This window comes from Dielma fastidiosa (assembly GCF_003475485.1).
GTDB lineage: Bacteria > Bacillota_I > Bacilli_A > Erysipelotrichales > Erysipelotrichaceae > Dielma > Dielma fastidiosa.
This window is the reverse complement of record NZ_QRQL01000002.1, coordinates 403,554-461,224: the sequence shown is the minus strand read 5'-3', so window position 1 is coordinate 461,224 and position 57,671 is coordinate 403,554. Positions and strand designations below refer to the sequence as shown.

The window sequence follows — 57,671 nt, the reverse complement described above, 5'->3', positions numbered from 1 at the left end:
AAGAAAATTTCTCCCGTACCAATTTTGTATTTGGTGATGAACAGCCGTTAGGAATTAAATATATCGGCGTGTTATTCAAACAATACGCTGAATTTGCTGGTGTTCCGGTAATCCGCATCCATGATCTGAGACATTCCCACGCCTCATTTCTGATTAATAAAGGTGCCAACATTAAAGCCATAGCCTCACGGTTAGGTGATAATGTAGAAACCGTTCTTGGTGTTTATACGCATCTCTTCTTTGAAACCGAAGATGAATTAGTAAAAATTATTAATGAAAACTGTTATTAATTCACGCTAATCTTACATCTGTGCATATACCATAAGATGTATTATAATGGATTCAAGCGGAGGGGATGAGTTAAAATGAAAAATATAAATATTGATGGTCTCCGTTATCGGGTATATCCAGATACTTTTCGTAAGGCAGAAAAGATTGTGAAAAGCAACGCCATTGATATCATCAGTGTTGAAGGACTCGATGATAATCTGATTATGATCTGTGCTGAAGTACAGGGCTCATATGACCAGCCATACGATACTAGAATTATCTATGATGGTGATACTGGTTATATGGAAAGAAGCGGCTGCAATTGTGAAGCCTTTCAGAAATACTATGGACCATGCAAACATTGCATCGCTTTAGCACTGCACATCCACCAAAAACAAATTGCTCATGAGCTGGATGTAAGCAATCTTAAATATAAAACTAACAGCCAGCTGATGCATTTAATGAAACAACAAACCCTAAAGAATGCTCAGACTTATTTTGAAGGCGGTGTTGACGGCATAATTGAACTTGAACCATTTTTTCATATCAGTGAACTAAAAGAATGGAGTGTCGAATTCAAAATAGGAACCAAAGATAAAAAATATGTTCTTAAGGATCTTGGCCTTTTAGATCGGCTTGTCAGTAATCTTGAACATTACAGTTACGGAAAGAAACTTGCCTTCATACACTCCAGGACAGCATTTACTAAGACTGGCTTGCTGCTATATGACTTTATTCATGCATATCTTTGTGAAAATGAAGGCTTCAATAAATTGTATAATAGCCGTTATTACAATGATTCACCTACCATCCGTAAAATACCCCTCAGTAGTAATTCATTGATACAATTGCTTGAAATTCTCAAAGATGAAAAGATTCATGTGAATGATGATTTGGCAGATATCAAAGACAGCTTGCCTGTACTATACAGCAAGGTCGATCAAGCAGGACTGAATTGGATTTTAACCTTACCCAAATTGGTATGCATCCGTAATTTTGATCGTGCCTATTTATATCATAATAAAGTATTCTATCGGTTTCCTGACGATTATCCGCGGGATGCTTTAGACCTCTTCGAGCTTACACATACAGGAAAATATGAATATACAATTAGTGAGGAAGATCTGCCTGCATTTTGCTCATCTTTTCTGTCTGCGTTAGAAGCAACAACAATCTGTGAGAAAGCAAGCTCATTAGATAGTTTTCGGCCAGTACCGTGTATTATTCAGTTCTATTTTGATCATGTGGCTGATGAAGCAATCGATATCATTTGCTGTGAACCGTATGCGGTTTATGGAGATTTAAAATGTAATCTTTTTAGTCTATTGGAGAATAAGGATATATTGAACCGCGATGTAATAAAAGAAGGCCAAGCGCTGCATACCTTGCATCAATATTTCCCAGAATGTGGGAATGATTTTGCCTTTATTGCTTGGGAGGATGAGGAATCTATTTATAAATTGATTTCTACAGGGCTGGATCAGCTTCGCCAGCTTGGTGAGGTATATTTAAGCTCATCAATGAGAAGTCTTATCATCACTCGGCCGCCGAAAGTTAATGTTAATGTCAGCTTAAATGTTGGCTTACTGGACATGAAGCTTACTACAAACTTACCGCCGGATGAATTAGAGCAATTACTCAACAGCTATCATCAGCATAAAAAATATTATCGGCTTAAAAATGGTAATTTTATTCAATTAGAGGATTCATCACTTTCCGCATTAGCTGAACTAAGTGAGGGGCTTGAATTAGATACAAAACAGCTCGCGGACGGGCATCTGCAGCTTCCTAAATATCATTCTCTTTATATCAATCAAGTGTTAAAAGATAATGAAGCTGAGATTGAAACCGTTAGAAATTATGATTTTCGGCAGATTATTCGGAATATGCAGAATATCGAAAATAGTGATTATGAAAGCCCCAAGGATCTGAAAACAGAATTGCGCCCTTATCAGAAATTCGGCTATCAATGGCTCAGAACGCTGGCTGATTTAGGCTTTGGTGGTATTTTAGCTGATGATATGGGCTTAGGTAAAACGGTTCAAATTATAGCTTTTTTACTAGCTAAAGTATGTGAGGCAGAAGCTGAAAACAAAATCATTAAAGCTTTAATCGTATGCCCAGCTTCCTTAGTTTATAACTGGGAAAGTGAGATTCAGCGATTTGCGCCATTCTTGTCGGTATGTACAATCGTGGGCACTACAGAACAGCGTAAAGAATTGATCGGCAAACAGGGACAGTATGATATTACGCTGACATCTTATGATTTATTGAAACGTGATTTAGAATCCTATAAAAATTATCAATACGATTACGAAATTATCGATGAAGCACAGAATATTAAAAACTATACCACGCAGGCAGCAAAGGCAGTGAAGAGTATTCAGGCTGATATTCGCTTTGCCTTGACTGGTACACCAATTGAAAATTCATTAAGTGAATTATGGAGCATTTTTGATTATCTGATGCCGAGCTTGCTGGGCAGCTATCAAAAATTCAGAAAGAAATATGAAAATCCAATTATCGCCAATACGGATAATGAAATCAGTAAACGTCTTCAAAAAATGGTCAAACCCTTCATTCTGCGCCGTTTGAAGCGGGATGTTTTAAAAGAATTGCCGGATAAAATCGAGAAAGTTATTCTTTCAAAAATGGAAAATGAACAAGAATGTCTTTATAACGCCAATGCTCAAAAGGTCTTAGCATCACTGGCAGCCAAGAGTGATGATGAGTTTAAAACAAGCCGCATCCAAATCTTAGCTGAATTAACAAAACTCAGACAATTGTGCTGCGACCCATCGCTTATCTATGATGATTATCAAGGTGGTTCGGCAAAATTAGAGGCTTGCATGGAGCTGGTAAACAGTGCGATTGACGCTAATAATAAGATTCTGATTTTCTCACAATTTACTTCCATGCTCGATATTATTAAGGGCAGGCTTGATGAGTTGAAAATTGATGCTTATATGCTGACAGGTTCTACAACAAAGGAAAAGCGGCGTGAATTGGTAGATCGTTTTAATAAAGATCAGATACCGGTATTTTTAATTTCCTTAAAAGCCGGCGGTACTGGTTTAAATTTGACAGCAGCCAGCATCGTCATTCATTATGATCCTTGGTGGAACTTGGCAGCTCAAAATCAGGCCACAGATCGTACTCACCGCATCGGTCAGGAGCAGGTAGTAACTGTATATAAGCTATTAGCAAAAGACACGATTGAAGAAAAGATCGAAAAACTGCAGGAGAAAAAGGCTCAGCTGTCTGATCAGATTATTTCTGAAGGCGGTATTACTCAGGATATAATGAGTAAGAGTGATTTTATGGACTTCTTATCTGTGGTTGAAAAATAATGATGAAAGATAATGAAAATAAAAATATGAAAAGCAAGAAAACAAAATAATTATTTTCAGAAAATGGTTGACATACGATTTTCAAGGGTGTAAACTAACACCATAAAGTTGATGACCAAGAGAGTAAATATTTAAGAATCGCCAGCGAGTCAGGACAGAGTGGAAGCCTGATCGAGGAAGAAATATTGAAGCGCACTTGCGAGATGTCTGTCTGAAATGAGTAGGATGGATCGCTTACCCGGCGTTACAGGAAGAGTGGTTCATGTGCGGAGCATGAATAACTGGAGTGGTACCGCGTTTAATAACGTCTCTGGATTTTATATTCAGAGACGTTTTCTTTTACCATAGGAGGCTAGAATGGAACAGAATAGTAAAAAGCGACGAAATTGTGCTTGATTATTACTATAAATTTATGAATAACAAAAACATCTAAGGGAGGATCAATTCATGAAGAAACTATTAACAATTGCTGCCGCGTGCTTATTAAGCTTTACAATGACGGCATGTTCATCCAATAACGAAGGCGGACAAAGTGCAGCGCCGCAAAATAAATTAGAAGAAATTCAACAAAAAGGGAAATTAGTAATGGCTGTTTCACCAGATTTTCCGCCATTTGAATTCATCGACAATACTAAATCGGGTATTGATCAGTATGTTGGAGCTGATATTGAACTTGGGAAATATATCGCGGAACAGCTTGGCGTTGATTTTGAAATAAAAGCAATGGACTTTACAGCCGTGTTAAGCTCTGTGGATCTTGGCAATGCCGATATCGCTATCAGTGGTTTTGGCTGGCGTGAAGATCGTGAAGAAAGCTTCGAACTATCCCATGGCTTTAATAAAGATGGTGAAGCTTCTTGTCATGGTTTCTTGATTAAAAAAGCGGATGCTGCTAAATATACAACGCTTGCTGATTTAGCGAATGCGACTATTGCTGCACAGGTTTCTTCATTACAGGAAGGTTATACCAAGGAACAGCTGCCGGATGCTAAATTGCAGCAAGTAACATCATTAGATATTGGTGTTATGTCATTGGAAACCGGTAAGGTTGATGCACTTGCATGTACATGTGATCTTGCGAAAGGGTACGCTTCAGCCAATGAAGATTTAGTCAAAGCGGATGCTGAATTTGATATTACTTATGATTCAGAACATGATGGTAATGTCGCGGCTGTTCAGAAAGGGCAGACAGAGCTGTTAGCTAAAATTAATGAAATCATTGATGAGGTTAATGAAAAAGGTCTCTATGATGAATGGAATACGGCAGCGAAAGCCACTGCTAAAGAATTAGGCATTAAATTTGAAGATTAATGAAAGGATTGAAGTCCAATGCAAAATTTAACTTTATTTTCACTCATTACTGAAATATGGAGAGTGTTTTATGAGAATTATCCAATCTTTGTTGATGGTTTGCTGGGAACTTTGCAGCTTGCTGCTATTACCGTTTTATTCGGTACCGTTTTAGGGGCTGTCATCGCCTTAGCTAAAATGTCAAAATGGAAGATTTTAAGGGGTATTGCTAATATTTATGTTGAGGTTATAAGAGGTACGCCAATTCTGGTTCAGCTTTATATTTTTGCCTTCTTTCTGCCGATTGCATTTCCAATTTTAGCGAATGTGAAGGAATACTACATGGTTGTCATTTCGTTGATTATTAACTCCAGTGCCTATGTTTCTGAAATTATTCGTTCCGGTATTCAGGCAGTTGATAAAGGACAGACAGAAGCCGCGAAGAGTCTTGGCATGAGCAATCGCAATATGATGCTGAAAATTATTCTGCCGCAGGCAATTAAAAATATTCTGCCGGCATTGGGAAATGAATTTATTATGATGATTAAAGAAACATCATTGGCATCTGTCTTATTCATCAATGAGTTAATGTATACAAGAACATTGCTGATGTCGACTAAATTCCTTAGCTGGCAGCCGCTGTTCATAATTGCAATCATTTATTTTATCGTAACTTATTCATTATCAAAGGTTGTTGGTTATATGGAAAAGAGGTTGAGTGTCAGTGATTAATCAGGCGTTGATTCAGGTAAAAGACCTGTGTAAGAATTTCGGTGATTTACAAGTTTTAAAAGGCATTAATGAAGAAATTCATAAGGGTGAAGTTGTGTCAATCATTGGTCCATCCGGTTCGGGAAAAAGTACCTTTCTGCGCTGCTTGAACTTACTTGAGGAACCAACCAGCGGCCAAGTTATCTTTGAAGGTGTCGATATAGCAGCGAAAAATCTGAATATCGACAAGCATCGGCAAAAAATCGGCATGGTTTTCCAACATTTCAATGTATTTCCGCATCTTACTGTATTAGAGAATATTACCATAACGCCAACTCTTGAAAAAGGAGTGTCAAAAGCGGAAGCCACGGAAATGGGAATGCGGCTGCTTAAAAAAGTGGGGCTAGAAAGCAAGGCAGATGAATATCCAAGAAAATTATCAGGCGGACAGAAACAGCGTCTTGCCATTGTAAGAGCTATGGCTATGGAACCTGATGTAATGTTATTTGACGAACCAACCAGTGCCCTTGATCCGGAAATGGTTAAAGATGTCTTGGAGGTAATCAAAGATCTGGCGGATAATGGGATGACTATCGTGATTGTTACTCATGAAATGGGCTTTGCCAGAGAAATCAGTGATCGTGTTTTATTCATGGATGACGGGATTATTGCCGAACAGGGGACACCAGAGGATATTTTCAAGAATGCAAAGAATCCAAGAACGATTGAGTTTTTGAGTAAAGTATTATAAGGAGGATTTATGCAGACAACATTTAATTATGATCATTATTATGATTGGCTGGAAATGAGTGAATGTTTAAAACACTTGTTAAAGCAGTATCCAAGCTTAATGCAGCTGGAAAGTATTTGTGTGAGTGAAGAAGGAAAGGATGTTTGGGCAGTTGCCCTTACTGATTCAAGCGCTAAAGAAGCAGCTGCCAAACCAGCCTATTATATTGATGGCAATCATCATGCCGGTGAAGTAACCGGTTCAATGGCGGCGATGTATACAGTGGATCTCTTATGTACAAATTATAATAAGGATGAGAAAATTACCGATTTATTAAAAAATTATACTTTTTATATCATTCCAAAGATTTCACCTGATGGTTCAGATGTTTATCTGCACAGTGATCAGCGTCTGCGTTCAGTAAATCGGAATTATCCATTATCAGAATTGGCTGATGGTCTGCATCCTGGCGACATAGACGGTGACGGCGTAATTCGTATGATGCGTGTAAAAACACCTTACGGCGCATGGAAAGTGTCTGAAAAAGATCCGCAGGTAATGACAAAAAGAACACCTTTTGATGTTCAGGGCGATTTCTATAATATTTATCCAGAAGGTGAAATTATTAATTATGATGGCTTGCATATAGAATTAGCCAAAGAAAAATGGGGTTTGGATTTTAACCGCAATTATCCGTTTGGCTGGTTTAGTGAGGTGCGTCAGCCGGGAGCGGGTAAATATCCGTTGAGTAATCCGGAAAATAAAGCAGTAGCTGATTTTGTGTTAGCCCATCCTAATATTGGTTTTGTTTCTACTTTGCATACAACAGGCGGTGTACTTGTTTATCCGCCAGGAACATATCCAGAAGCTAAGGCGTTAAAAAAGGATATGGATTTGTTTAAAAAAGTTGGGAAAATGGCAAAGCAGATCATGGGTTATGAGACTGTAAATATTTTTGATGGTTTTCTGACAGATATTGAAAATTATTCCTCTGGCGCGTTTGATGATTGGTGTTATGAAACACAGGGCATACCGGCTTATACAATCGAATTATGGAATTTATTTGAACGTGCAGGCGCGGATATGAGCTGGCCGCGTAAGGATAAGGATGATGATGTACAGGAAGCTGAATATGCAATGGTTTTAAAGTGGATCAAAGAGAATGTTGGTGAAAGTGCTATTAAGCCTTGGACAGCGTATGATCACCCACAGCTTGGTACTGTGGAAATCGGCGGCTTCGATTATAAATTTATCCATCAAAATCCACCTTGTGATTATTTACTTCAGGAAGTTGAAAAAACTGCAAAGTTCATGCTTGCGAATGCTTATGCTCTGCCAAAACTTAAATTTGAATCAGTAAAAACTGAAAAAATCTGTGACGGCATTTATAAATTGGAGGCAGTGCTTGGCAATACTGGTTACATGCCGACTTATCTTACTGACAGTGCGAAACGGCAGAAAATTGATCAGCCAGTTCATATCGCTTTATCCGGCTGTGAGGTTATTGAGGGAGAAGCGGTACTGATGGTAAATGCGTTAGAGGGTGTATCAGGCGTTAATACTTATTATGGGTATGATGGGATAACAACTCAAAAGCATGCCCCGCAGCTTAAGCGATTCACTTGGATTATAAGCGGTAAACAGAATGATTTAGTAACTTTAACCGCCACTAGTCAAAAGGCAGGAAAAGCTTCCATTCAATGTATTTTATAAAATAAAAAGCATACACTAGAAAGCAAATCAGCTATAGCTTTCCAAGTGTATGTTTTATTTATGCATTCTTATATTTATTATAAGATTTAAACAAATACCCTATTGATAAGATGGCAAAGACGGCCGGCAGCAATTCAAGAATGAAGAGTGAAGCACCATTAATCTGAAGCAATGCAACACCGGCATCCAAAGCCATATGAATTAGAAAAGCAGCTAAGCAGCCAATCAGTGTTTTGCCATCCATGCTTTTTGTCATAATCAGTGTTGTCAACGCACAGTGCAGCAGCATTGCGAATACACGCTCCAATAAAGCGACAATGATTGCCCAAGCGGGGAATGAACTCAGCGTTGTGGTAATGGATGCTACTGAAGCCGGGTCAAGTCCCATTGTTGCTAACGTTCCCTGATTAATCAGAAAAGCATAATAAATATATGAAATATATGTTATCCCCAGCATAATGAAGGCTTCGCAGAAACCATGTCCCCAGCCGGCAACAGCCCCTTCCAGCCAGCCTTTTCGTTTTTTTAGACAGATATTAACAATAAATAATCGTCCTAGTGTTTCAAATAAGGCGGCACTGGCCCCTAGGAAGAGCGCGTACAGTGTCATATGCTGAGCAAAAAAAGTGACAACAGAAACATTGGACATTAATACACCCATCAATGGAATCCTCAGGATTATCTGTGAAAAGAAAAAGCCTAAGGCCCCTGCCAAGCCAACCGAAATAATTCGATAGCCCTGTGATTTTAAATACAAAATAGGACCTAAACCTAATAAAAATAATATGATCACCGCAAATAGTAGCGCAAGTATTGTAGTAGTTGATACCATAACGACCTCCTGGTAATTACCCTATAATTGTATTACAAGAAAATTAATTTGCAAGTTTTTATTGACAAACTGTACTAACTGTATTAGTGTATTAATATAAATAGTACAGTTGGTACAGAAAGGAGCAGAAACATGTTCATGTTGAATCCGCAGGATAAAGCGCCGATCTTTGCTCAGTTAAAAAAACAAATCATTGAGTTTATTGGGCTTGGTATCCTGAATCCAAATGATCAGCTTCCGTCAGTACGTTCACTGGCTAATGAACTGGGCATCAATCCCAATACAGTTGCGAAAGCTTATCAGGAATTGGAACTGCAAGGCTATGTTTACACCGTTGCAGGAAAAGGATGTTTTGTCAGTCAAGTGAATATCGAAGCTGACATTCAGGGAAATAAAATTAAAGAATTTAAGCAAGTCGTTATGGATTGCCATAAATTCAATATTGAGAAGGAACTTTTAATATCAAGTATAGAATCAATCTATGAAGGGGGTATGAAGCATGCTGAAAATTGAAAATGTAACTAAAAAGCTCGGTACCCAGGTGGTTCTTGATAACTGCAGCTTGGAAATAAAAGATGGTTCAGTGTTTGGTTTGATCGGTCCCAATGGTGCTGGTAAATCAACGCTGCTGAGATGTATTGCGGATATTTATAAGTGTGACAGCGGTACAATCACTGTGGATGGTGAATCAATCGTTGAAAATGAATATCAAAAACAGAATCTATTGCTGATGTCGGATGATCCTTATTATCACTACAATGCGACACTGGCTCAGATGGTTGAGTTTTATAAAGTATTTTATCCTCAATTTGATGATGAAATTTATCGGAAATATCTTAATATATTCAAACTAAATGAAAATAAAGTCATGAATAACTTTTCAAAAGGAATGAAGCGTCAGGCATTTATTTTAATCGCATTGGCAATCTCACCAAAGCTGCTGCTGTTAGATGAAAGCTTTGACGGTTTAGATCCGATGATGCGGCTGTTATTCAAAAGGGCAATCAGCGAATGCATCGAGAAAAAGAATATGACAATCATAATCTCTTCGCATAACCTTCGTGAGCTTGAAGATATCTGTGATTCATTTGGTATTCTTGATGATCATAAGATAACAACCTCAGGTATGTTGGACGAAACAAAAGAAAACATTCATAAGATTCAGCTTGCCTTCAGTATTGAAAAACAAAGATCAGATTTCAGTGATCTGGATATTCTTCATTATTCTCAGACATCAAGAGTTATTACAATGGTTGTTAAGGGAGATTTGAATAGAATTGAGGGAATTATCAACGCTCAGCAGCCGCTGATGATGGATGTATTAAATGTTAATCTTGAAGAAATCTTTATTTATGAAATGGAAAAGAAGGGGGTATTTGAAAATGTATAAAACAGTTACTAATTATTACCTTTCAATCCTAAAAAGACAGAAAAAATTATTATTCTTATACACCGTAATCGGTTTTGTGGCATTTCCGATGGTTGCTTTAATCAGTACCAATTATGACGGCGGCCGAGGTATTTATGAGTACAGTATATTGATGTATGCAATCTTTATGGGTGCCTGTGCATTGATTATGCCAATTGTGATTAATAAATTCATGCTCAATAAACGAAGTGTGGATACTTATTTTTCACTGCCAATCAGCCGAAAGCATTTATTTGATGTCCATTTCTTTGCAGGCTTAACATGTATCTATGTGCCTTTGTTATTGAACTACCTAATTGGCATATTGCTTTTAACCTTTAGATATGGATTCTATTCATTCACTTTGCATAGCTTATTAGGTTTATTCGGGATTATCATTATTACCATGGCAATTTATTCAATCAATACATTGATTGTCACAAAGGCTAATAACATGATCGATTCAGCAATCTTGATTGCCGCTTATGTCGTTCTGCCTTTCATGCTGTATGTCTGCTCGATGTCCTTTGTAAATCAATTTACGGTAGGTTTTACAGACAGCATGTTTGATTTTGGCATCATGCTTAATTTCTTATCACCGTTTACGATTTTAAATGATTTTGTTTCTTCTTTTAATGATTTCATCCGCACATATACTACTGCCTTAGAATATAATTTGCTGTGGATTGCCTATGAAGCTTTAATTATTGTTGGTTTTTATTTCTGGGCAGTGAATGTATTTAAAAAACGCAAGGGTGAGGACAGTGAGCAGGTTTCTAATGATTTCTTCACATATCCATTGGTTGTTAACTTATCCAGCGTGCTGCTTCTGTCAATGTATATTATAGATATAACAGATATTATTCTTACGATTACGATTGTGGTGATTACCTTTATTCTTTATCTGATTATGCATTTTATATCAAGAAGATCAATGAAAGTCACGCCGCAATTAATTATTAAATATTTCGTGATTTTAGCGGCATTTAATGTTTTTGCTTTTGCAGCCAAGGAAACATATTTCTTCGGCATTAATCTTCAGACACCTAATGTTGATCAATTTACGAAGTTGGAAGTCAGTTATTACGATTATGATAATGATTGGAATGGCAAAGATAATGAATATGAAGCGGTCATATTGCTTAGTAATATGAATAAAGATGAAGAAAAGTTTGTAAATGATATTTTGGATCTGCAAAAAGTTGCTGCTGAGGAAAAAAAGAATCATATTGGAAATTCTTATTATTACGTAGAAGATTCAATTTATCTCAGAGTTGCATTCAAAGTGAATGATGATGATTATGATCATTATTATCGATTCAATCTGCCTAGAGAAGATTATGGCGATTTGCTGGAAAGTAAATGCTTCAAGGTGATGAATTATGGTTACGACACGGAAATTGTTGATTAAGGGACTAGCAGTTCTTTTATTAGTCAGCGGCTGCAGTAAACATGATGAAATCTGGACGGTAAATGCGTCGCAGCTGTCACACGCTTTAAGTGAATTAAATCAAACTGAAGAGAATGTTGAAGAATTGATTCCTTTTGAATGGGATGAAGCATACAGTTTTACACCTTATCTTCAAAAGGAGTTCATCTATGATATTATTGGTTATAAATGGGATAATATCAAGGAATCTACTAGTGAGGATATGATACAGGTAGTGTTTATGTATCAGGGAAAGGTTGTTTGCCATATCTTTGGCAGAGTTGAAAAATTAGGCTTTGTGATTGATTTTGGTGATTATAATGGCAATGATTATGTTAAAATTACCAAAGATGAGAGCGCTAGACTTCACTTTGAATGTGAAGGGGATAAAAAAGTATTACGTTATAATTAATCATAGGGAAGAGTTATAAAAGATTCTGTCAGGTTTGGCAGAATCTTTTTTGACGCAAACTTGTTACTTAAATTAAAAAGCTCCGGTTGGAGCTTTTAGATTTTACTTTTATTATCGCTGTCTGCACAATCTGTTTAATACCTCGCATAGCTGCTTAATATCAATGGGTTTGCCGATATGGGCATTCATTCCGGCAGCCATAACGGTGGCGACATCTTCAGTAAAGGCATTAGCGGTAGTTGCTATGATAGGTATAAATTCAGCATCAGGGCGGCCGCATGCACGGATATGTTTTGTAGCCACACAGCCATTCATAATCGGCATTTGGACATCCATTAAAATCGCATCATAATAGTAAGGCTCCATCTGCATAAATTTTTCGACAGCTTCCTTACCATTTGGCACCCCTTCAACATCGGCACCATTCATGCTCAGTAAGGTTGTGGCAATTTCCATATTCAATTCATTATCTTCAGCCAATAATAAACGCTTGCCTTTTAAAGAATTTTGCTCAGTATTTGCTTTGGCGGTACTTCTGCCAAATGCTCCATGTGTGACATTTACAAGAACATTATATATCGATGACTGAAACATCGGCTTGGCTATAAATGCATTAACACCCATTGAGCGTGCTTCTTCTTCAATATCTGACCAATCGTAGGCGGATATGATAATAATAGGTGTATCAGGACCAATTTTCTCGCGTATCTGCCGTACTGTTTCTAAACCATCCATCTCCGGCATTTTCCAGTCAATAAAACAGATGTCAAAGCTGTTTCCATTATTCTGTGCCAGTACCACACTTTCGACAGCTTCTTTACCGCTGAGCACCCATTCAGCATTGATTTTCATTTTCTTAAGCAATAAAACAGTATGCTCGCAAATATCACGCTCATCATCAACTACCAGCACTTTCAGCGATTCTAAGACATATTCCTGTAATGGCTGTAAATCAACATTACTTTGTTCAAACGGTAATTCAACCGTGAAGGCAGTACCTTCATTGGGTTTACTCTTAACCTTAATATGACCGCCCATCAAGGAGACTAAATTTTGCGTTATTGACATACCAAGCCCAGTACCGCCATATTTGCCTGCAATTGAAGCATTAGCCTGTTCAAAAGGGGTGTAAAGATTCTTTAAACCTTGTTCATCCATGCCGATACCGGTATCTGATACAATAAATCGCAGCCACACTTTTTTGCCGCGCAGTGGCAGCTGACTGACTTCTAAGCTGACTTTCCCGCCGCTTTGAGTGAATTTTATAGCATTAGAAGTTAAATTAAATAAAATCTGATTCAGCCGCAATGGATCACCTAGGTAAGTTGTATGATCTGTAAAGCCCAACGTTTTTTCAGTGAATTCAAGCCCCTTATTGGCTGCCTGCGGATAAATGACAGAAACAAAGTTATTTAAAAATTGATAAAGTTCAAACGGTTCAGTATTAATTTTCATATGATTGCTTTCAATACGGGACATATCCAGAACATCATTAATCAGCATCAACAGATGTTTGGAAGCATAACTGATTTTTGCCAGGCAATCTTCAACGCGGCCGCGGTCTTCAATCGAAGCTGCAGCTATTGTTGTCATACCAATAATTGCATTCATAGGTGTACGAATTTCATGACTCATGCGTGAAAGGAAGTCTTTCTTTGCATTATTAGCCTTTTGCGCACTGATCAGCGCATCCATAAGCGCTTGGTTAGCACGTTTTTCCTCGGTATGATCAGTAAGTGTCATAATGTATTTTGCATTCTCATCTTCACCCACCTGATAACAACGAAGCTGCAGCCAGCGTGGTTCAATTTTTTGTGGATTATAAAACTCAATTGCACTGTCCCATGAACCGTCGTTCTTAATTGACATCGTATTTCTTAATTCTTCAGCCGTTTCTTTGCTCATGTAATTATATATCAATGAGCGGTCAGCCAGCAGCTGGTCAGCTTGAATGCCGATGACTTTCTCTGTATTGCTTGATACAAAATCACAATCCTCTCTTTCCTTAGAAAAGATTAGAAATGATTCATCGATTGTTTCAGCCAGTACTTCAAATTGATTGTTTTTCTGATAGAGGCGCTGACTCATTTTTCTGATCAATGACTGAAAGTAAAATAAACCAACTGCCGTAGCGGCAATTATAATACATGACCAGATTACTGTCATCTTATTGATTTGATTTGCGGAAGTGAAAATACTTTGCTGCGTACTGCGGACATAGGTTAATATTCGGGTCGCATCAGCATCAAAGGTGTCATAGAGCGGATAAAGATAAGTTTTTTCATATTCAGCTATTTCATTTGTTGATGAACTGGTAAGCTTAGAGAATGCTAAAAATTGATGATGAGCATTTTTGAGCTCTTCATAAGTATCGCTTAAAGCCCGGATATCTTCATCCGGGCCTAGGTATAATTCAGCTATTTCATTAAGCAGCTTTTCCATATCGATATAAATATCTTCCAAGGCTTCGCTTACAAGAACGATATCATCAGGCTGATTATATGACTGCAGACGTTCGGTGCGAATCCGCATTAATGCGAGATCAGTTTTAACATCACTGATATCACCGTTTACGGTAAAAGGGTGCTCAGTCAGCAATGTTATTTGAGAAGCCAAACTGTTTGTGCTGAAGAGCGTTACAACTAGAAATAATAGTAACAAAGCAAGTAAAGAGATTGTTCCTGCAAGAGTAACCTTATTAATCGTTGTATTATTCTGTTTTATTTCAACCTTTTTCATATTTCCTCCGGCCCTTAATAGAAAGGTCCAACCTTGGTCTTTAATTTATGAGAATATCATTTGTAAGCAGAAATAGGCGTTACGAGAATTAAATGATAAATATACGCATATCAACTATAGCAAAGTAATATGGAAAGAACAATATCCAAAGAGCTAAAAGATATGTAATTTATATGAATTAAGACAGAAAAAACTATTTTAGGAAATTATATTTGTTAATTTATTTAATTTGGTCATATCCTTACATAAATAGTGTGATATTTGGTACTATACTGTAAGCATAAAAAGGAGGATATTATATGGATTGGCAAAAATATTTTACATTAAAAACGTTAGACCGCGGCCTGGCATATTATGAGAATGGGAATGTCTTAGAACTCATGCAGACATCACATGGTTATGAAGCTGTTGTTCAAAGTGACAGCGGCAATGAGTATGAGGTTAATATTGAAATTGAGAATGATGAGCTGATCATGAATTGTGATTGTATTTATGGTCAGGAGATGGGTTATTGTAAGCATATGGCAGCGGTCTTATATGCTGTGGAAGAAGGTGCTGAAATGATCCAGCAGCATGATTTAAGTAAACTGATTAATCGTTTATCAACACAAAAGCTAAGAGAAATACTGCTTTCTGTTTCAGATCAGCGGGCTGTAAAATATAAGCTGCAGCTCTTGGCCGAAAATGATCCGCAGACTGTTTTAAAACAGCGGTTAAATCAAATCATCAGAAAGTATTCTATAGCTATTGATGAATTGGAGAGCAGAGATTATTACAATTTCAGTGAGGAAGTCTTGGCTTTATTGGAACAAGATATATATGAAATTGATGACAGTCAGTGGGAATGCAAAGCTGAATGTGTGCGTTATGTATTAGATGCAATGCATCGCTTGAATCTTGATGAAGAGCTGGATGATATGTGGATGATTTTTAATACATGCTATGAAATGCTGGGAGCGATTCTGATGAAGGATGAAAGCAGGCTTGGTTGGATGAAAAAGAAACTGAATCCCATATACTATCATGAAATGCTGGCAACAATCGAATTAGGTGTATAAGTTTAGAAATATTATTTTGCTGAGGAAAAATGGTAATGTAAATTTAACGATAATAAAAGCTTCTGTTTCGTAAAGTATTTGAAAACGCTTTGATTACCTGTTATGATTAACTAAAGGTAACTGAAGGTGTGGTGGATATATGTTAACGAATAGACAGCGGCAGATTATGAAATATCTCAATGAAGAAGATTATACAACTGCTTCATATATTGCCGGCAGAATTAATGTGTCAGATAGGACAATCCGTTCAGAAATGAAAATTCTTGCGGAGGAGTTATATAAAGAGGGAATCGAATTAGTTTCGAAGCCTAAGTATGGTTATCAGCTTCATGTTTTGAATCGTGAACAATATAATGCGCTGGTGGCAGAAGATGATGCTGAAGAAGCTGTACAGCCGGTAACACCTCAGCAGCGTGTTCAATTCATCCTTGAATATTTGCTTGCGCATGATGATTATGTAAAAATTGAAGAGCTTTGTGATTTGCTTTATACGAGTCAAAGCACTATTTCTCAAGATTTGAAAACTGTTCGTGAGATATTGGAAAAGAATAATTTAAAATTGATTCAGCGTCCTTATTATGGAATGAAAATCGAGGGCAGTGAGTTTGACTTGCGGCTTTGTATCTCTAACTATCTATCCAATATATTTGAAAGCGAAGATGGCGAAGCCGTGCTTCAGCGCAGTCAGCTGCAAAAAATTTCTGAAATCCTTGAACTCTTGTTTGAGGAAGAGAATTATCATATGTCAGATTTTGCTTTTAATAATCTGGCAACGCATATTTACATCGCTGTTCAGCGAATTAAAACAGGCAATTATGTGCCGATGGAAGTGGAACAGCTGGAAGAGATTGAGACGCATAAAACAATCTATGAATTGGCTTTACGCATTGTTAATGTTATTGAAAAAGAATTCTCAATTACAGTTCCTAAAAGTGAATGCGGTTATATTATGATTCATCTGTTAGGCAAGCGTATGATTAAATCTGCAGAGGAAGCTAACCTAGTTGTCGATGAAGAAATGTTTGAAACAGTAAATGAAATGCTTAAGGTAGCAGATGAAGAGATGAATTTAGAGCTAAGTCAGGATCTGAATTTAAGACTTGTCCTCGCTTTGCATTTGATTCCGTTAAAAAGCAGGCTGCAGTATGATCTAAATATGCGCAACCCGCTGCTGAAGGAGATTAAGACGCATTATATGCTGGCCTTCATGATTGCGACTACGGCCTGTGTGCCTTTAAAGGAATTGTATCACAAGGAAATTAGTGAAGATGAAATTGGCTATATCGCCCTGCATATCAATCTGGCATTAGAGCGTAAGCGTGAAACCATTGACCGCAAGAATATTGTAATGGTATGCAGTACAGGCCGGGGAACGGCTGAGCTGCTGGAATATCAATACCGAGATAAGTTTGGGAAATATATTAACAAGCTGATTACCTGTGATGTGATGAATATTGAAAAGATTGATTTTACTGATATCGATTTTGTGATTAGTACCGTACCGATTCAGGCAAAGCTGCCAGTACCGATTATCCGTGTTCAGTATTTCATGGAAACGCGGGATGAAAACAAGGTTAAGCGGCTATTGAGTATTTCATCAAAAAATTCAATTGAACGATTTTTTGATCCTAACCTCTTTTTTGTCAATGTCCCTGCGAAAAGTAAGGATGAAGTCATTGACTATATGACCATGCGGATTCGTAACTACCGTAAGGTTCCGCGCAATTTTAAAGAGTTAGTTTTGCTTCGTGAAAAGAAAGCAGTGACGGAATTCGGCAATCTGATTGCGATTCCTCATCCATACCGTGTTTGTACTGATGAAACCTTTGTTTGTGTAGCATTGCTGAAACGGCCGATTCTTTGGGATAAACAGAAAGTACAGTTGGTTTTCTTACTCTCTATTGAAAAAAATAAGAATCGTGATCTTCAAAAATTCTATACCTTAACAAGTAAAATGCTTACCAGTAAGGATTATGTTAAATTATTGCTGCATGAAAAGCGGTACTCAACAATGATGAGGATATTTAAAACAATTGAAGATGAATTATAATACATAATTGAAAAAGATATTTGTCTGAATTTACATGTTCAAGCAAATATCTTTTATTTTAGGCAAAATCAATTAACTCTTTTCGGCATTTTCTGATGTTGAAGAATAAATAAATATAATCAATCACATCGATAAAAAAGATTACTTGTAAAATCACATGCAGGATAGTCTTTTTAAGTGAGAAGATACCATTTCGATAGTGAACATAGATGCAGGCAATTGAATAACTTGAGGTAATGACTAATAGGAAGCACAGCAAAGTTGTCACTATGGCGTAAATTAAAGGCAGTAGGAATATCATGCCGGGGAAGATCACCATAATCGTACCGGCACCGATACCAATCAGCGTGGTATAAGCATAGACAGGCAGTACAGCGATTTTCAGCAACAAGGCAAGATTATTTAATTCATCCTGCTGTTTAGGCGTCTGGAGTATCTCCTTGATGCTTTTAAATAATGCAATCATGCAGAGAATACCTAAAACTGCAGCGGCAATCATGGCAATATTTAAAAGCGTACTAACTGAATCAGGTATATCAGAAATTAAAATTGGTACTAATATTGTCGTATAAATACAGATTAAAAAGGCAATTACATATTTTTTCATATACGTTTCCCCATTTCATAGACATTGTTAGTTACATAATACCATAGATTACAAGCCGTAATTATTTTAAATATAGCATTTGAGGGCATTATTTCATCCTAATTCATAATTTCCGCATACAATAATTTATTTCCGCATTGGTAAACGGAAAAAACATCTATGGAATGAAACGGCACTCTCCTTTATTATGTAGTTGTAACAAATGACTGCAGACATTTGAAAGCAAGGAGGAATCGCATGGATACGTATGAAACAGCATTCACTTTGATTTTAAACGCTGGCAACTCAAAATCAAAATCATTGATGGCTATTGAGGAAGCTCGTGATTTCAATTTTGATGAAGCTGTTAGTTTGATCAAAGAAGCTAGAGAGGACTTAAAGTCAGCTCATCAGACACAGACGGAATTGATCCAGGGTGAAGCCAGAGGAGAAAAAAGTGAACTAAGTTTAATACTGGTTCATGCTCAGGATCATCTCACAACAGCCATGATTATGATTGATCAGGCAGAGGAATTTTTAAATATTTATCGTTTACTTTCAAAAGTAATTAAAAAGGAGGATTTAGAAGGATGAGAATTATGTTAGCCTGCTGTGCGGGAATGTCAACAAGTTTAGTAGTATCAAAAATGCAGGATGAAGCTGCAAAACAGGGTAAAGATTATAAGATTTGGGCTGTTGAACAGGGGCAGATCGAAGATGAATTAGGTAACTTTGATGTATTGTTATTAGGACCACAAGTTCGTCATATTCAGCGTAAGGTATCTAAAATCGTAGGTGATGCTGCGCCAATCGCGGTAATTGATGCTGTTGCTTATGGCCGCTGCGACGGTGCTGCTGTACTGAAACAGGCAGAAGCGTTAGTGGAGGGGAAATAATGGCTAAATTTTCAGAAAAATTTGAAGATGGCTTGATGCTAGTTGCCGAGAAGGTTGATGATAATAAATATCTAGGTGCTATTAAAAATGCTTTCACAACATTCATGCCATTCATTATTGTTGGTTCATTCGCTACATTATTTAATACATTATTGTGTTCAACCACAACAGGCTTAGCAGCATTTATTCCATCACTGGCAAGTCTGAGTCCGGCTTTTACCGCCATTAACTTTGCAACCTTATCAATTATGGCATTGCCAATCGTATTCTTGATTGGTGTAGAAATGGCCAGAAAGAATAAAGTTCCTGAATATATCTGCGCGATTGCATGTTTAGCTGGTTACATTTGTGTTGTACCGCAGACAGTATCCGTTGTTGTTGAAGGTGCTACCGCAGCCGCTGCTGGTCTGCCTGGTGCGGCTATCGGCGCGCAGGGTTTATTCATTGGTATGATTGTCGCAATCTTGGTATCTGAGTTATTCAGCGCATTAATGAAAATAGAAAAAATTAAAATCAAAATGCCAGCTTCAGTACCTCATGCTATTGCACAGAGCTTCAATACTCTAGTGCCAATTTTAATTACCTTAGTAGTTACATCAGTAATCGGTACTGTATTCCATCTTATGACTGGTTCATATTTGAATAACTGGATTTATGAAGTTGTTCAAGCACCGCTTGAAGCTGTATTCCAAAGTCCGGTAGGCGCGATTGCATTATTTACAATCGCTCAAGTATTCTGGTTCCTTGGTGTACATGGCAATATGATTATTACACCAATTCGTAATCCACTTATCGCTAGTGCTATTGCAGCTAATATTGCAGCTGCAAGTGCAGGGCAGATTCCAAATCAGCCAATCACTTATGGTTCTTTAGTTTCCTTTATCGTTGTCGGTGGTGCAGGATTAGTATTATCCTTAGTAATTTCACTGTTAATTTTCTCTAAGCGCGATGATGAACGTGCGGTTGCTAAATTAGGCTTTGTACCAGCTTTATTCGGTATTTCTGAGCCGGTAGTATTCGGTTTGCCATTAGTATTAAATGTTACGTATGCAATTCCATTCATTCTGAATGGTGGTATCGCAACCGGTTTACTTTTATTCTTCACAAATATTGGTTTCCTGCCATGTAATATTGTCGACGTGCCATTTGGTTTCCCAGTCATCGTCAGTGCATTTGTTGGTCATGGCTGGCAGGGAGTTGTCGTTCAGCTGATTATTATAGCTGTGGGTGCCCTTGTTTATACACCATTTGTTTTAATGTCAAACAAGCAGGCTAAAAAAGAACTTAATTAATAAGCAGGGGGCAGTTATCTGCCCCTTTAGTTAAAGGAGGATTTATGACTATACAATTTCCAAAAGGTTTTTTATGGGGCGGCGCAATAGCTGCTAATCAATGTGAAGGGGCTTGGAACCTGGATGGTAAGGGCATGAGTGTTGCTGATGTGGCGTCTTATAAACCTCATGTTGATGTTAAAGATTATAAGAGCCAATGGCATACAGGACCTGAAGATATTAAATTAGCGATGGAAACGCAGGATGACACATATTATCCTAAAAGACGAGGTATTGATTTTTATCATCATTATAAAGAAGATATTGCATTATTTGGCGAAATGGGTTTTAAAACACTGCGCGTATCGATTGCATGGACAAGAATTTTCCCAAATGGGGATGAAGCAGAACCTAATGAAGCTGGGTTAGCTTATTATGAAGATTTATTTAAAACATTGCGTGCTCACAATATTGAACCATTAGTTACCTTATCTCATTATGAAATGCCGCTTTATTTAGTTAATGAATTTGATGGCTGGGTTTCAAGAGAAGTTGTAGACATGTTTGTGAAATTCGCAAAAGTATGCTTTAATCGTTACAAAGATTTAGTAAAATACTGGCTGACATTCAATGAAATTGATTCAGTTTTCCGCCATCCTTTCACAACTGTCGGTGTTGTTGAGGAAAAATATGAAAATAAAGATCAAGCTGAAGAAGCAATTTATCAGGCGCTTCATCATCAGTTTGTTGCCAGTGCTTTAGCTGTGAAATATGGACATGAAATTATCCCTGGTTCACAGATTGGCTGCATGGTAACAAAGACATTGACTTATCCTGAAACTTGTAATCCAGAAGATATCTATCTGGCTCAAAAGGATAATCGAATGAATTTCTTCTATACTGATGTTCAAGTATTAGGTGAATATCCTTTATTCATTAAACAATATTTTAAAAAACGTAATTTTGATATAAAAATGATTGAAGGCGATGCGGAAATTCTGAAACAGCACACAGTTGATTTTATTTCTTTCAGCTATTATATGAGCATGGTACAAAGCATTCATGCCGCACAGCGTGAGAAGGTCGGCGGTAATTTAGTAACAGGTGTAAAAAATCCTTATCTGCCTACATCAGAATGGGGATGGCAGGTAGATCCAGTTGGTTTAAGAATTTCACTCATCGACCTCTATGATCGTTACCATAAGCCATTATGGATCGTAGAAAATGGTATCGGAGCTTATGATAAAGTTGAAGAGGATGGCAGTATCCAAGATGATTACCGGATCGAATATTTCAGAAATCATTTTATCGAAATCGCGAAAGCAATCGATGAAGGTGTAGAGTGTATGGGATATACATCATGGGCATGTATTGATATTGTAAGTGCTTCAACTTCCCAGATGAGCAAACGCTATGGTTTTATCTATGTTGATGCTGATGATTTAGGCAACGGTACTTATGAGCGTAAGAAAAAGAAGAGTTTTGATTGGTATAAAAAAGTAATTGAGACAAATGGTGATTATTTAAACGAGGAGGCGTAAAAATGGCAAAAAGATTTCCAGAAAATTTCTTATGGGGCGGCGCGGTTGCTGCAAATCAGATTGAAGGTGCATATTTGGAAGACGGTAAAAAGCTAAATGTGACAGATGTATTAGTTGGCATTATGAATCAGCCGGATTTAAAATGGAATGGTTCTAAATGGGAACCAGCTTTAGTACCAAATAAAAATTATTTGAGCCATGAAGCGATTGATTTTTATCACCGCTATCATGAGGATTTGGAATATATGCATCAAATGGGCATTAAGGCTTTCCGTACAAGCATCTCTTGGGGACGTATTTTCCCTAATGGTGACGAAGCAGAACCAAATGAAGCTGGGTTGAAATTCTATGATGATTTATTTGATGAAATGATTCGTCTGGGGATGGAGCCGGTTATCACATTAAGCCATTATGAAATGCCGCTGCATTTATTAACTGAATACGGCGGCTGGCTAAATAAAAAAATGATCGATTTCTGGATGAACTATGTAACTGTTGTGTTCAATCGTTATAAGGGTAAAGTTAAATATTACATGACTTTCAATGAAGTGAATAATATTTTTAGAATGCCTTTCGCTGCCGGCGGTGTCTTAGATATCAACCCTAAAAATACAGAACGGGTGAATGCTGATCTGACAATGCAGCAGCTCTATCAGGCTACTCATTATCTGTTTGTAGCTCATGCGAAAACCGTGAAGCTGGGACATGAGATTGATCCAGAAATGAAGGTTGGCTGCATGCTTTCATTATCACATATTGCAACTTACCCATATACTTGTGATCCAGATGATATTTTAGGTGTAGTTGATCATAGACGGAAACACTATTTATTCCTTGACGTTATGTGTAAAGGTCAATATCCTGGTTATGTAAAACGTATTTGGCGAGAAAATGATGTACATGTAGAAATGAGTGAAGACGAATTAAATACGATTGCTAACTTTACTTCTGACTATATCGCATTCAGCTATTATCGTTCTACTGTATATCACAAGGATGCTGCGATTCGGGTAGATACTGGTGGTTCTGCCGGTTTAAATAATCCATATTTAAAAGAGACTTCACCTGAACCATGGTGCTGGCCGGTTGATCCTAAGGGACTTCGCTTTGTATGCAATGATTTGAATGACCGCTATGGATTGCCGCTGTTTATTGTGGAAAACGGTATCGGCTTAGATGAAGCAGTTGATGAAAATGGTAAAATTCAGGATGATTTCAGAAAACGTTATATTCATGATCACTTAGTACAGGTTCAGGAATCAATTGAAGATGGATGCGAAATCATGGGATATCTTTACTGGGGGCCAATCGATATTGTATCAGCAGGTACTGGTGAAATGAGAAAACGTTATGGCTTTGTTTATGTAGATCGTAATAATGACGGAGAAGGTAGTCTTGACCGTTATAAGAAAGATTCATTTGATTATTTCGCAAAAGTAATAGCCAGTAACGGTGAAGATCTGACTTATACTGAATAATGAAAGCTGCGGCTTTAATCAGACGGATTCCGGTAGGCATGATGCTGGTGCCAGTATTCCTTGGCGCGTTATGTAATACATTTTGTCCGGGTTTACTGGCAATTGGCGATCCTTTTACGGTAACCTTTACTAAAAGCGGTCTGATGACGATTATTGGTTTAATGTTGTTTTTTACGGGTACTCAGATGGATTTTATAACTATCCGAAAAGTAGCAAAACGCGGCTTGCCGTTAGCTTTGTTTAAATTGCTTCTCTACTTTATATTCGGCACTTTTATGCTGCGTTATATGCCGGCAGAGGGCATTTTTCAAATCAGCTCTTTGGCTTGGATAACTGCATATATGAGCTGTAATTCGGCTCTTTATTTGAGTATTGTTAATGAATTAGGCGATTCTATTGATCAAGCGAATTTCGGTTTAATGACATTGATTGGTTTGCCCAATATTGCCTTACTGCTATTTAGCTTTTCTAGCCAAGGGAATCTGATTAATAGTCTTCTGGCTATGCTGCTTCCCTTGCTGCTGGGGATAGGCTGCAATTTATTAGACAGTGAGTTTAAAGAAATGTTTAAAGATGGTACCCAATGTTTAATACCATTGGCAGGATTTGCGTTTGGAACCAATATCTCATTGATAACAATGTTTGAATGTGGCTTTCAAGGTTTGCTTTTATGCGGGTGTACATTACTTCTTTCACTGATTCCTGCTTTGCTTTTTGATTGCTTGATACTGAAACAGCCGGGGCATGCGGCAATTGCGTCATGTGGTTTATCAGGAGTCAGTTTGTCACTGCCTTATTTAGCTGCGCAAATAAATCCAGCATTTGAGCCATATGTCGGATCAGCAACGGCCCAATGTGCTTTAGCGCTGGTTATCACAACCTTTGCATTGCCATATTTAACAAGACTATGGGCGCATCATAGAGAAAAAACTAATGTTAAAGCGGTTATCCATTAGCTGTTCAGAAATCAATAAATGAAATTTTAGGTGACTTATTTTAATAGGTCATCTTTTTTTGTTTATAAAGATCACGGTCTAACATTATATTCTATATTTTATAAATATATAACATTATAATCTTTACAAGTAAACATTATTATGTTATGATGTCAGCAGATAAAGGAAAGTGAATGAAACTTTCAAAGGAGATGGAAAAATGAAAAAATTCATGGACTTTATGGAGATGAAAGTTGCGCCTATATTTGCTAAACTAGGGGCGAATCCTTACATTGTCGGTGTAAAAGACGGCATGGTTGCAACTGTTCCCTTCACAATTTTCGGAAGCCTGTTTATTATCATCCAGCAATTTCCAAATGATGCATGGCTGAAATTTATTGAACCTTATAAAGCGATGTTGGGTGTTCCTAACACAATGACAATGGGGATCATCGCTTTATATGTAGCTTTTTCAGTTGGTTATAATTTGGCGAAAGAATTTAAACAAGATCGATTGATGGGAGGTATTCTATCATTTATCGGTTTCATGATGCTTCAGATTGACAGTGAATTTGCAATGTCAACCACGTATTTTGGTTCAAAGGGTATTTTTACGGCCATCGTTGTTGCAATCTTCGCTGTTAAAATCTTAGAATTGTTTGTCCGCAAAAACTGGATCATACGCTTCCCTGAAGGTGTGCCGGAAGCTGTTTCTAAGTCTTTCTCTGCCTTGATTCCAGGTGCTGTCGCATTAACAATTCTTTGGACGCTGAGCTGTGTCTTTGGTTTAAATATTCCAGAGTTAGTTACGCAATTATTCTCTCCGCTTGTATTCGCATTGAATACATTGCCTGGTATTTTAGTTTATATGGTTGTTTCACAGCTGCTGTGGTGCGTAGGTATCCATGGTCAGTCTATTCTCAACGCAGTGGGTGTGCCTATTTTTACCACTTTCATCACTGCTAACTCAGAAGCATATCTGGCTGGCAATCCAATCCCTTATATTACAGCTACGGGTTTTATCCCATGGTTTGTATCGCTGGGCGGTGCCGGAGCAACTTTAGGTCTTGTACTGCTGATGACACGTTCAAAAGAAAAATCTTTCAGCACACTTGGTAAATTGGCTTTGCCGGCAGGTATCTTTAATATTAATGAACCAGTAACATTTGGTTTCCCTATCGTTATGAACCCGGTTATGATGATACCATTTGTTTTAGTTGATGTAGTTTTAGTTATTGGTACTTACTTCTTAATGTTCTTTAATATTATCGGCCGTCCGGTAGCTCTTGTACCATGGATCATGCCGCCGGTAATTGGCGCATATCTCTCAACAGGCGGAAATATTCCAGCCGCTGTCTGGGCTTTCTGCGGTCTGCTGATATCCATTGCGATTTACTATCCGTTCTTTAAAATCGCAGAGAAAATGCGTATGAAAGAAGTTGAAGAAGCACAAAAAAATCTGAATCAGCAGTAGATGAAAAGAAGGTGAATTTATGAAACATCGAGGTATTGTGATGAGCAGAAAGGGCATGGTGGCCTCCGCTCATCCGTTGATATCCTCAACAGGAATCGATATATTAAAAAAAGGCGGCAACGCGATGGATGCGGCAGTTGCCATGGCTAATACAAGCGGCGTCGTACTCCCCGATATGTGCGGCCTTGGCGGCGATGTATTCTTACTGTATTATGATGCGGCCAGTAAAAAAATCAGTGCGCTTAACGGCTCTGGCGCGGCACCGGAACAGGCGACAATTGATTACTTCAAAAGTCATGGCATGAACCATATACCTAATGACGGCATTTTATCGGCAGCAGTGCCAGGGGAAGTTGATGCCTGCCTGCTTGCTTTAGATAAATTTGGTACGATGCGTTTTGCTGATCTATGTCAGGACGCTATTGATCTGGCTGAAAATGGCTGTCCAGTATCCGAAAAGGTGGCTCGCCATCTGCATACTGATTATGATAAAATCTTACGTTTCAAAGGGCTGCGGAAGCGGTTCTTAAAAAATGACAATGAACCGCTGGCGGCTGGAGAATTATATTATAATCCTGAATATGCTCATTCATTGCGTATTATCGCAGAACAAGGACGCGATGCTTTTTATGAAGGAGAGCTTGCAGAAAAATTAGTTAAACATTCTGAAAAACATGGCGGTTTATTTAAGCTGGAAGATCTAAAGGCAATGAAATCAGAAATTCTTGAACCAATTTCAGTCCCTTACCGCAATTATCGGGTTTTCCAAACACCGCCGGTATCACAAGGCATTATTCATCTTGAAGAAATGAATATCTTAAATCAATTTGATTTTTCAAAACTAGAGCCTGAATCAGCTGAAGCCATTCATTTGATGGTGGAAGCAAAAAAACTTGCCTTTAATGACCGGGTTCGTTATTTTGGTGATCCATCATTTGTGAATAATCCTATTGATATGATCTTATCTGAAGAATATGCGAAAAAGCAGGCTTCCGCGATTCGCATGGATCGTTCACTGCCAATTATTGATGAAATCCCATTTAACGAAAAGGGACACACGACAAGCTTTGTGGTTGTCGACAGTCAAGGCAATGCAGTCTCCTTTATACACAGCATTTCGGCATCCTGGGGATCTGGTGAGGAAATTGAGGGCTGCGGCATCCTGCTGAATAACCGTTTAGGTTCAGGTTTCAATTTGACAGAAGGTCATCCTAATTGTCTGCATCCGCATAAAAAAACAATGCACACATTAGTTACTTATATGGTAACTGATAATCAGGGGAATCTGCGCTGGGTCGGCAATACACCGGGCGGCGACAATCAGCCGCAGTGGAACATGCAGACCTTATGCAATGTCATCGATTTTGGCATGGATGTGCAATCTGCATTAGAAACCGCTAAATGGGCAGATGCTCAGTCCAGCAATCCATGCGGCAGTATTACAAATGTATTAAAAATAGAAAAACAGATTGGTGAAGAGAAGCTGAAGCAATTACAAGCCATGGGACATGAGCTTAAAGTAATTGAGCCTTATGAGTGTTCAGGCGCTTCACAGTTAATCGAAATAAAGGAAAATGGTGTTTTATTTGGCGGCAGTGATCCACGGGCTGACGGCTGTGCCATGCCATTATAGGAACAATTTTCTTAACGAATTAGTAAAAATGCTGTTAGCTGCAGCTGTATGTCATAGCACTGCAGTTTGCCGACAGCATTTTTATTATTTTAAATAAAAAAACTGCCATTTACAGGCAGTTGAATCTCTTATACATCAAAATTAATCACGTAATTATGCATCCGTGTATTGTATTGTGAGTATGATATTTCAAGCACTTCACCATTAATGCCATAAGTCGTGCGCTTTCTGCCAAGCGTCGGACCTTCCTTAAGCTTCAGCTCTTCAAGAATCTGTGTAGAAGGATAGTCAATATAAAATTCATCTGTAAAGTGTGAAATCATGCGATGATTCTTATACATCTGCATATAAATGGAAAAACGCTCATCATCGGATACCTCATCCAGCTTCATTTCCCCTAACAGATAATGCGTGTAATAAATATAAGGAACACCATCCAAAAAGTATTTTCTGGTGATTTTGTAACATTCACTGCCGAAGTATTGATAAAGCTCATCCTGCGGTTCCAATGAAATCCGGGTTACCTTCGTATTCTCTCTTCTGAATACATAGCCTTCATCTGTCAATGTTTTTGAAAATGGCTGTGATCGAGTGAGGATATTATATAATCCATTGCTGATAACCTTAGTTCCAGAACCGCTTTTCTTACTCACAAAGCCTTCATTTTCAAGCATGCCGATTGCTTTTCTGATCGTAATCTTACTGACATCAAATTCTTTCTCTAATTCATTTTCAGTTGGCATAAAGGTATGCAGTCCATATTCACCGGTTATGATCCGCTCTTTCAATATTTCTAATACAGTCATATATAAAGGGATTTTTGATTTCTTGTCCATAAAGAATACTCCTTTTCATTTATTATATTATACTCTATTTTATTAAATTTGTCATAAATGTATGATTTATAATTTATAAAGAATATAATGATTGAAATAAAAGAATATAATGATATAATAATATCATAGAAACAGGAACTGTCCTGTGAAGCAAGAGGAGAGAAATTTATGAAAAATATTGTCTTATTATGTTCCGCTGGTATGAGTACAAGTATGCTAGTAACTAAAATGCGGGCAGCTGCTGAAGCTGAGGGGGTTGCGTGTAATATCGACGCTTATGGACTTTCTGAAGCATCAGCCATGATTCCATCTGCCGCCTGTGTATTATTGGGACCGCAGGTACGTTTCCATCTTCAAAAGCTGCAGCAGCAATATCCGAGTATACCGATGGCTTCAATCGATATGCGGATGTATGGATCAATGGATGGCAAGGGTGTCTTCCAACAGGCACTGAAGCTGATTGGAGAATAAGATGGAAGGTTTAGAATTAACTTGTTTTCAGATTATTTCAGCCGTTGGCAGTGCCCGATCTTTCTATATTGAGGCGATTCAGGAGGCAAAGGCAGGTCATTATGATTCAGCTAAAGACTTGATTCAGCAAGGACAGGCTATTTTCTTAGAAGGTCATCATGCTCATGCGGCATTGATTCAGCAGGAAGCATCTGGTGATCAGCTAGCCTTTCAGTTATTGCTGGTTCACGCCGAAGATCAGTTAATGTCCGCTGAGTCATTCGGCATTCTGGCAGAAGAATTTATCAGTGTGTATGAAACCATAGAGAGGAGAAGTTATGAAAAAGGCAATTAAGGTAGTTACGATTGGCGGTGGAAGCAGTTATACACCAGAACTTGTGGAAGGCTTTATTAAGCGTTATGAACAATGTCCGATCCGTGAGCTTTGGCTTGTTGATATTGAAGCAGGCAGAGAAAAGCTGGAAATTGTCGGCGCATTAGCGAAACGCATGGTTGAAAAGGCGGGTCTGCCGATGAAGATCTTTCTAACTCTGGATCGCCGTGAAGCATTAAAGGATGCTGATTATGTTACAACTCAAATGCGTATTGGTTTGCTGCCGGCACGCGTTAAGGATGAGCGGATTCCATTAAGCCATGGCATGATCGGCCAGGAAACCAACGGTGCGGGCGGCATGTTTAAAGCGCTTAGAACGATACCGGTCATCTTGGATATTGTTAAGGATATGCAAAAGCTGTGTCCGCAGGCTTGGCTGATTAATTTTACTAACCCAGCCGGGATGGTTACCGAAGCTGTACTGCGGTATACGAATTTTAAACGAGTTATCGGCTTATGCAATGTGCCGATTGGCATGGTAAACGGCATCGCTAAAATCATGAATGTCGAGCCAGAGCGGGTAAGAATGGAATTATCTGGTTTAAACCATCATGTTTTTGCTACAGATGTATTTATTGACGGCAAATCTGTACTCGATGAAGTCATTGAGAAATATGCGCATGTAGATCCATCAGATGCTCTGGCAATGAAAAACTTCAACGCCCTGCCGTTCTCACCAGCCTTCATCCGCGGTTTGCACTGCATACCATGCCCTTATCATAATTATTATTTCTTTACCAAGGAGCAGCTGGCGAAAGAGCTTGAAGAATACCAAGCCGGTCATGTGCGGGCTGAAGTTGTATCACAGGTGGAGAAGGAGCTGTTTGAATTATATAAAGATCCTGAGCTTGATGTAAAACCTAAACAGCTTGAACAGCGCGGCGGTGCTCATTACAGTGATGCTGCGTGTAACCTGATTGCATCTTTATACAGCAATTCAGGTGATATCCAATATGTAAATGTTCGCAACAATGGCGCAATCAGCAATCTGCCAGCTGACAGTGCCGTAGAAATCGCTTGCGTTATCACCGCTGATGGTCCTAAACCAATCGCTGTCGGCGAATTGAAGCCGCAGATCAACGGAACAATTCAAACAATTAAAACCTTTGAACGATTAGTCTGCGAAGCTGCTGTTACCGGCAATCGGGACATTGCGATTACTGCTCTGAATATGAATCCATTGATTCCTTCAGATGAGCTAGCGAATCTTGTCTTTGATGAATTGCTTGAAGCTCATAAAGAATATCTGCCGCAATTTACTAAATAAATATTAAAAAACTGATCTCATCCATCAGTTTTTTCTGCTTATACTGATCAATGAGTGCTGTATTTTGATATGTAAGCGGTTTTATGGTATATTTATTTCGAGTAAAAAGGGTTGGAATGATTCAGGCAGAATTGCATGTCTGTTTTATAAATCAATGAGAAAAGAGGAATTGGATCATGAATTTGTACAGCATTATATTGGTAGACGATGAGGAAGAAGTACGTAAAAGCATCATCAAACAGATCGATTGGGAGTCTGCGGGCTTTAAAGTTGTGGGCGATGCAGAGAATGGTGAGGATGGACTTGAAAAAATCGAACTGTTAGAACCCAATGTAGTGCTTACGGATATCCGTATGCCATACATGGATGGACTGACACTGACTGAGAAGATCAGACAGCGGTATCCTTCCACAAAAGTGGTCATCTTTTCCGGTTATGATGATTTTGAATATGCTCAGCGGGCAATTAAACTGAATGTGACGGAATATATTTTAAAGCCGGTGAATGTGGAAGAACTGACTTCTATATTAAAAAGAATTAAATCTGGTTTGGATGAAGAAATTGAAGAAAAACGCAATGTAAACAGTCTGCGGGAGAATTACCGCAAGAGCCTGCCAATTATCCGTGAACAATTCTTTAATGACATGGTTCACCGCCAGATGCCGGTCTCTTTTATTGAATCAAAGCTGGAAGAATATGATATTCCCATTGCCGGTGCTAAACGGTGGATCATTGGCGCAATTGATGTAGAAAAGAGTGATGACCGAAGTAAAAAAACATTATCCCTTCATCAAGAGGAAGAGCTGATACCAATTTCAGTAAAACAAATCGTCGCGGAAAAATTAAGCAGTTACTGCCGTTTTTCCCTTTTTCAGTCAGTGGCGGAGGCTCAGATGGTAGCTATTGTAGCACTTGATGACAATACTATTACCGGTCTGATCGATGTGTTTGGCGATATCTGCAAAGAGGTAAAGCGAATTTTAGAGGTGCCGGTAACAATTGGCATCGGACACAGCTGCAGCCATTTATCACAGATCATACGATCTTACCAGTCAGCAGTTGAAGCTCTGGGTTATAAAGCAGTTGTCGGCGGCGGCAGCACCATCTATATTAATGATATGGAACCAGTCGGCGGCGGTAAATTGAAATTTGACAACAATGACGAATCAGAATATATTGCAGCGGTTAAATTTGGCCCGGATGAGAAAATAAAAGCTGTCACTGCCAGAATCGCAGAAAAACTCGCATCCGCTAAGGTTCATTACCGTCAGAAACAGGTTTATGTATTTGGTGTTTTGAATACAATTATCCAAGTAATCCAACAATATGACATTAATCTTGAGGAAATCTTAGGCGGTGAATTGGAATATCTGAATGTCATCGATATGCTTCAAAAACGCGATGATTTTGGTGAATGGCTTTTTAATACAACCCTCACAATCAATCAGGCAATCAATAATGAACGTGATGTAACAACTCGGCACATTATTCAGGAAGCTAAACAGTATATCATGGATAATTATCAAAACCCTGATTTATCTGTTGAAATGATCTGCCGCCATCTGCATATGAGCCCAGCTTACTTTTCGACCATATTTAAGAAAGAAACCGGTCAGGCTTACATTGCCTATCTGACAGAAGTCAGATTAAATAAGGCTGTTGATCTTTTAAATAAGACAGATGATAAAACTTATATCATTGCTTCCAAAGTAGGTTATCAGGAACAGAATTATTTCAGTTATGTATTTAAGAAAAAATACGGTGTATCACCTACTAAATTCCGCGGAGCCAGATAATGGAAAAAAAGAAAATATTTCATAACCAAAGCATCCGGCGTACAATTTTTATATATTTCACAATCACTGCTCTGGCTGCCAGCTTGCTGATTACTTTTTCAATCTATGGGCGGCTTTCAAGTCAAGTATCGCAGACAGTCATGGAGGAGAATCAAAGCTTAATCAGTCAGGTAGCCCGTTCGGTAGAGAGTTATCTGCGCACGGTGATGAAGCTGTCGGATTCACTTTATTATGGGGCAGTCAAGAATGCTGATTTGTCCTCAGAATCTATTAACAGTGAAATCACGCTGCTCTATGACAATAACCGTGATGATGTTGCCAATATTGCCTTGTTTTCCCAAGACGGTGCGTTGATTGAAGCGGTGCCGGCAGCTAGAATCAAGACCAACCTTGATGTTAAGAGTGACAGCTGGTTTACTAATGCTCTTGATAAAACGGAAAATCAGCATTTCTCTGATCCGCATGTGCAAACCATCTTTGATGGGAATGAGAGCCAGTATCAATGGGTCATATCGTTATCAAGAGCTGTGGAACTGACCGAAGGGACATCAACCGCGCAAGGTGTACTGCTTGTCGATTTAAGCTATTCAAGCTTGGCTCACCTTTTTAACGGTGTAACGACCGGCAGCGGCGGTTATGTCTATCTAATCAGCAGTGATGGTGAAATTCTCTATCACCCAAAGATGCAGCTGATTGATTCAGGCCGTTTCATGGAGAATAATTTAGCAGCTGCCGAATACAAGGACGGCAATCATCTGGAGGAATTTGAAGGCGCTGAACGAATTGTCACCGTAAAATCAGTCGGTTATACCGGCTGGAAGGTGGTAGGCGTAACACCGAAGAATGTTGTCTCCTTAAATACGATTAAAACCAGATTATTTATTATCTTTATCATTACCCTGATTTTATTTATTTTAACCTTTATCAATTCATACATCTCTTCCAGAATAACCGATCCAATCAAGGAATTAGAAAAATCAGTAGGTATTCTTGAGGAAGGTAATTTACAGACACCGGTCTATATTGGCGGTTCTTATGAGATTCAGCATTTAGGAACTTCAATCAGCAACATGGCTAAACAGATCAGGGTACTCATGAATGATATCGTTACCGAGCATGAGGCAAAACGCAAGCAGGAATTTGATACGCTGCAATCGCAGATCAACCCGCATTTCCTCTATAATACATTAGATATTATTGTCTGGATGATTGAAAATGAGCAGAAAGCTGAAGCTGTGAAAGTTGTAACTGCTCTGGCACGTTTCTTCCGCATCAGCTTAAGTAAAGGAAAGAGTATTATTCAGGTTCGTGATGAGATTGAGCATGTACGCAGCTACTTGATGATTCAAAGAATGCGTTTCAAAAATAAATTTACTTATGATATTGAGGTCGGTGAGGGCTGCGAAGAACTTGCCAGCTTAAAGCTTATGCTTCAGCCATTAGTGGAAAACGCGATCTATCACGGTATGGAATTCATGGACGGTGATGGTGAGGTAATCATTAAGAGCTGGCGTGAAGGTAATGATTTATTCTTTATGGTTTGTGACAATGGATTGGGTATGACTGAGGAACAGGTGGCAAGCTTATTCTCAGATTCGATTCACACAACCTCTAAAAAGGGTTCAGGCATTGGTGTAAAGAATGTGAATGAGCGGATTAAACTCTATTTTGGTGAGCAATATGGCTTAACTATTCATTCTGAACCGGATGTAGGAACAGAAATTATGATCCGGCTTCCGGCTATTCCTTACAGCCAGATAATCGCAAAGGGTGAACAACTATGGAAATGACAAGACAGGAAAAGCTGATATGGGGACTGATGGCCGGTATTTTAATTATTTTATTTCTGTTATCTTCAACTGATTTAATTATTAAGGAAAAGGAAACTACCATTTATTCTGTCTCCGTCATAATCAAAGATACCAATGACGATTATTATAAGAATTTCCGTAAGGGGATTGATAAAGCCGCTGATGAATACAATGTGGATGTCAATTTCATCACATTATATGAAAAAGGGGATGTCGAGGAACAGATGGAGCTTTTAAATCGTGAGATCAGTGATGGCTCGCAGGCAGTGGTATTTGTGCCGTTAAAGCAGGCAGAATGCCGTCGGATATTGGATGACATGGTTTTAACCAGTCCGCTGATTATCATGGGCAACAGCCTGCCGGGAGATTGGGCAATTACCGGTATCTCACAGGATTATTATGAAGCCGGCCGAATGCTGGGTGAAGCCATTGTCCGTGAAAATAATGCTGATAAGCCGGTTTACATGTTTACTGAAGGTCTTGATTACGGTTATAACCAAGAAGTGTATAACGGTCTTTTAGCGGAGATTTCCCAGGCTGGCTTTCAGGCCCATCATTATGAAATGTCACCCGGCGGCTCCCCCAATACACCCGTTATTGAGAATGAAGATTTCTTTTCTCAGGTAATGGCTGATGAAGTAGCGGCATGTGATGACGGGGCAATTATCGTAGCTTTAGATGTAAAGAGTCTGGACTTGACCGCTGATATAATCGCGGATCATACGGCTTATGAAGACATCGCTGTTTTGTATGGTTTTGGCAGTACGACAAAGATTTTAAATCAAATGGATCGCGGCTTCATCAAAGGCTTGATAGCGACGAATCAATATGATGCTGGTTATTTAAGCATTGTGAAAGCAGTTGAGGCAATTGAAAAAAGCAGTGACCGGGAACAGATTGAACTGGCTTCATATTATCTTGAAAAAGATGATTTGAAGGAAAAGTATTTTGAAAAAATTCTTTATCCAATAGAATAAACGGAGGCATTATGAAAAAGAAAAATTCATTCATCGCAGCAGGGATTCTCATCTTTTGTCTGGTAATTGGCTGTATCGTTTTTCAAAGCCGCAGTAATATAGAAAAAGAAGAAAAAAAGACACTTCGCATCGGCGTCACTTTATATCGCGGGGATGATTCCTTTATTAACAATCTCTGCCGAAAGATGGAGGAACAGGTAAAAGCCTACGAAAAGGATACTGGCATCCGGATCGTTCTTGATATCGTGAACGGGAAAGGCAGTCAAAATACCCAAAACAGCCAGGTGGATCGTTTTGTATCATTAGGTGTTGATGTGATCTGTGTCAATATGGTTGACCGTTCAGCCGCATCTTATATTATTAATCGGGCAATGGAAGGCGATATACCTGTTGTATTCTTCAATCGAGAACCGGTGGAAGAGGACATGAACCGCTGGGAGAAGCTTTATTATGTCGGTGAGGACGCGAAGGAATCAGCTGTTTTGCAGGGAAATATTTTAGTAGATGCCTATAATGAAGATCCAAGCTCACTCGATTTAAACAATGACGGCAAGGTCAGCTATGTACTTCTTGAGGGCGAGACGAATCATCAGGATTCTCTGATCAGAACTGAATGGTCTATTCAGACATTAAAAGACGGCGGTGTGCCGCTGGAGAAAATTACCGGCGGCATCGGAAATTGGGAAAAAAGTCAAGGCTCTGCATGGATGGAGAAATGGCTGGATGAATACCCTAACGAAATCGAGCTGGTTATCAGCAACAATGATGATATGGCACTGGGGGCAGCCGATGCATTGGAGCGTAAAAAAATTACCGCGCCGATTAAAATTGTGGGCATTGATGGTACCCCTCAAGGTATTGAGGGTTTGGAATCAGGCAAATTATTTGGAACAGTGCAATGTGACAGCGATGAGTATGCGAGTGTGATTTTTAAAATCGCATCAGCTGCCGGCTTGGGACATGATGTGCAGAAAGAAATTGAATTAAAGGACGGAAAGTATTATAACTGCTCCCAAATTGCCCTGACCACACAGATTAAATAAGTAACTATAATTAATGATGAAAAATGAAGTTTTCCTGGGAAATAATCGGTATTTTTAAGCTGTTTAGCTCCATTATTTATGGATAAAAGAATAAAAATGTATGCGCTATCAAAGAAATTTTATAGTGCAGTGAATAATATCGCATGGTAATCCTCCCTTGATAAAGTTATAATTTGGATAAATCAAGGGAGGATTTATTATGAAATTACTCAAAAAAGCATTAGCAGTAAGTATGGCTTCTGCAATGGTATTTGCTGTTGCAGGCTGCGGCAGCAACGACAAACCGACAGATAACCCGTCGGATCCTGGTACTGCGGAAGTTGCCAACAAGGATAAACCGTTAGTTTGGTTTAACCGTCAGCCATCAAGCAGCGCCACTGGCGAACTTGATATGAACGCACTGAATTTCAACAAAGACACATATTATGTTGGTTTCGATGCGAACCAAGGTGCTGAACTGCAAGGTACAATGGTTATGGATTACATTGAAAAGAACATCGATACGATTGACCGCAATGGTGACGGTATCATCGGTTATGTTCTGGCTATCGGCGATATCGGACATAATGACTCAATCGCACGTACCAGAGGTGTTCGTAAAGCATTAGGTACAGCCGTAGATAAAGACGGTAATGTTAACAGTGATCCAATCGGTACAAATACTGAAGGAACAACAGCCATCGTTCAAGATGGAACACTTGAAATCAATGGTAAGACTTATATCGTTCGTGAACTTGCTTCACAGGAAATGAAGAACTCTGCAGGTGCAACATGGGATGCTGCAACCGCAGGTAACGCTATCGGTACTTGGGCTTCTTCATTTGGTGATCAAATTGATATCGTAGTTTCTAATAATGATGGTATGGGTATGTCAATGTTTAACGCATGGTCAAAAGATAATAAAGTAGCTACTTTTGGTTATGATGCTAATAGTGATGCTGTTGCGGCTATCGCTGAAGGCTATGGCGGAACAATCAGCCAGCATGCTGACGTACAGGCATATTTAACACTGCGTGTTCTTCGTAATGCACTTGATGGTGTAGACATCGATACAGGTATCGGTACTGCTGATGATGCAGGTAACGTACTGAGTGCTGATGTTTTCAAATACAATGCTGATGAACGTTCTTATTATGCATTAAATGTTGCTGTTACAGCAGACAACTATAAGGATTTCATGGATTCTACAATGGTTTACGCTCCAGTATCTAATCAGCTTGATGAAGCAGCTCATCCTACAAAGAATGTATGGCTGAACATCTATAACTCTGCAGATAATTTCTTAGGTTCTACTTATCAGCCATTATTACAAAAATATGACAAGCTTCTGAATCTAAAAGTTGAATATATCGGCGGCGATGGTCAGACAGAATCTAATATTACAAACCGTCTTGGTAACCCTAGCCAATTTGATGCCTTTGCTATTAACATGGTTAAGACCGATAATGCGGCTTCTTATACAAGTTTATTAAATCAATAATATTTATTAATTAAAGGCGATTAGGGAGAAGAAATTCTCCCTAAGAACCTATTTATGGCAATGCAGCATTTTTAAACAGAGGAGTAAGAACAATGACAGATAAGAAAGATGATATCGTCTTATCAATACGCGGTATGAGCAAGTCATTTGGCCGAAACAGAGTTCTGGATCATATCAATCTGGATGTGAAACGCGGAACCGTTATGGGACTTATGGGTGAGAATGGCGCCGGTAAGTCAACCATGATGAAGTGCCTGTTTGGTACCTATCAGAAAGATGAGGGCAATATCTATTTAAAGGGCAAGGAAGTGAGCTTTTCCGGTCCTAAGGATGCCCTTGAAAATGGTATCGCGATGGTGCATCAGGAACTGAATCAATGCCTGGAAAGAAATGTAATTGATAATCTTTTTCTGGGCCGTTATCCGGTCAATTCCTTGGGTGTGGTTGATGAAGGCAGAATGAAAAAAGAAGCTTCTGAGCTATTCAGAAAGCTGGGAATGACTGTAAATCTTACGCAGCCGATGCGGAATATGTCGGTTTCCCAGCGGCAGATGTGTGAAATCGCTAAGGCAATTTCCTATAATTCACAGGTAATTGTTCTGGATGAGCCTACATCGTCATTGACGGTGCAGGAGGTGAACAAGCTCTTCGAGATGATGAGAAAGCTAAAAGAACAGGGGATTGCCCTTATTTATATTTCTCATAAGATGGATGAGATTTTTGAGATATGTGATGAAATATCGGTACTTCGTGACGGTAAATTGGTTGCGACAAAGAGTACCAAGGATGCTAATATGAACGATTTAATATCCGCAATGGTTGGCCGTTCATTGGATAACCGTTTCCCGCCGGTAGACAATACGCCGGGTGAAAACATCTTATCCATTCAGCATCTGTCTACTAAATTTGAACCGCATTTACAAGATATATCCTTTGATGTGAAAGAAGGGGAAATCTTTGGTTTATATGGTCTGGTAGGCGCTGGCCGTACTGAGCTTTTAGAAACTATTTTTGGTGTTCGTACAAGAGCGGCAGGCCGTGTTTATTACAAGAATCAGCTGATGAATTTCAGCAGTGCAAAAGAGGCCATGGAGAATGGTTTCGCAATGATTACCGAAGAGCGAAAGGCGAATGGTATTTTCCTGAAGGGTGATTTGACTTTTAATACGACAATTGCCAATCTAAACCAGTATAAGTCAGGTGTAGCTCTTTCTGAATCTAAAATGATTAAAGCTACTTCTAATGAAATCAAGATCATGCATACCAAATGCATGGGGCCTGACGATAAGATTTCCAGCCTATCCGGAGGAAATCAGCAAAAGGTTATATTTGGCAAATGGCTGGAACGCGCACCGAAGATTTTTATGATGGATGAACCTACACGCGGAATTGATGTTGGTGCGAAATATGAAATCTATGAATTAATTATCAATATGGCGAAACAGGGCAAGACAATTATCGTTGTTTCATCGGAAATGCCGGAGATTCTCGGTATAACAAACCGTATTGGTGTCATGTCGAATGGGCGGTTGTCTGGTATCGTGAATACTAAAGAGACAAACCAGGAAGAACTTTTAAGACTCAGTGCGAAATATCTATAACAGGGAGATGAATTAATATGGCGAAAGGAAACGATAAGATCCTAACGGCTGAACAGGAACAGCAACTGCGGCAGCCCATTGAGGATTATGTAGGCAAAATACAAGAAAAGATTGATGATCTCAGAGCCGACGGCACCAATCGTGTAGTTGCTCTTCAAAATAATATTGATACTTTAAAACGGGATCGCAGTATACAAAAGGAAGAGAAAGAAAATAGAATCAAGGAATATAATGAACAGCTGGCAAAAGCAAAAACCGTTGAAGCAAACAACAAGGATGAGGTTTCAAAATTGATTAACGATGCGATTGCATATTTGAAAGCGCACTTTGATTCAGATTATTATCAGCTATTAAAAGAAAGCTGCGAACAGGAAAAAATACAGGCTAAGGAAGCATATAATAAGAAAATTGCGGAATTAGAAAAAGAACATAAAGATACTTTGGCAAAAATTTCTGATCATCAGGAAATCAAGGATGAAAAATATGTTCATAAGAACCGGATGTTTGATGCCAAAATGGAGTTAGATAAAGAGCTTCAGCAAATTAAAGACAGAAGGCATGCCGCCTTTGTATGGCAGTATCACCTGATTGACTTGCTGCGTTTATCTAAATTCACCTTTATGGAATCAAGAATGCAGAAATGGGAGAATTATAAATACTCATTTAATAAACGGACATTCTTGCTGAATAATGGCTTATATATTGCGATTATCTTAATTTTTATTGGTCTGTGTATTGCTACCCCAATCATCAAGGGTGTGCCGCTGCTGACCTTTAACAATGTTTTAAATATTTTACAGCAGGCTTCACCGAGAATGTTCTTAGCGCTTGGTGTTGCGGGTTTAATCTTGCTGACCGGTACCGACCTTTCAATCGGACGTATGGTTGGTATGGGTATGACGACGGCAACCATTATCATGCATCAGGGAATCAATACCGGTGCGGTATTTGGTCATGTGTTTGATTTTACAGGTATGCCGATTGGTGCGCGAATGATTTTTGCACTGGTAATGTGTGTTCTGTTATGTACATTTTTTACTGCCATTGCAGGCTTCTTTACCGCAAGATTTAAGATGCATCCATTTATTTCTACAATGGCTAATATGCTGGTTATCTTTGGTTTGGTTACTTATGCGACAAAGGGTGTATCATTTGGTGCTATCGATCCATCAATTCCAAAGATGATCATTCCAAGAATCGGCGGCTTCCCAACGATTATTTTATGGGCAGTTGTAGCCATCGCAATTGTATGGTTTATTTGGAACAAGACAACTTTTGGTAAGAATTTATATGCAGTCGGCGGCAATCCGGAAGCAGCAGCAGTTTCTGGTATCTCAGTATTCTGGGTAACCATGGGTGCATTTATTCTGGCTGGTATTCTTTATGGCTTTGGTTCATGGCTTGAATGTGCAAGAATGATCGGTTCTGGTTCTGCGGCATATGGCCAAGGCTGGGAGATGGATGCTATTGCGGCCTGCGTAGTAGGCGGCGTATCCTTTACTGGCGGTATTGGTAAGATTTCAGGTGTAGTAGTCGGCGTACTTATTTTCACCGTATTAATCTACTCACTGACAATTCTTGGTATCGATACAAATCTTCAATTCGTATTTGAAGGTATTATCATTATCACAGCAGTAACTTTGGACTGTCTGAAATACGTTCAGAAAAAATAATAACTATAAGAAGGCAATGCTTAGTAATAGTTATAAAAAATCAAAGTTCAGGTTTAGATAACATGTGGTTCAGGGCATTTAAAAAGATGGTAAAAATATCTTTTAGAGGCCTTGAACCACTTTTTTTATGTTTGTTCTTATTTATTTATAATGCTGTTTATCATTTCAAATCATAACCAAGCGTTCAGTTTTTGTGTTTGCATTATACAAAATTAAGACTTAAAAAAGCTTGCCATAAAATGCTTAAAGTGCTTCATTAAAATGCTTGTAAAGCCTATTAAATCAGGCTTTTCTTCAGTTTAACAATTGTCTTGCGCAAACACAAATCTTGAACTCTAAAAGGATTGAAAGCGTTTCGATTATGCTTTAAAATCACAAGTGTAAAGGGAAGAGATGAAATAAATCATCCGCCTGTGTAAGCTTACAGAATCACAAGGAGGTGATCCACATGCTTAAAGATTTAACGAGTGAGAAATTGATTCGGCTGCAGATTGAAGCTGATAACTGGGAAGATGCAGTAAGAAAGGCCGCTGAGCCGCTGGAAGATGAAGGCAAGATTAAAGCTAGCTATATTGATGCAATTATCGATTCAGTAAAAACCGCGGGTCCATACATTGTTATCACACCTCATGTAGCGCTGCCGCATGCCCGGCCGGAAACCGGAGCCTTGGAAAGTGCTATTGGTATCGCGACTTTAAAAGCGCCGGTTGCCTTTGGCAATGCTGACAATGATCCAGTGAAGTATCTGTTTTGTCTAAGTGCTAAAGACAACAACTCACATCTTGGCGCATTGGCTGATTTAGCTGAACTACTTGAAAACAAAGAATTTTTTGAATTATTGGATAAAACAAATGATCCAAAAGAAGTCATTGATTATTTAAACCATTAGGTAGAAAAGGAGGTACACATATGTACAAAGCATTAGTTTGCTGCCGTGCCGGCATGGGTTCGAGCATGCTGCTGAAGATTAAGGTTGATCAGGTTATAAAAGAAAATAACATGGAAATCGTTACTGAACATGGAAATCTTGATTCATTAATTGGTTTTAATGGGGATCTGGTTATCACCATGGAGGATCTGATGATGGAATTAAAAGATAAGGTTCCATTTGCTGTCGGTATCCGCAACATTGTTGATAAAGATGAAATCAAAGCAAAATTAAATGAATTCTTAGATACTAAAAAATAGTTGTAAAACTTAAGGGAGGAAAAAGAATATGTTAGATGCATTATTAGGACAAGTCAGGAATACATCGCTGATCGTTGGTTTAATCGCTCTTATCGGTCTGCTGCTGCAAAAGAAGTCAGCAACTGAAGTAATCTCAGGAACTGCAAAAACGATTATGGGCTTTATGATCTTCAACATTGGATCAAGCGCTATCTCAACGATCGTTGCTAACTTTACTACATTATTCAATACAGGGTTTGGAATTGACGGTGTTACAACTCAGGTAGAGGTTGCTACCGGTATGGCATTAAATACTTATGGTACTGAGGTAGCTCTTGTACTGTTAGTAGGTTTCGTTGCTAACTTGGTAATTGCTAAGTTTACACCATTTAAAGCAATCTTCTTAACTGGTCAGCATTTCTTATATTTCGCATGTGTACTTGCATTAGTATTTATCGCTGTGGGTCTGCCAATGCCAGTTACAATTATCGGCGGCGGTATCGTTCTAGGTTTCTGCGGTGCTGCACTGCCAACGCTCTGTCAGCCGTTTATGAATAAGATAACCGGTTCAGATAATCTGGCAATGGGTCACTTCAACTGTATTGGTTATGCTTTCTCTGGTTATGTTGGTAAATTATTTGCTGGTTCAAAAGAAAAATCTGATTCAAGCAATGTTAACATGCCTAAATTCTTTGAATTATTCCGTGACTTTATCTTCTCAATTGCATGCTTCATGGTTGTATTATTCTATATTGCTGTATTTGCATGCGTTGCAACAGGCAACATGGAAACAGTATTGTCAATGTCAGGCAATGACTTATGGTTTGTATATCCGCTGCTGCAAGGTCTGCAATTTGCTGCTGGTATGAGCGTATTGATCTATGGTGTTCGTCAGTTCATCGCTGAAATCACAGCTGCATTCGTTGCTATCTCTGAAAAATATATCCCTAATTCTAAACCAGCTGTTGACTGTCCTGCTATTTTCCCATTCGCACCTACTGCAGTTGTTATCGGTTTCGTCGGTGCATTCTTAGGCGGTCTGTTCGGTATGGCAATGATGGTTCTGTTTAAGAGTCCGGTAATTATGATTCCAGCTGCTGGTATCTGCTTCTTCTCAGGCGGTACTTGCGGTGTATTCGGTAATGCTTATGGTGGATGGAAGGGCGCTCTTGCCGGTTCATTCTTAGTTGGTATTGGTTTAGTTGCTTTACCTCTGGTTCTTTATCCGGTATTTGAAACACTTGGTATCGCTGGTGCTTCATTCCCGAACATCGACTACAATATTGTCGGAACACTCTTGTACAAGGTATTAAGCATTTTCCACTAATTAGATTTATAGTTGTACAGGAACAAGGAGTGAAAATTCCTTGTTCTTGCTTTTTAAGGAGAGCGTATGATCAAAAGTAAAATGAAACAGCAGCCATTATTTGGTACCCTGATAAAAATTGTAGATGATCCGGCGATGTTGATTATGGCAAAGGATGCGGGTATGGATTTTGTCTTTTATGATTGTGAGCATGGGATGATTCCTTATGATCGGCTGCATGATCTGATGCTGATGGGCAATGGCATTAAGATGCCTTCAATCGTAAGGGCTGCACAGCTTGCGCGCAGTGATGTATCAAGAGTGCTTGACTGCGGAGCTGCGGGTGTGATGGTGCCGATGATTGAAACAAGTGAACAAGCCAGACAGCTAGTGCAGTGGAGCAAGTATCCGCCGCTTGGCAGCCGCAGCTATTCAGGCGGTGCAAATACATTCTACAAACCATCAGGCAACCATCAGGAAAATATGCGTGAACTGAATCAGTCAACGATTACGATTGCGCAGATCGAGACCGTTAAGGGTGTTGATAATGTCGATGAAATCGCTCAGGTAGAAGGCATTGACGCTTTGATTGTCGGGCCTGCTGATTTGGGAATATCAATGGGCAATCCTGATAATATGATGCATCCTGATGAGCTGGCTTTGATTCGTAAGGTTGCGAATGCTTGTAAAAGAGCAGATAAGGGCTTTGGAATTATTGGGCCGCTGCCTTTGATTGCCGAATTTAAGAATGATATTGATCTGCTTATCTCAGCCATTGATGTAAATATTCTGCGTGATGGTTTAAAACAATACGTTAAAGGCTATCAGGATATTATTAAATAAAGGAGGATCTATGGAAACAAAGAAAGTAATCAAAGAATTCCTTGATATTGAATTCTCTGAAATACAAAATTATATCAATCATATTGATTATTCTGCCATTGAAAAGGCAAAGGATTTGATTCTGGCTGCGGAAGCTAAGAATAATCGCCTGCATGTGACAGGCATCGGCAAACCAGGACATGTAGCTGGCTATGCGGCTTCACTGCTTTCATCTACCGGTACGCCAACCTATGAACTGCATGGGACAGAAGCTGTTCACGGCAGTGCCGGCCAGGTACTCAGCGGTGATGTGGTAATTGCTATTTCCAACAGCGGAGAAACATCAGAATTAAAGGCAACCGTTGAGACATTGAAAAAGAATGGTGCTAAAATCATCGCGGTTACGGGCAATCCGGATTCATGGCTGGCAAAGAGCGCGGAGGTTGCACTGATTGCCGGTGTTAAACATGAGGGAGATCCATTAAATAAGCCGCCGCGGGCATCTATTTTGGCAGAGATTGTCATGTTACAAAGTTTAAGTGTTTTACTCCAGGAAACCCGTGGTTTAACACCGCAGGAATATGTCAGATGGCATCCAGGCGGTGCGCTTGGTCAGTCGATCAGAGAAGGAAAGTAGGAAAGAACTATGGAAATAAAAGGTATTATTACCGCAATGGTAACTCCTTTTGATGAAAATCAGAAGATTAATGAGACAGCAGCCCGTCAATTGGTTGATAAGCTGATCAGTCAGGGTGTACATGGCTTGTTTATTTTAGGCACAAATGGAGAATTTCATGTGCTGAGCGATGATGAAAAAGTAGAATTCGCTAAAATTGTAATCGATCAGGCAGCCCATCGTGTACCGGTTTATGTCGGTGCCGGCGCATGCGGAACTCAGGAAACAATTAAATTGGCACAGCGGATGGAAGCTGCCGGTGCTGATGCGTTATCCGTGATTTCCCCTTATTTTATCGCTCCTACTCAGCAGGAACTGGCTGACCATTACCGTAAGGTTGCGGAAGCTGTAAATATTCCAATTATCATGTATAACATTCCGAAGAATACCGGTATTAATATTGAACCGGAAACCGTCAAATCATTGATTGGCGTTAAGAATATTGCCGGCATTAAAGACAGCAGCGGCAACATGGAAAATATGCAGGGTTATATTGACGCGGGTAAAGGCAGTGATTTCGTAGTCTTAGTTGGTTCTGATTCAAAGATTCTGCCGGCTTTGAAAATCGGTGCCGCAGGAGCTATTGCCGGTACAAGCAATGTTATTGCGGAATTAGATGTGTCAATTTATGAAAATTACTTAAAGGGCAATTTGGAAGCTGCCGAGCAGGCACAGAAGGATATTGATGTTCTGCGTGGTGTTTTAAAGCTAGGAACCGTGCCGTCAGTGATGAAAAGAGCAGTGACTTTATTAGGCATTAATGTGGGGGATGCGCGTTATCCAGTAAGCAAGCTGCCGGCTGAGGCTGATGAACAAATTAAAGCAGCACTTGCTTATTATAAATTGTAAGAGGGGAATGGGTTATGTTTAAAACAGATATCATAACAAGAATTGAGAAAACCGGCGCAATGGCTATCGTTCGTACAGAAACCATTGAGCGCGGCATTGAAATTGCGCAAGGCTGTTTAAACGGCGGCGTAGATGTTTTGGAAATCAGCTATACATTACCTAATGCCGGTGAAGTAATTGAAGCGATTAATAAAAAATTTAATGATCAGCTGGTAGTGGGTGCCGGTACGGTACTCGATGCAGAAACGGCACGTTTAGCAATTCTTAAGGGTGCTAAATTTATCATTGCTCCTAATTTCAGCAAAGAAGTTGCCAGATTATGCAATCGATATCAAATTCCTTATGCACCTGGCTGTACCACAATTACCGAAATGGTTGAAGCGATGGAAGTTGGTGCTTCCTTTATCAAAGCTTTCCCAATCTCTAATTTCTATGGCCCAGAGCTTGTATCGGTACTAAAAACCCCAATCCCGGTTATGCCGATCCTTGCATCAGGCGGCATCACTTTGGATAACTTATCTGATTGGATAAAAAAAGGTACTGAATGCTGCGGCTTCGGCGGTTTGCTGACTAAAGGGACATCTGAGGAAATTACGGAAAATGCGAAAAAGATCCGTGCGATTATTGATGAAACTCGTTCAGCAATGAAATAATTGAGTAATCATAAAGAAAACTGTCATGTTGATATTTACATGGCAGTTTTTTTGTTTAGTGTATATGTTTCAATGTATAAGCATGGCTCTACGCAGCGTAGGTTGTTCCTTAATATGAATAATGGTATTCTAAGCTAGTAAAGTGAGGGTATATGAAATGAATACTTATATAACAGGCTCTGTAATTAAAATGTTAAGAGAAAAGCAATGCATGACGCAGCTTCAGCTGGCAGAAAAGCTGAACGTGAGTGATAAAACTATTTCCAAATGGGAAACAGGAAAGGGATTACCTGATATCTCATTAATTGAACCATTAGCCGCAATTTTAAAAGTTTCACTTCCGGAATTATTATCCGGTGAGCAAATTATAAATACGAATCGCTCGGCTAATATTATGAAATCAAATCTTTATGTTTGCCCGATATGCGGAAATATTTTACATGCCACTGGCTCGGCAATGATTTCCTGCTGCGGTGTCACACTGCCCTCTTTAGAGAATGAGCAGGTTGATGATGAACACCAAATAAGCTGTGAAAAAATAGAAAATGAATATTTTGTCTCACTTCATCATCCTATGACCAAAAATCATTATATTTCTTTTATGGCATATTGTACCGGTGAACGATTTGAATTGGTAAAACTGTATCCTGAAAGTTCTATTGAAGTACGGTTTTTCTGCCGTGGACATGGCTTATTGTATTGGTATTGCAACCATCATGGCTTATTCATGAAGAAAATTTAGGGGGATAAGTAATTGTATTTAATGGAAGTCCGGCAGGTGTAAATAGCACCGCTAATCTTATTGCCGAAGCATTTTTAAAGGGTGCTATGTCAGCCGGAGCGGAAATAGAAAATATCTTTTTGACAGACTGTCGCATCATTCAATGTCATCAAGTTTACGCAGATATTATAAATGAGCTGAATACTCCGCTCATGTCCACACAAGATTATGCAACTTACATTCAAAAGGCTTAAAGATATTAAATACCTGTTACGATCAAGAATCATGACAGGTATTTCAGTTTATTATTAACAACTCTTGTTACACAATACTATTTTGCTGAGGGAATTAAAGATTAACTGCTTGTGGAAAATGCATAATATTCTTTTCAGAACACAAACCTAAATGACGTTATGGAAGCATTATGTTATTATGTACTTAAAGAAAAATTGAATTTTTAGCAGGAGGAAATATTAAATGAATACTGAAATTCTTGGTAAGAAAGATGGTTATATAATACGATTGGCCAAAATTCAAGATGCAACTAATTATTATGAACAAAATTTTTGCCCTTTAGATAAAGAAGTTGCGCGATTGACCGGTAGTAAAGAAGTATACACAAAAGAAGAAGTTGAAACCTTTTTCTTAAGATCGCTTGAAGATGATGATAGATATTTCTTTTTGATTATAGCACCTAACGGCAGAATAATTGGTGAAAGTATTATTAATGAAATTGATTGGAATTTACGCAGCGCTAATTTTCGTATAGGTCTTTATCAATTGACAGAGAGAGGTAAAGGAATTGGAACTTGGGCAACAGAAGCAACGCGTGATTTTGCATTCGAAAAATTAAGGTTACATCGATTAGAGTTGGATGTATATTCATTTAACCCAAGAGCTGAAAAAGTATATTTAAAAGCAGGATTTAAGAGAGAGGGTGTTTTAAGAGATGCTATTATGGATGGCAATGAATATGCAGATGATATTTTGATGTCAATTTTAGAAGATGAATGGAAAGCATTAAAGAAATAAATAGTAAGTATAATTAAATAAACTGAAATCCTACAAACCTATAGAGTGAAGCTATGGCAAGTGATGATGAAGTTCCATTTAACAATGTTTGACTAGATAAATTAGAAGGTAAAAATAATTCATAAATTTATAGATTTTGGAAAATAATAAGGAGGAGTATAATGCTGACAATAGAAGAATTCAGGCTATTACCGGATGATGAAAAAGCAGAGAGATATAAAGAGTTAAGTGATCATGATCGCTTTATATGGCGGATATCAAGTCCTTTATCAGTTAAGGCTGTAACTAATAAGGAATTATCTAAAGAGCAGAGAGAAAGTGTTAGAGAATCACGATTAAAACTGCTGAAGGAAGGCAAAATTACGCAGCAGCAGTTTGATGAGTTAGAAAAAGATTAAAATCTTCATAATTTTTGAAAATATAATTAAGTGTGTAACATTCATTCTAGGAATATGTAAATTTATCAGTAGAAAGTAATTGACACAAAAAATAACTGTCTTGAGGTTCATCACCAACAAGACAGTTATTTTAGTTTCATTATTAATATCCGTACATCTCTCCCCAATATATCTCATAAATCAGCCAATCATCATCGGTATTTACTTTACCGCATAAAAAGATTCTCGGATAACGTCCACTGTCAATCTGTGCTCCAACGGCATCCTCACCCCACACGAAATCAATATCAGCCTTAACAACAGCTGTTTCACTAAGACTGTATTGATCGATATCCGCTTGTATATGCTCAGCCAATAAAGCATCAATTTCATTTTGGGTTAGGGTCGTTACCTCATGGATAACATAATCCTTAACATATATACCCTCATCAAAGTTCTTCTTCTCATTGGCAGCTGATATCTTTAATGCTTCGTTATCACCATACAAGTCACTCAGCTTGTCATATTCACTGGCAATATCATAATAATAATTATTTACTACTAATTCTTCCACACTGCTTTTTGGAGCTGCTTCTAAAGTAAAACTGCGTCCATTAAATTGAGCGTTCATTTCACCATGATATTCATAGACGTCAGAAGCTTTATTTTCATCTTGTGCTGCATTATTTTGTGAATCATGATTATTTATTTCCGGTTGCTTGTCAGCCGGTGCAGCACATGCACTCAGCATCCCTGCCATAAGCAATATGCTTAAAAACTTATTTATGTTTCTCATCAGTTACCTCCATTTGTTGATCTTACCATTATCTTACCATAAAATATCAGCTTATTATGTGATTTAGAACGCACATATAAAACAAAGTTTAAATTTTGTATAAGCACTTGACAAAAATAAGACATAAATTCAATTGAGGTTTTGCAGCTTATCCAGTAGAATGAAAGTGGAAAATAATAACAATTCAACTGTGATCGGGGGATTGAAAATGGATAATGACTTAATAACATTGATTAAAATCTTGAATAAGAAATCATATCTGACATTGAAAGATCTCGAAATTGAAACAAAAGCAACTAAAAGACAAGTAACTTACCGCCTTGAAAAAATCAATCATCTGCTTAAATCTGAAAATCTGCCCATTATTACAACAGGCGGTAAAAAAGAATTGCTGATTGATGCTCATACGCGTGAATTCCTTGTCGGTTTTATTCATGAGATGAAAAAAGATGATGTTTACTATCTGAATAAAAAAGAGCGTCTGGCTTATATTTACCTAATGCTTTTTATGAATCCTGAGTATATCGCTCTTCAGCATTTTATCGATGCCCTTCAGGTGAGCCGTTCAACAGTGTTGTTAGATTTTAAGGATTTGGTATTAGAATTAGACCAAGATCACATCACAATAAAAAATAATCGTATCAAGGGATATTACCTTTCAGGTTCTGAAATGGAAATCCGCCGTTATATGATGAAGCTGATTATCTCTTCCTTAGCAGATGAACGCAATACGAAAGTATTTGATTTATTTATCGATGATTTTAATTTGGATACATTTGAATATTCCAAGCTGGTAATAACTGAATTATCAGAAAGAAATCATATATCCTTTGTGGAAGACCGTCTTGTAGAATTTATTTATATTTTCATATTTCTAAAAGCAAGAATGATCAGCGGCAAGGATGCCAGTGCTGAAATCAGTATGATGCCTGATTTAGATGCGATGAAATCAATGAAGGAATATGCCTTTACGGAAGCCCTGCTGACAAACTATAAGAATACAAGCTTAATTCCTGAAAAAGAAATCAATTATATTAGTTCATGGATTCTAGGCATATCGGTGGGAAATGTTGAAGAAGATGCGCAGGACTGCTTAATTATCGGCGAAATTGTCGGTAAGATTATGACTCGTTTTGAGTTCTTAAGCGGCATCCATTATAAGGATAGTGAGGAAATTTTCCGTCAGCTGTTTTCGCATTTTCGTCCGGCTTATTATCGTTTGCTGTTCAAATTGCCAATCTATAATCCGCTTTGTCAGCGGGTAAAGGATGAATATAAAGAGCTTTATGCTTTAGTTAAGGAAACTATGAAACCATTTACTGTTCTTTTTGGAGAAGAGATTCCGGAAGATGAATTGGCTTATCTGACAATCCATTTCGCAACCATCTATTCCAAGAATCGTGAAGGTGAAGCGATGGAGAAGAAAAGGGCGCTGATTGTCTGTTCCAATGGCATTGGTTCCTCCGCAATTTTATATAATGAATTAAAGAACATGTTTCCTGAAATATATTTTTATCTGCCCATTGAAGCTGCCGGTTACGCTGATTTTAATGAACCGGTAGAGATTATTTTTACGACGCAGTTTCATCGCGGTATGAATGAACTTAGTATACCAGTGGTTAAGGTCAGTCCTGTCATGGATATGCGCGAGCGTTATGAAGTAGTTCGTGAGGTATGCTCCCGATTGAAAATGTCGCTGGTCAATCAGCCTAATGTAGAAATGATTTTAGAAGCAGTTCGCAAGCATGCAGTGATCAGTGATGAGAATGCATTGTATAATGAGCTTTACGCGATGTTCTCACCCAATGAGAATGCAGTTAAGGATGAGCTTAAGGGATATAAGCTGACGGATTTAATTTCTAAAGAGCTGATCTGTCTGAAACTTGAAGCGAAGGATTGGGAAGATGCTATCCGTCAATCAGGGGCTAAGCTTGTGGATACCGGCAAGGTTACTCAGCATTATATTGATGAAATTATCCGTATCAATAAAGCAACGGCTCCCTATATTGTAATTACTAAGCATGTGGCACTGCCGCATACACGGCCTGAAAATGGTGCTTTAGAATGCGCGCTAGGGGTAGCGGTGCTTAAAAATCCAGTCGTATTTGGCAGCGCAGAAAATGATCCGGTCAAATATATTTTCTGTTTGAGTGCATTGGATAATGAAAGCCATCTGCCTGCGATGTCAGAATTCCTAGATTTGATTAACAGACATGAATTTTTTGAAATGCTGGATCAGGCGGAGACAGCAGATGAGGTAATCAATTATATTAAAGAATATGAAAGCAGTGAAGCAGCTTAAGGTTTATTTTTATAACTAAAGTGAATCACAATCTTTATAGCATTAACTTTTTATTGAAAAAGTAGCTGAAAATGGCTAAAACGTTGATTTACTACTTGCTTTATTGAATTCTATCCGCTATAATTATAAAGCACTTACTTTAGGTAAACTGTTACTTAAGGCGGAAGGAGAAAAATTATGAAACAAGGAATTCACCCAAAATACAATCGTATTATTGTTAAGTGTTCAACTTGCGGAAATGAATTTGAAACTGGTTCAACAGCTAAGGAATTACGTGTTGATACTTGTTCAAACTGTCATCCTTTCTTCACTGGAAGACAACGTTTCGCAGCTGCACAAGGACGAATTGAAAAGTTCAATAAGAAATACGGCATTAAGGAATAATGAAAATCAGGACTTAAAAAGTCCTTTTTTCTTGCCGTGTTATCGAGTATAATAAAGAATGGATAACGAGGTAATCATGTATGTATCAACAATATCGTGAAGGCTGGCTGGAAGTAATCACCGGCTGCATGTTCGCAGGCAAGACGGAGGAGTTGATCAGACGGATCAATGTGCTTCAGTTTGCCGGTAAAAAGGTTGTCGTTTTCAAGCCGAAAATCGATGATCGTTATAGTAAAGATCAAGTTGTTTCGCATTGCGGCAAATGCATCGAGAGTTCTGCGGTTTCCAGTTCAAAAGAAATTTTAAAGCTGGCAGGTGATGCCGAAGTCATTGCCATCGATGAGGTTCAGTTTTTTGATGAAGGTATCATTGAGGTATGCAACTCGTTTGCGGATCAGGGCAGGCGTGTGATGGCCGCGGGTCTGGATCTTGATTTTAGAGGTGAACCTTTTGGGGTTATGCCATCCTTAATGACCTATGCAGAATTTGTTACTAAGCTGACGGCTGTCTGTATGCGCTGCGGCGCTCCGGCTACCCGTACACAGCGGCTAGTTGATGGACATCCGGCCCGTTATGATGATCCGATCATTCAGGTTGGAGCCAGTGAAAGCTATGAAGCACGGTGCCGTCATTGCCATGAGGTACCCGGCAGAACTTTGATTAAATAAAAAGAAAGAAGGTATAGTTATGAATCCGATGATCGAACGTTTAGAATCAATCACAGCGCGTTATGAAGAATTGGGCCAGCTGCTGCTGGAACCAGCTACGTTGTCAGATAATCGTCTGATGGCTAAGCTTGCGAAGGAACAGGCTTCATTGACGCAGACGGTTGAGGCTTATGAAGAATATAAGAAAATTGAAGAAGAACTAGTCAGCGCTCATGAGCTGCTTCATGAAAAAGATGAAGAGATGCGTGAGATGGCAAGAATGGAGATTGAAGAGCTTGAACCCCGCAAGGAAGAGCTGATTGCTAAGCTTGAAGTATTATTAATACCTAAGGACCCAATGGATGATAACAATGTTATCGTGGAAATCCGCGGTGCAGCCGGCGGTGATGAAGGTAATATCTTTGCCGGTGATTTATACCGTATGTATACACGTTATGCTGAAACAGTTGGCTGGAAGACTGAATTAATGGAAGTTCAGGAATCAGAAGCCGGCGGTTTCTCTTTGATTTCCTTTATGCTTAAGGGTGATCGTGCTTATGGCCGTTTAAAATTCGAATCAGGCTCACATCGTGTACAGCGTGTGCCAAAGACAGAATCAGCCGGACGTATCCATACATCAACAGCAACGGTATTAGTTTCTCCGGAAATTGAAGCGGCAGATTTTGAAATTGATGATAATGATCTGGAAATTGAAACATGCCGTTCATCAGGTGCCGGCGGTCAGCATATCAATAAGACTGACTCTGCGGTGCGTATCGTACATATTCCTACCGGTATCACGGTAAAGTGTCAGGATGGCCGTTCTCAGCATGAGAATAAGGCAACGGCTATGCGTTTAGTTCGTTCCCGTGTCTATGAGGAGCATATGCGCAAGCTGGAAGAAGAAGCCGGTGCAGAACGCCGCAGTAAAATCGGTACTGGTGACCGTTCAGAAAAAATCAGAACGTACAACTATCCGCAGAATCGTGTTACCGATCATCGCATCGGCTTAACGATCAACCAGCTTGACCGTATCATGGAAGGTAAACTGGGCGATGTATTAGATGCGCTTGAAGAATACGATCAAAAGCTGAAACTGGCTGGTGAAAAATAATGCCGACCTATCGTCAATGTCTGAAACAGGCTCAAAAGCAGATGCAGAATGCCGGTTTGAGTGAACAAAGTGCTACTTTGCTGATGCTTGAGCTGGCGAATATGGATTCCCAGAATCTTTATATGGATTATGAAAAAGAGATGCCATCAGAGCTTGAAGAAAGCTTTAACGAAGCCTTTCCGAGATTATTAAGCGGGGAACCGCTCCAGCATATTCTGGGCTTTGAGTGGTTTTATGGTTATCGCTTTAAGGTGAATGAAGATGTGCTGATTCCACGCCCGGAAACCGAAGAACTGGTTGCCAATATTCTGGCGGCCTATGATGAGCATTTTGCTGATAAGGAAAATGTGATGGTTTGCGACATCGGTACTGGTTCAGGTGCAATTGCGATTTCATTGAAAAAAGAAGAACCTAAATTAAACGTCATGGCTACGGATATCAGTGAACGGGCATTAGCGGTCGCTGGTGAAAATGCAAAAATCAATGAAGTACAGGTAGCCTTTTGCTGCGGTGATATGGTAGAGCCTTTAATTGAACGTCAGCTGCATTTCGATATTCTGATTTCTAATCCGCCTTATATTCCTAATGATGAGGAGCTTGAACATTCGGTTAAGGACTTTGAACCGCATGTTGCTTTATTCGGCGGTGATGATGGTTTGAAATTCTACCGCATCATATTTGAACGCTCTAAGCTGATTCTAAACGAAAAGAGTATGCTTGCCTTTGAAATCGGATATAATCAAAAGGAAGCTTTGATGGCTGAGGCTGCAAAATACTTCCCTGATAGTAAGATTGAAGTGTTAAAGGATATGAATGGCAAGAATCGTATGTTATTTATTTATAATCATTGCGACTAAGAACCTAATGGTTCTTTTTCTATGTTTAAATTAAGCAGAACTGTCTATCCTTAAGGCAGGAGGCTGACATATGAAAAAACTAACACTAATCCTGCTGATCTGGACATTCTGGCTGGTAACGCCAATAAAATCAGAAGGTGTGGTTCCTGAATATACAATATATAATGATTCAAAGGCAGCGGATATTGCCGCTGTACATGATGAGGTGATGACGATTGCCAGTGATTTATTTCAATATGCGGATGCTGACAGTTATCAGACACTGCTGCAAAGCGGCATTCAAAAATTCAGTCATGAAGGCTGGCAGGTTAAGCTTCATAACCATTCTTTAATCATAACCATCGGAGATGGCAAAGGCGATGTTGTCGGCGGTAAGTTTACAAAAAATGAATTTTGTCTGCCAGAGGTAAAACCAAAATCAATTGTGCGTGAATGGCTCGGATTTTAATTCGAGTCTTTTTCTTTATAAGTATGAATAATTGTGGTAAACTGTTTGCAGAGTGGTGATATAGATGGAAACAAAAAGAAAAACAAAAGAAGAAATGGATGAAGTTATTGAGTGTTTACAAGCCGGTGGCGTGGCAGCATTTCCTACCGACACAGTGTATGGTTTAGGTGTCATTTATGATGATGAAAAAGCCTTGGAGCGTTTAAAAGAAGCGAAGGGAAGACCGGAGAATAAACCGATTCCGCTGATGATTTCTAATCTGAAGCAGATTGAAAGCGTGGCGGTAGTTACGGAAAAAGCAAAGAAGCTGATTCAGAAATTTATGCCGGGTGCCTTCACAATTATTTTAAAGAAGCGTGAAAATGTACCGGCCTATGTAACTAATGGCTTTGATACCATCGGCATCCGTATGCCTGATGATGATTTTATTCTTGAATTAATGAACCGCATTGGTAAGCCGATGCTGGTAACAAGCGCGAATATGTCCGGTATGCCGACAGGTACAACTTTCATGGAAGTTATTGAACAGCTGGAAGGCAGAATTGACATGGTAGTTAAAGGAATGTGCGGCTGTAAGGAAAGCTCAACCATTGTAGATGCGTCTACGGATGCGGTAAAGCTGATCCGCAAAGGCCCGATCAGTGAAGATGAAATCATGAAAATCGTGGAGGAAAATTAAATGAAAGTTGCAATTGCTTGTGATCACGGTGCATATGAATATAAGGAAATCTTAAAAAAGATGCTGATTGAGGAAGGATATACGGTGACTGATTTTGGCACTGATTCTACTGCTTCAGTCGATTATGCGGATTATGCCTCAGCCGCCGCCAGAAGTGTAGCGGCTCATGAGAATGATAAGGGTATTGTCTTATGCGGTACCGGTATTGGTGTAAGTATTGCAGCCAATAAGATCAAGGGCATCCGCTGTGCCTTATGTTCAGATCCATTGAGCGCCCGTTTAACCAGAGAGCATAATGATTCCAATGTATTAGCCATGGGCCAGCGCATCATCGGTGAAGAATTGATGAAGGAAATTGCTCATGTATGGCTGACTACTGAGTTCTCACATGAAGAACGTCATCAGCGCCGTATTGATAAAGTAAGCAAATTGGAGGACTAAGAAATGAAAGATCTTGAAATTCAGGCAGCCATTGAAGAAGAAGCAAAGCGTCAGTTATATAACATTGAACTGATTGCCTCCGAGAATTATGTATCCGATGAAGTTATGGAAGCAGCCGGCAGTATTTTGACAAATAAATATGCGGAAGGTTATCCAAGCAAGCGCTATTACGGCGGCTGTGTCAATGTGGATGTCGTGGAAAACATTGCCAGAGAGCGTTTATGCCGTATTTTTGGTGCTGAGCATGCGAATGTGCAGCCGCATTCAGGATCACAGGCTAATATGGGTGTTTATATGGCTGTCCTTGAACCTGGTGATAAGGTTTTAGGTATGGACCTTAGCTCCGGCGGTCATTTAACGCATGGCCATCCTTTAAATTTCTCAGGAACGCTGTATCATTTTGTCAGCTATGGCGTTAACCGTGAAACTGAAATGATTGATTATGATGAGGTTATGGAAATTGCAATGCGAGAAAAACCGAAGCTGATCGTAGCAGGCGCAAGTGCTTATCCGCGGATCATTGATTTTGCTAAATTCAGGGAGATCGCTGATGCATGCGGTGCTTATCTGATGGTGGATATGGCGCATATTGCGGGTTTAGTAGCTGCCGGTCTGCATCCAAATCCAGTTCCTTATTGTGATTTTGTCACGTCCACAACCCATAAAACATTAAGAGGCCCGCGCGGCGGTATTATTCTCTGTAAAGAGAAATACGCGGCATTATTGGATAAGAAAGTGTTCCCTGGCATGCAGGGCGGTCCGCTGATGCATATTATCGCGGCAAAAGCAGTGTGCTTTAATGAGGTACTGCAGCCTGAGTTTAAAGAGTATGCAAAGCAAATCATTGATAACTGTAAAGTTTTAAGTGATACATTAAAAGAGGAAGGCTTCAGAATCGTAACCGGCGGTACCGATAATCATTTGATTTTAGTTGATGTGATGGGTTCAATTGGTGTCAGCGGTAAGGAATGCGAAAAAATTCTTGATGAAGTATGCATTACCTGCAACAAGAATACGATTCCTTTTGATACACAAAAACCATTTGTAACATCAGGTATTCGTTTGGGTACAGCGGCAATGACAACCCGTGGTTTCAAAGAAGCTGAATTTAAACAAGTAGCGCTTTGGATTTCAAAAGCGTTAAAGAATAAAGAGAATGCGGAAGAACTGGCAAAGATTCGTGACGAGGTACGTTCACTGACCGTCAATTATCCGATTCACCGCGCTTATTAATCGAATATAAATCGAAGGTGGTAGCAAGCTAAA

54 protein-coding genes and 1 other annotated feature (1 of these 55 only partly in view) are annotated in these 57,671 nt (G+C 38.9%); of the genes, 49 read left to right on the top strand and 5 right to left on the bottom strand.

Features of this window, described 5'->3' with window-relative positions; all coding sequences use genetic code 11:
* The 6 genes from DWZ33_RS06975 to DWZ33_RS06950 all read left to right on the top strand — a co-directional run.
* Window positions 1-290: the 3' end of a tyrosine-type recombinase/integrase gene (locus DWZ33_RS06975; protein WP_022937370.1), read on the top strand. Its footprint begins 817 nt before the window's first position; 290 of the gene's 1,107 nt are visible here — the last part of the coding sequence; its start codon lies off the left edge, out of view; the stop codon is at window positions 288-290.
* Window positions 291-365: 75 nt separating this feature from the next.
* Window positions 366-3,620 (top strand): SNF2-related protein, encoded by a 3,255-nt coding sequence (locus DWZ33_RS06970; protein WP_118454293.1) that lies wholly within the window; start codon window positions 366-368, stop codon window positions 3,618-3,620.
* A gap of 102 nt (window positions 3,621-3,722) precedes the next feature.
* Window positions 3,723-3,935, top strand: a binding site (T-box leader).
* A 132-nt stretch (window positions 3,936-4,067) separates the two neighbouring features.
* On the top strand, window positions 4,068-4,931 hold the full coding sequence (locus tag DWZ33_RS06965; RefSeq protein ID WP_118454292.1) for a transporter substrate-binding domain-containing protein: 864 nt from the start codon (window positions 4,068-4,070) through the stop codon (window positions 4,929-4,931).
* A gap of 18 nt (window positions 4,932-4,949) precedes the next feature.
* On the top strand, window positions 4,950-5,642 hold the full coding sequence (locus DWZ33_RS06960; RefSeq protein WP_118454291.1) for an amino acid ABC transporter permease: 693 nt from the start codon (window positions 4,950-4,952) through the stop codon (window positions 5,640-5,642).
* Window positions 5,635-6,372: an amino acid ABC transporter ATP-binding protein gene (locus tag DWZ33_RS06955; RefSeq protein WP_420841415.1), complete on the top strand. Its 738-nt coding sequence runs from the start codon at window positions 5,635-5,637 to the stop codon at window positions 6,370-6,372. The genes DWZ33_RS06960 and DWZ33_RS06955 overlap by 8 nt, the downstream gene beginning before the upstream one ends.
* Window positions 6,373-6,381: 9 nt before the next feature.
* Complete coding sequence (locus tag DWZ33_RS06950) at window positions 6,382-8,064, top strand: M14 family metallopeptidase (RefSeq protein ID WP_118454290.1); 1,683 nt, start codon at window positions 6,382-6,384, stop codon at window positions 8,062-8,064.
* A 58-nt stretch (window positions 8,065-8,122) separates the two neighbouring features.
* Here the strand turns inward: DWZ33_RS06950 and DWZ33_RS06945 are convergent, their stop codons facing one another.
* Window positions 8,123-8,896: a YhfC family glutamic-type intramembrane protease gene (locus DWZ33_RS06945; protein ID WP_118454289.1), complete on the bottom strand. Its 774-nt coding sequence runs from the start codon at window positions 8,894-8,896 to the stop codon at window positions 8,123-8,125.
* Window positions 8,897-9,028: 132 nt separating this feature from the next.
* Between DWZ33_RS06945 and DWZ33_RS06940 the strand changes: the two genes are divergently transcribed.
* The 4 genes from DWZ33_RS06940 to DWZ33_RS06925 are packed head-to-tail and all read left to right on the top strand — an operon-like array spanning window position 9,029 to window position 12,145.
* Window positions 9,029-9,409, top strand: coding sequence for a GntR family transcriptional regulator (locus tag DWZ33_RS06940; RefSeq protein WP_022937362.1), 381 nt, complete (start codon window positions 9,029-9,031; stop codon window positions 9,407-9,409).
* Window positions 9,396-10,286: an ABC transporter ATP-binding protein gene (locus DWZ33_RS06935; protein ID WP_118454288.1), complete on the top strand. Its 891-nt coding sequence runs from the start codon at window positions 9,396-9,398 to the stop codon at window positions 10,284-10,286. Before DWZ33_RS06940 ends, DWZ33_RS06935 begins: the two co-directional genes overlap by 14 nt.
* Window positions 10,279-11,715, top strand: coding sequence for an ABC transporter permease (locus DWZ33_RS06930; RefSeq protein ID WP_022937360.1), 1,437 nt, complete (start codon window positions 10,279-10,281; stop codon window positions 11,713-11,715). Before DWZ33_RS06935 ends, DWZ33_RS06930 begins: the two co-directional genes overlap by 8 nt.
* Complete coding sequence (locus DWZ33_RS06925; RefSeq protein ID WP_118454287.1) at window positions 11,687-12,145, top strand: hypothetical protein; 459 nt, start codon at window positions 11,687-11,689, stop codon at window positions 12,143-12,145. Before DWZ33_RS06930 ends, DWZ33_RS06925 begins: the two co-directional genes overlap by 29 nt.
* Before the next feature lie 111 nt (window positions 12,146-12,256).
* Here the strand turns inward: DWZ33_RS06925 and DWZ33_RS06920 are convergent, their stop codons facing one another.
* Window positions 12,257-14,884 (bottom strand): hybrid sensor histidine kinase/response regulator, encoded by a 2,628-nt coding sequence (locus DWZ33_RS06920; protein WP_118454286.1) that lies wholly within the window; start codon window positions 14,882-14,884, stop codon window positions 12,257-12,259.
* 299 nt (window positions 14,885-15,183) lie between these two features.
* Here DWZ33_RS06920 and DWZ33_RS06915 point away from each other — a divergent pair, with 299 nt between their 5' ends.
* Window positions 15,184-15,942 (top strand): SWIM zinc finger family protein, encoded by a 759-nt coding sequence (locus tag DWZ33_RS06915; RefSeq protein ID WP_118454285.1) that lies wholly within the window; start codon window positions 15,184-15,186, stop codon window positions 15,940-15,942.
* A 139-nt stretch (window positions 15,943-16,081) separates the two neighbouring features.
* Window positions 16,082-17,992 carry a BglG family transcription antiterminator gene (locus DWZ33_RS06910; protein ID WP_022937353.1) on the top strand — a complete coding sequence of 637 codons (1,911 nt, stop codon included), beginning with the start codon at window positions 16,082-16,084 and terminating at the stop codon, window positions 17,990-17,992.
* 58 nt (window positions 17,993-18,050) lie between these two features.
* On the opposite strand, the gene DWZ33_RS06905 is transcribed toward DWZ33_RS06910, so the two are convergent.
* Window positions 18,051-18,599: a DUF6652 family protein gene (locus tag DWZ33_RS06905; protein WP_118454284.1), complete on the bottom strand. Its 549-nt coding sequence runs from the start codon at window positions 18,597-18,599 to the stop codon at window positions 18,051-18,053.
* Between the two features lie 237 nt (window positions 18,600-18,836).
* Here DWZ33_RS06905 and DWZ33_RS06900 point away from each other — a divergent pair, with 237 nt between their 5' ends.
* The 8 genes from DWZ33_RS06900 (at window position 18,837) to ggt (ending at window position 27,806) form a co-directional block, all read left to right on the top strand.
* Entirely contained in the window at window positions 18,837-19,172 is a 336-nt protein-coding gene (locus tag DWZ33_RS06900) for a PTS sugar transporter subunit IIA (RefSeq protein WP_022937351.1), read from the top strand.
* Window positions 19,169-19,474: a PTS sugar transporter subunit IIB gene (locus tag DWZ33_RS06895; protein ID WP_022937350.1), complete on the top strand. Its 306-nt coding sequence runs from the start codon at window positions 19,169-19,171 to the stop codon at window positions 19,472-19,474. The genes DWZ33_RS06900 and DWZ33_RS06895 overlap by 4 nt, the downstream gene beginning before the upstream one ends.
* On the top strand, window positions 19,474-20,766 hold the full coding sequence (locus tag DWZ33_RS06890) for a PTS sugar transporter subunit IIC (RefSeq protein WP_022937349.1): 1,293 nt from the start codon (window positions 19,474-19,476) through the stop codon (window positions 20,764-20,766). Before DWZ33_RS06895 ends, DWZ33_RS06890 begins: the two co-directional genes overlap by 1 nt.
* A gap of 44 nt (window positions 20,767-20,810) precedes the next feature.
* Window positions 20,811-22,286, top strand: a complete 1,476-nt coding sequence (locus DWZ33_RS06885) for a glycoside hydrolase family 1 protein (protein ID WP_118454283.1) — start codon at window positions 20,811-20,813, stop codon at window positions 22,284-22,286.
* Between the two features lie 2 nt (window positions 22,287-22,288).
* On the top strand, window positions 22,289-23,764 hold the full coding sequence (locus tag DWZ33_RS06880) for a glycoside hydrolase family 1 protein (RefSeq protein WP_118454282.1): 1,476 nt from the start codon (window positions 22,289-22,291) through the stop codon (window positions 23,762-23,764).
* Window positions 23,764-24,720, top strand: coding sequence for a 2-keto-3-deoxygluconate permease (locus DWZ33_RS06875; protein ID WP_118454281.1), 957 nt, complete (start codon window positions 23,764-23,766; stop codon window positions 24,718-24,720). Before DWZ33_RS06880 ends, DWZ33_RS06875 begins: the two co-directional genes overlap by 1 nt.
* Window positions 24,721-24,919: 199 nt before the next feature.
* Window positions 24,920-26,173 (top strand): PTS sugar transporter subunit IIC, encoded by a 1,254-nt coding sequence (locus DWZ33_RS06870; protein ID WP_022937345.1) that lies wholly within the window; start codon window positions 24,920-24,922, stop codon window positions 26,171-26,173.
* A 19-nt stretch (window positions 26,174-26,192) separates the two neighbouring features.
* Entirely contained in the window at window positions 26,193-27,806 is a 1,614-nt protein-coding gene (gene ggt / locus DWZ33_RS06865) for a gamma-glutamyltransferase (RefSeq protein ID WP_118454280.1), read from the top strand.
* 128 nt (window positions 27,807-27,934) lie between these two features.
* Here ggt and DWZ33_RS06860 read toward each other — a convergent pair whose 3' ends face one another.
* Window positions 27,935-28,642 (bottom strand): GntR family transcriptional regulator, encoded by a 708-nt coding sequence (locus DWZ33_RS06860; protein ID WP_022937338.1) that lies wholly within the window; start codon window positions 28,640-28,642, stop codon window positions 27,935-27,937.
* Between the two features lie 168 nt (window positions 28,643-28,810).
* On the opposite strand from DWZ33_RS06860, the gene DWZ33_RS06855 reads away from it, so the two are divergent.
* The 20 genes from DWZ33_RS06855 to DWZ33_RS06755 all read left to right on the top strand — a co-directional run bounded on the left by DWZ33_RS06855 (window position 28,811) and on the right by DWZ33_RS06755 (window position 48,758).
* A complete protein-coding gene (locus DWZ33_RS06855; RefSeq protein WP_118454279.1) occupies window positions 28,811-29,113 on the top strand; it encodes a PTS sugar transporter subunit IIB in 303 nt (100 codons plus the stop codon).
* A 1-nt stretch (window position 29,114) separates the two neighbouring features.
* Complete coding sequence (locus tag DWZ33_RS06850) at window positions 29,115-29,447, top strand: PTS sugar transporter subunit IIA (protein ID WP_022937336.1); 333 nt, start codon at window positions 29,115-29,117, stop codon at window positions 29,445-29,447.
* Window positions 29,431-30,753, top strand: a complete 1,323-nt coding sequence (locus DWZ33_RS06845) for a 6-phospho-beta-glucosidase (RefSeq protein ID WP_118454278.1) — start codon at window positions 29,431-29,433, stop codon at window positions 30,751-30,753. Before DWZ33_RS06850 ends, DWZ33_RS06845 begins: the two co-directional genes overlap by 17 nt.
* A 176-nt stretch (window positions 30,754-30,929) precedes the next feature.
* Window positions 30,930-32,549, top strand: a complete 1,620-nt coding sequence (locus tag DWZ33_RS06840; RefSeq protein WP_118454277.1) for a response regulator — start codon at window positions 30,930-30,932, stop codon at window positions 32,547-32,549.
* Window positions 32,549-34,339: a sensor histidine kinase gene (locus tag DWZ33_RS06835; RefSeq protein WP_118454276.1), complete on the top strand. Its 1,791-nt coding sequence runs from the start codon at window positions 32,549-32,551 to the stop codon at window positions 34,337-34,339. Before DWZ33_RS06840 ends, DWZ33_RS06835 begins: the two co-directional genes overlap by 1 nt.
* Window positions 34,330-35,337, top strand: coding sequence for a sugar ABC transporter substrate-binding protein (locus DWZ33_RS06830; RefSeq protein ID WP_022937332.1), 1,008 nt, complete (start codon window positions 34,330-34,332; stop codon window positions 35,335-35,337). The genes DWZ33_RS06835 and DWZ33_RS06830 overlap by 10 nt, the downstream gene beginning before the upstream one ends.
* An 11-nt stretch (window positions 35,338-35,348) precedes the next feature.
* A complete protein-coding gene (locus DWZ33_RS06825) occupies window positions 35,349-36,380 on the top strand; it encodes a galactose ABC transporter substrate-binding protein (protein WP_022937331.1) in 1,032 nt (343 codons plus the stop codon).
* A gap of 199 nt (window positions 36,381-36,579) precedes the next feature.
* Window positions 36,580-37,860 carry a substrate-binding domain-containing protein gene (locus DWZ33_RS06820; protein WP_118454275.1) on the top strand — a complete coding sequence of 427 codons (1,281 nt, stop codon included), beginning with the start codon at window positions 36,580-36,582 and terminating at the stop codon, window positions 37,858-37,860.
* 92 nt (window positions 37,861-37,952) lie between these two features.
* The gene (locus tag DWZ33_RS06815) at window positions 37,953-39,461 is read left to right on the top strand and encodes a sugar ABC transporter ATP-binding protein (RefSeq protein ID WP_022937329.1); all 1,509 of its coding nucleotides are present in this window, start codon (window positions 37,953-37,955) and stop codon (window positions 39,459-39,461) included.
* Window positions 39,462-39,478: 17 nt separating this feature from the next.
* The gene (locus DWZ33_RS06810; protein ID WP_118454274.1) at window positions 39,479-41,134 is read left to right on the top strand and encodes an ABC transporter permease subunit; all 1,656 of its coding nucleotides are present in this window, start codon (window positions 39,479-39,481) and stop codon (window positions 41,132-41,134) included.
* Window positions 41,135-41,582: 448 nt separating this feature from the next.
* On the top strand, window positions 41,583-42,023 hold the full coding sequence (locus DWZ33_RS06805) for a PTS sugar transporter subunit IIA (protein WP_022937327.1): 441 nt from the start codon (window positions 41,583-41,585) through the stop codon (window positions 42,021-42,023).
* A 20-nt stretch (window positions 42,024-42,043) separates the two neighbouring features.
* On the top strand, window positions 42,044-42,322 hold the full coding sequence (locus tag DWZ33_RS06800; protein WP_022937326.1) for a PTS sugar transporter subunit IIB: 279 nt from the start codon (window positions 42,044-42,046) through the stop codon (window positions 42,320-42,322).
* A gap of 28 nt (window positions 42,323-42,350) precedes the next feature.
* Window positions 42,351-43,628, top strand: coding sequence for a PTS ascorbate transporter subunit IIC (locus DWZ33_RS06795; RefSeq protein WP_118454273.1), 1,278 nt, complete (start codon window positions 42,351-42,353; stop codon window positions 43,626-43,628).
* A 66-nt stretch (window positions 43,629-43,694) separates the two neighbouring features.
* Window positions 43,695-44,450 (top strand): HpcH/HpaI aldolase family protein, encoded by a 756-nt coding sequence (locus DWZ33_RS06790; protein WP_118454272.1) that lies wholly within the window; start codon window positions 43,695-43,697, stop codon window positions 44,448-44,450.
* Between the two features lie 10 nt (window positions 44,451-44,460).
* Window positions 44,461-45,066, top strand: a complete 606-nt coding sequence (locus tag DWZ33_RS06785) for a KpsF/GutQ family sugar-phosphate isomerase (RefSeq protein WP_022937323.1) — start codon at window positions 44,461-44,463, stop codon at window positions 45,064-45,066.
* A gap of 9 nt (window positions 45,067-45,075) precedes the next feature.
* Entirely contained in the window at window positions 45,076-45,954 is an 879-nt protein-coding gene (gene dapA, locus DWZ33_RS06780; RefSeq protein ID WP_118454271.1) for a 4-hydroxy-tetrahydrodipicolinate synthase, read from the top strand.
* A 14-nt stretch (window positions 45,955-45,968) separates the two neighbouring features.
* Window positions 45,969-46,607, top strand: a complete 639-nt coding sequence (locus DWZ33_RS06775; RefSeq protein WP_118454270.1) for a beta/alpha barrel domain-containing protein — start codon at window positions 45,969-45,971, stop codon at window positions 46,605-46,607.
* A gap of 157 nt (window positions 46,608-46,764) precedes the next feature.
* Window positions 46,765-47,349, top strand: coding sequence for a helix-turn-helix domain-containing protein (locus DWZ33_RS06770; RefSeq protein WP_118454269.1), 585 nt, complete (start codon window positions 46,765-46,767; stop codon window positions 47,347-47,349).
* Window positions 47,350-47,805: 456 nt separating this feature from the next.
* Window positions 47,806-48,360 carry a GNAT family N-acetyltransferase gene (locus DWZ33_RS06760; protein WP_022937319.1) on the top strand — a complete coding sequence of 185 codons (555 nt, stop codon included), beginning with the start codon at window positions 47,806-47,808 and terminating at the stop codon, window positions 48,358-48,360.
* Window positions 48,361-48,521: 161 nt separating this feature from the next.
* The gene (locus tag DWZ33_RS06755) at window positions 48,522-48,758 is read left to right on the top strand and encodes a hypothetical protein (protein WP_118454268.1); all 237 of its coding nucleotides are present in this window, start codon (window positions 48,522-48,524) and stop codon (window positions 48,756-48,758) included.
* Between the two features lie 142 nt (window positions 48,759-48,900).
* Here DWZ33_RS06755 and DWZ33_RS06750 read toward each other — a convergent pair whose 3' ends face one another.
* Window positions 48,901-49,533, bottom strand: coding sequence for a hypothetical protein (locus tag DWZ33_RS06750; RefSeq protein ID WP_118454267.1), 633 nt, complete (start codon window positions 49,531-49,533; stop codon window positions 48,901-48,903).
* 208 nt (window positions 49,534-49,741) lie between these two features.
* Between DWZ33_RS06750 and DWZ33_RS06745 the strand changes: the two genes are divergently transcribed.
* The 9 genes from DWZ33_RS06745 (at window position 49,742) to glyA (ending at window position 57,638) form a co-directional block, all read left to right on the top strand.
* The gene (locus tag DWZ33_RS06745; protein WP_118454266.1) at window positions 49,742-51,835 is read left to right on the top strand and encodes a BglG family transcription antiterminator; all 2,094 of its coding nucleotides are present in this window, start codon (window positions 49,742-49,744) and stop codon (window positions 51,833-51,835) included.
* A gap of 177 nt (window positions 51,836-52,012) precedes the next feature.
* Complete coding sequence (rpmE, locus tag DWZ33_RS06740) at window positions 52,013-52,219, top strand: 50S ribosomal protein L31 (RefSeq protein ID WP_022937315.1); 207 nt, start codon at window positions 52,013-52,015, stop codon at window positions 52,217-52,219.
* An 80-nt stretch (window positions 52,220-52,299) separates the two neighbouring features.
* Window positions 52,300-52,887, top strand: a complete 588-nt coding sequence (locus DWZ33_RS06735) for a thymidine kinase (protein ID WP_118454265.1) — start codon at window positions 52,300-52,302, stop codon at window positions 52,885-52,887.
* 19 nt (window positions 52,888-52,906) lie between these two features.
* Window positions 52,907-53,980: a peptide chain release factor 1 gene (gene prfA / locus DWZ33_RS06730; protein WP_118454264.1), complete on the top strand. Its 1,074-nt coding sequence runs from the start codon at window positions 52,907-52,909 to the stop codon at window positions 53,978-53,980.
* Window positions 53,980-54,837 carry a peptide chain release factor N(5)-glutamine methyltransferase gene (gene prmC / locus DWZ33_RS06725; RefSeq protein WP_118454263.1) on the top strand — a complete coding sequence of 286 codons (858 nt, stop codon included), beginning with the start codon at window positions 53,980-53,982 and terminating at the stop codon, window positions 54,835-54,837. Before prfA ends, prmC begins: the two co-directional genes overlap by 1 nt.
* Window positions 54,838-54,907: 70 nt before the next feature.
* Window positions 54,908-55,285, top strand: a complete 378-nt coding sequence (locus DWZ33_RS06720) for a hypothetical protein (protein ID WP_022937311.1) — start codon at window positions 54,908-54,910, stop codon at window positions 55,283-55,285.
* A 64-nt stretch (window positions 55,286-55,349) separates the two neighbouring features.
* Window positions 55,350-55,964 carry an L-threonylcarbamoyladenylate synthase gene (locus tag DWZ33_RS06715; RefSeq protein WP_022937310.1) on the top strand — a complete coding sequence of 205 codons (615 nt, stop codon included), beginning with the start codon at window positions 55,350-55,352 and terminating at the stop codon, window positions 55,962-55,964.
* A complete protein-coding gene (gene rpiB / locus DWZ33_RS17960; RefSeq protein ID WP_022937309.1) occupies window positions 55,965-56,405 on the top strand; it encodes a ribose 5-phosphate isomerase B in 441 nt (146 codons plus the stop codon).
* 3 nt (window positions 56,406-56,408) lie between these two features.
* Window positions 56,409-57,638, top strand: a complete 1,230-nt coding sequence (gene glyA, locus DWZ33_RS06705; protein WP_118454262.1) for a serine hydroxymethyltransferase — start codon at window positions 56,409-56,411, stop codon at window positions 57,636-57,638.
* The last annotated feature ends 33 nt before the right edge of the window (window positions 57,639-57,671 follow it).

Excerpts from the sequence above, each read along its gene's own strand:
- DWZ33_RS06870 (WP_022937345.1), top strand. The coding sequence starts at position 24,920 with ATGAAAAAATTCATGGACTTTATGGAGATGAAAGTTGCGCCTATATTT.
- DWZ33_RS06810 (WP_118454274.1), top strand. The coding sequence starts at position 39,479 with ATGGCGAAAGGAAACGATAAGATCCTAACGGCTGAACAGGAACAGCAA.
- dapA (WP_118454271.1), top strand. The coding sequence starts at position 45,076 with ATGGAAATAAAAGGTATTATTACCGCAATGGTAACTCCTTTTGATGAA.
- DWZ33_RS06850 (WP_022937336.1), top strand. The coding sequence starts at position 29,115 with ATGGAAGGTTTAGAATTAACTTGTTTTCAGATTATTTCAGCCGTTGGC.
- DWZ33_RS06970 (WP_118454293.1), top strand. The coding sequence starts at position 366 with ATGAAAAATATAAATATTGATGGTCTCCGTTATCGGGTATATCCAGAT.
- DWZ33_RS06950 (WP_118454290.1), top strand. The coding sequence starts at position 6,382 with ATGCAGACAACATTTAATTATGATCATTATTATGATTGGCTGGAAATG.
- DWZ33_RS06920 (WP_118454286.1), bottom strand. The coding sequence starts at position 14,884 with ATGAAAAAGGTTGAAATAAAACAGAATAATACAACGATTAATAAGGTT.
- DWZ33_RS06830 (WP_022937332.1), top strand. The coding sequence starts at position 34,330 with ATGGAAATGACAAGACAGGAAAAGCTGATATGGGGACTGATGGCCGGT.
- DWZ33_RS06755 (WP_118454268.1), top strand. The coding sequence starts at position 48,522 with ATGCTGACAATAGAAGAATTCAGGCTATTACCGGATGATGAAAAAGCA.
- DWZ33_RS06825 (WP_022937331.1), top strand. The coding sequence starts at position 35,349 with ATGAAAAAGAAAAATTCATTCATCGCAGCAGGGATTCTCATCTTTTGT.
- ggt (WP_118454280.1), top strand. The coding sequence starts at position 26,193 with ATGAAACATCGAGGTATTGTGATGAGCAGAAAGGGCATGGTGGCCTCC.
- DWZ33_RS06750 (WP_118454267.1), bottom strand. The coding sequence starts at position 49,533 with ATGAGAAACATAAATAAGTTTTTAAGCATATTGCTTATGGCAGGGATG.
- DWZ33_RS06945 (WP_118454289.1), bottom strand. The coding sequence starts at position 8,896 with ATGGTATCAACTACTACAATACTTGCGCTACTATTTGCGGTGATCATA.
- DWZ33_RS06935 (WP_118454288.1), top strand. The coding sequence starts at position 9,396 with ATGCTGAAAATTGAAAATGTAACTAAAAAGCTCGGTACCCAGGTGGTT.
- DWZ33_RS06890 (WP_022937349.1), top strand. The coding sequence starts at position 19,474 with ATGGCTAAATTTTCAGAAAAATTTGAAGATGGCTTGATGCTAGTTGCC.
- DWZ33_RS06860 (WP_022937338.1), bottom strand. The coding sequence starts at position 28,642 with ATGGACAAGAAATCAAAAATCCCTTTATATATGACTGTATTAGAAATA.
- DWZ33_RS06790 (WP_118454272.1), top strand. The coding sequence starts at position 43,695 with ATGATCAAAAGTAAAATGAAACAGCAGCCATTATTTGGTACCCTGATA.
- DWZ33_RS06925 (WP_118454287.1), top strand. The coding sequence starts at position 11,687 with ATGGTTACGACACGGAAATTGTTGATTAAGGGACTAGCAGTTCTTTTA.
- DWZ33_RS06940 (WP_022937362.1), top strand. The coding sequence starts at position 9,029 with ATGTTCATGTTGAATCCGCAGGATAAAGCGCCGATCTTTGCTCAGTTA.
- prmC (WP_118454263.1), top strand. The coding sequence starts at position 53,980 with ATGCCGACCTATCGTCAATGTCTGAAACAGGCTCAAAAGCAGATGCAG.
- DWZ33_RS06965 (WP_118454292.1), top strand. The coding sequence starts at position 4,068 with ATGAAGAAACTATTAACAATTGCTGCCGCGTGCTTATTAAGCTTTACA.
- glyA (WP_118454262.1), top strand. The coding sequence starts at position 56,409 with ATGAAAGATCTTGAAATTCAGGCAGCCATTGAAGAAGAAGCAAAGCGT.
- DWZ33_RS06905 (WP_118454284.1), bottom strand. The coding sequence starts at position 18,599 with ATGAAAAAATATGTAATTGCCTTTTTAATCTGTATTTATACGACAATA.
- DWZ33_RS06795 (WP_118454273.1), top strand. The coding sequence starts at position 42,351 with ATGTTAGATGCATTATTAGGACAAGTCAGGAATACATCGCTGATCGTT.
- DWZ33_RS06960 (WP_118454291.1), top strand. The coding sequence starts at position 4,950 with ATGCAAAATTTAACTTTATTTTCACTCATTACTGAAATATGGAGAGTG.
- DWZ33_RS06735 (WP_118454265.1), top strand. The coding sequence starts at position 52,300 with ATGTATCAACAATATCGTGAAGGCTGGCTGGAAGTAATCACCGGCTGC.
- rpmE (WP_022937315.1), top strand. The coding sequence starts at position 52,013 with ATGAAACAAGGAATTCACCCAAAATACAATCGTATTATTGTTAAGTGT.
- DWZ33_RS06775 (WP_118454270.1), top strand. The coding sequence starts at position 45,969 with ATGTTTAAAACAGATATCATAACAAGAATTGAGAAAACCGGCGCAATG.
- DWZ33_RS06715 (WP_022937310.1), top strand. The coding sequence starts at position 55,350 with ATGGAAACAAAAAGAAAAACAAAAGAAGAAATGGATGAAGTTATTGAG.
- DWZ33_RS06880 (WP_118454282.1), top strand. The coding sequence starts at position 22,289 with ATGGCAAAAAGATTTCCAGAAAATTTCTTATGGGGCGGCGCGGTTGCT.
- DWZ33_RS06815 (WP_022937329.1), top strand. The coding sequence starts at position 37,953 with ATGACAGATAAGAAAGATGATATCGTCTTATCAATACGCGGTATGAGC.
- DWZ33_RS06855 (WP_118454279.1), top strand. The coding sequence starts at position 28,811 with ATGAAAAATATTGTCTTATTATGTTCCGCTGGTATGAGTACAAGTATG.
- DWZ33_RS06820 (WP_118454275.1), top strand. The coding sequence starts at position 36,580 with ATGAAATTACTCAAAAAAGCATTAGCAGTAAGTATGGCTTCTGCAATG.
- DWZ33_RS06910 (WP_022937353.1), top strand. The coding sequence starts at position 16,082 with ATGTTAACGAATAGACAGCGGCAGATTATGAAATATCTCAATGAAGAA.
- prfA (WP_118454264.1), top strand. The coding sequence starts at position 52,907 with ATGAATCCGATGATCGAACGTTTAGAATCAATCACAGCGCGTTATGAA.
- DWZ33_RS06785 (WP_022937323.1), top strand. The coding sequence starts at position 44,461 with ATGGAAACAAAGAAAGTAATCAAAGAATTCCTTGATATTGAATTCTCT.
- DWZ33_RS06760 (WP_022937319.1), top strand. The coding sequence starts at position 47,806 with ATGAATACTGAAATTCTTGGTAAGAAAGATGGTTATATAATACGATTG.
- DWZ33_RS06835 (WP_118454276.1), top strand. The coding sequence starts at position 32,549 with ATGGAAAAAAAGAAAATATTTCATAACCAAAGCATCCGGCGTACAATT.
- DWZ33_RS06800 (WP_022937326.1), top strand. The coding sequence starts at position 42,044 with ATGTACAAAGCATTAGTTTGCTGCCGTGCCGGCATGGGTTCGAGCATG.
- rpiB (WP_022937309.1), top strand. The coding sequence starts at position 55,965 with ATGAAAGTTGCAATTGCTTGTGATCACGGTGCATATGAATATAAGGAA.
- DWZ33_RS06845 (WP_118454278.1), top strand. The coding sequence starts at position 29,431 with ATGAAAAAGGCAATTAAGGTAGTTACGATTGGCGGTGGAAGCAGTTAT.
- DWZ33_RS06745 (WP_118454266.1), top strand. The coding sequence starts at position 49,742 with ATGGATAATGACTTAATAACATTGATTAAAATCTTGAATAAGAAATCA.
- DWZ33_RS06900 (WP_022937351.1), top strand. The coding sequence starts at position 18,837 with ATGGATACGTATGAAACAGCATTCACTTTGATTTTAAACGCTGGCAAC.
- DWZ33_RS06840 (WP_118454277.1), top strand. The coding sequence starts at position 30,930 with ATGAATTTGTACAGCATTATATTGGTAGACGATGAGGAAGAAGTACGT.
- DWZ33_RS06875 (WP_118454281.1), top strand. The coding sequence starts at position 23,764 with ATGAAAGCTGCGGCTTTAATCAGACGGATTCCGGTAGGCATGATGCTG.
- DWZ33_RS06885 (WP_118454283.1), top strand. The coding sequence starts at position 20,811 with ATGACTATACAATTTCCAAAAGGTTTTTTATGGGGCGGCGCAATAGCT.
- DWZ33_RS06770 (WP_118454269.1), top strand. The coding sequence starts at position 46,765 with ATGAATACTTATATAACAGGCTCTGTAATTAAAATGTTAAGAGAAAAG.
- DWZ33_RS06930 (WP_022937360.1), top strand. The coding sequence starts at position 10,279 with ATGTATAAAACAGTTACTAATTATTACCTTTCAATCCTAAAAAGACAG.
- DWZ33_RS06720 (WP_022937311.1), top strand. The coding sequence starts at position 54,908 with ATGAAAAAACTAACACTAATCCTGCTGATCTGGACATTCTGGCTGGTA.
- DWZ33_RS06915 (WP_118454285.1), top strand. The coding sequence starts at position 15,184 with ATGGATTGGCAAAAATATTTTACATTAAAAACGTTAGACCGCGGCCTG.
- DWZ33_RS06805 (WP_022937327.1), top strand. The coding sequence starts at position 41,583 with ATGCTTAAAGATTTAACGAGTGAGAAATTGATTCGGCTGCAGATTGAA.
- DWZ33_RS06895 (WP_022937350.1), top strand. The coding sequence starts at position 19,169 with ATGAGAATTATGTTAGCCTGCTGTGCGGGAATGTCAACAAGTTTAGTA.